Below are 43,036 nucleotides of genomic sequence, written 5' to 3' on the forward strand. Positions count from 1 at the left end.
GACCACGGTTTCGAGAGACTCATTCGAAACCGTGGTCCGACCCCGTTTGCCGTTGGCACCCCCCCCCGTTGGCGCCCCCCCGTTGGCGCCCCCCGCTGGCGGCCCCCGCTAGCGGCGCCGCAGCCTTCCCACCCCGCATACGGCGCCGACCGTCCTCACTGCGCGCGCGAAACCAGCGCCCGCATCCGTTTCAGTTTCGGCGTCACCACCGGCACCGTCAGCATGGTGCTGCCGACGGCCATCAGCAGCAGCGCGGTGAAGCTCGGGCTGGTGATGATGTGCTTGTCGAGCAGCACATTGGCGAAGATAATCATAATCAGCGCCTTGGTCTGCAACAGCCAGCCGATCAGCGACGCCTCGCCCTTTTCCCACTTCAAGATCCGTCCCGCCGCGTGCACGCCGGCCAGCTTGCCCGCCACCGACGCCACCAGCAGCACGGCGGCCGCGATGAACACGGCGCCGCCGCCGACCTGCCAGTTGGTGCGCAAGCCGGTGCTGAGGAAGAACACCGGCATAATCAGCAGCAGCACGAAGTGGCGCAGCTTGTCCATATCTTCGCGCTGGAACCAGTCGCCCTCCATCACCATGCCCGACAGGAAAGCGCCCACCATGTAGTGCAGCCCCGACCAGTCGGCGCCCCAGGCGCAGACGGCCAGCCAGATCAGCGCCACATGCCAGCGGTCCGCTTCCGGCAGGCGCGGCATCATGCGCCGGAACAGCCAGGCCAGCACCGCGAACACGGCCAGGAACAGGGCCTGTTTACCGACGCGCTGCCAGTCCAGCAGGATCAGCGCCAGCACGGCCCAGATGGCGACGTCGTCGACGCTGGCGTAGCGCAGGATGCGCTGGCCGATGGGCTGGCGCAGGATGTCGAGCTTTTCCATCAGCAAAATCAGGATGGGCAGCGCCGTCACCGCGCACGACATGCCGATGCCGAGCACGAACTGCCAGGTGTGCGCGGCCGTGCCGACCCAGCCGGCGCCGAAGTTCAGCAAGAAGATCGCGGCGCCGCAGCCGAACAGCAGCGGCACGCCCAGCGCCAGGCCGGCCGTGACGCCGCTCTCGCGCTTGTAGCGCCACAATTGCTTCAGGTCGAGCTCGACGCCGGCGATCATCACGAACACCATCACGGCCCACCACGCCACACCGTTCAGCGCCGCGATCACCGGCGCGCTGAAGACGTAGGCGTAGTAATCGGGGAAGGCGGCGCCCAGCACGCCGGGGCCGAGCAAGATGCCGGCGATGATTTGCACCACCACCAGCGGCGCGAAATAATCGGTGCGGCCCAGGCGCCAGATCAGGTAGGGCACGCTGAGGATGAGCGCCATCGCGATCAAAAATACTTCGGTCACATTCATCGAATTTTTATTCTCAAAAAAGAAACAAGCCGGATTATGCGCGATGGCGACGCGCCCGCGCAAATCAAAAAAAGACCCCGCTTCCGTTGGGAAGGGGGCCCGAAAACACCAGGTGATGCAAACAGCCGCTACAACTCTTTAAATCTACCGCGCTTTCAATCGACGCTTAATAGCGCACGCCGAAGTTGATGCCCGCGGTCACCGGCGGCAGGTACTGCGCCTGCCAGACCACCACGTTATTGGCCGATTGCTGCGCCAGCGCCGCCGTCTTGATGTTGCTGTTCTCGATGTTGCGCACGAAAGCGTCGAGGTACCAGGCCTTGCCCGAGTTGTAACGCAGGCCGAGGTCGGTGCGGGTATAGGACTTTTGCTTGTCGTTCGGATTGTTGGCGACGTTGTTCGGCGTGGCCACACCGCCGTCGAACACGCTCAACCAGCTCGATGCCTCATAGTGCAGGTTGATGCGCGGCACCAGCGTCGCTTCGCCGAAGTGGAACATGTGCTGATATTGCAGCGTGGTGCTGAAGCGCGGCGTGTGCGGCATGCGGTTGCCGGTGATGCTTTCCGAATTGACGCCCGTGGCGGGGTTGGCCGGCATGATCTGGCTGTAGTCGTTGCTGCCCGCCACCAGGGAACCGAGCTTGGCCGTCGGGATGTAGCTGGCGGTCAGCTGCACCTTGTCGTCCGGGCTCAGTTTCGCCGCCAGTTCCGATTCCAGGCCGATGATGCGCGTGATGCCGCCGACGTTGTACAGGTTCAGCGTATGTCCGCCGCCGGGCAGCGTCACCGAGCTGGCGAACTGGTAGCCCTTGAATTCCTCGTCGTAGACCGCGTTATTCCATTTCACCTTGCCGCCGAAGAAGGAGCTCTTGCTGCCGAGTTCATAGCTGGTGATGGTTTCCGGCGCGAAGGTGCCGGCCGCGCCGGCGGAAGCGCCGCCGTCCTGCAGGCCGCCCGACTTGAAGCCGGTCGACACGCTGAGGTAGACCAGGTTGTTGGCGTCGATTTCATACGCCGCCTTCACCAGCCAGGTGGTTTTTTTGTCGCTGTAGGTGCCGGTGTTCAGGTCGTAGGAACTGAGGCCCGAGCCGGGCTGGCCGATGGGCACGCCGTTGTTGTTGTTGACGTTGGGGTCGCTGCTCGGCTGCACCGGCAGGTTGGGCAGCGTCGCGTCGTAGGTCCACGAGAAATCGTTGCCGCCGTTATTGGCCTTTTCATCCTTGGTGTAGCGCACGCCGGCCGTCAAGTGCAGGCTGTCGGTCGGATTCCACGTTTCCTGGGTGAACACGGCCTTCGACTCGACGGTTTCATCGGGCTGGATGAACACGCCCATCCAGTTGATCGGACCCTGGGTGGTGCCGACCTGCTGCGGAATGTCGAAGCGGATGCTGTTGTTTTCATGGCCGTAATAGGCGCCGAGCAGCCAGTCGAGCTCGCGCTTGCCCACCGATTGCAATTGCACTTCGTGGCTGTAGTTCTTGTAGTGCGAATAGTCGGTGTTGTCGAACTGGGTGTTGCCACCGGTGGCGAAGCTGGTCGGCACATTGGCGCCGGCGTTCTGGTCGAAGGTCGAGTTGCCGTTGTAGAGGCCGTAACCGAAGGTGTAGTCCAGCGCCATCGTGTCGTTGATGGCCCAGTCCACGCGGCTGCGGGTGTTGCGCGAATCGCGTTGCTGCGACGGCGCCTGCATGATCAGGGCCGACCACAGGTCCTGGCCGGGACGCGGGTTTTGCATCAGGTTTTCGTTGGGCGTGCCGCGGTCGCGGAAATCTTCGAACGACACATTCCATTTCAGCGCGGGCGTCACTTGCCACAGATAGCTCAGGCGCACCGCCGACTGGTCTTGCGCATTGTATTTCTGGCCGCGCGTGACGTAGTCGTTGGAATTGATGGGCTGGAACGAGGCCAGCGCCGCCGTCGGATTGGCGGCGAAGTAGGCCGCCTGCTGGCTGGCGACCGAGATGTTCGGCGGCGTCTGGAATTTCACATAGCCGTCGTGCTGCTCATGGTCGAAGGCCACGCGCAGGGCCATGCTGTCGTTCAGCGGAATGTTGAAAGCGCCCTTGGCGCCGACCGCGTTGTAGCTGCCCACGCCGGTTTCCAGGTTGTAGGAACTGTCGCCGATGACGGGCTTGGCCGTTTGCATATTGACGGTGCCGACGGTGGAGTTGCGGCCCCACAGCGTGCCCTGCGGGCCGCGCAGCACTTCGATGCCGTCCAGGTCGAACAGCAAAGAGGTCGCGCCTTCCGCGCGCGGCGCGTAGATGCCGTCGACGAAGATGGCCACTTCCGGATCGGCCTGCTCGGTTTTCGCCTGGTCGTTGCCGATGCCGCGCAGCGTCATGGTGATGACGCCGTGGTCGCCCTGGGTGGTGGCCTGGAAGCCCGGCACCAGGGTGGCGATATCCTCGATGTTTTGCACGTGGTTGTCTTCCAGCGACGCGGCCGTCAGCGCCGTGATGGCCACCGGCGTTTTTTGCAGCGAGGTGGCGCGCTTGGTCGCGGTGACGACCACTTCGGGCACGATGGTCGAGGCATTGTCGGCCTTGATCTGGGCCTGGGACTGGGACTGGACCGGCGCGGCGGCGCTGGCCTGGACGTCGGCCTGCGCGTGGGCGACCTGGGTGCTGGCGAGCAGCGTCAAGATGGCCAATTGGATAGGGGTGCCCAGTTTCCGGGGCGTGGGTACGCGGATGTTCATAAGTCTCCTTTTTTCGTTAAGTCACCGCCGGAAGGCCCGCCGGTGCTAACATATTTGTGTGTGTTTCAGATTTCCCTGCTTTTGAAAACGTTTTCAAGTAAAGTGAAAACGTTTTCAATATTCTTGAAACCGTTTTCATAGTACATAATCATTTATCTCGATGTCAATTTAAAAATCATGGCGACGCGCGAAACGTGTGGCGTATAAACATCCCCAGCATGTCGGCAGCCACCGTCCGCGTCCAGAACCACGGAGACTAGTATGGAATCGCAACACCACAGCAGCGGCCGGACGGCGGATCAGGGTCGCGGCCCCGTCAAGAACATCCTCATCGTCGGCGGCGGCACGGCCGGCTGGCTGACGGCCGCCTTCCTGGCCAAGACCCTGGGCATCGACGCCAGCGGCAAGACCGGCGGCGGCGTCGGCATCACCCTGGTCGAGTCGCCCGAGATCGGCATCCTCGGCGTCGGCGAAGGCACCTTCCCCTCCCTGCGCGGCACGCTGGCGGCGATCGGCATCGACGAGGCCCGCTTCGTCAGCGAATGCAACGCCACCTTCAAGCAGGGCGTCAAATTCGTCGACTGGGTGCGCCCGCGCGGCGCGTCCAAGCCGGGCCGCGACCATTACTTCCACCCGTTCAGCATGCCCAGCCAGCGCGCCGGCGGCCCGGAACTGCTGCCCTACTGGCTGCAAGGCGCGGCCGGCGCCGACACCCCGTTCGCGGCCGCCGCCACCATGCAAAAGCGCGTCGCCGACGCGTCGCACGCGCCCAAGCGCAGCGCCGACGCCGACTTCATGGGGCCGTTCAACTACGCCTACCACTTCGACGCCGTGCGCTTCGCCGCGCTGCTGTGCACGCACGCCCAGTCGCTCGGCGTGCGCCGCGTGCAAGCGACCGTCGAGCGCGTGGAACTGGCCGCCGATGGCGCCATCGCCGCCGTCGTCACCGCCGACGGCGCCACGCTGACGGCCGACCTCTACATCGATTGCAGCGGCTTCCGCGCGCGCCTGATCGGCGAGGCGCTGGGCACGCCGTTCAAGGCCATCGACGACGTGCTCTTCGTCGACCGCGCGCTGGCGCTGCAAGTGCCCTACGAGCGGCCCGACGCGCCCATCCCCTCCTACACCATCTCGACCGCGCATGAAGCCGGCTGGACCTGGGACATCGGCCTGCACGAACGGCGCGGCACCGGCTATGTGTATTCCAGCCGCCACACCAGCGACGAGCGCGCCGAACAGGTGCTGCGCGACTACATCGGCCCGGCCAGCGCCGGCCTCACGCCGCGCCTGCTCAAGCTGCGGGTCGGCTACCGCGAACAGCACTGGGTGAAAAACTGCGTGGCCGTCGGCCTGTCCGGCGGCTTCCTGGAGCCGCTGGAATCGTCCGGCATCGGCCTGATCGAAACGGCCGCCTACCTGGTCAGCCATTTGTTCCCGCACGACGGCCAGTTCGAGCCGACCGCCAGACTGTTCAACGAGCTGATGACGGCGCGCTACGAGCGCATCGTCGACTTCGTCAAGCTGCACTATTGCCTGACGCAGCGCAGCGACCATCCGTTCTGGACCGACAACGCCGACCCGGCCAGCATCCCGTCCACGCTGCGCGACAAGCTGGCGATGTGGCGCAGCCGGCCGCCGCACCGGCTCGATTTCATCGTCGACCTGGAAATGTATCCGCCGTCGAGCTGGCAGTACGTGTTGTACGGCATGCAGTTCCAGACGAAGATGGATGCCCACGCCGCCGCGCTGCCGCGCACGGCCGACGCGCGCCGGGAATTCCAGACCATCGCCCAGCTGGCCCAGCGCGCCGTGGCCGACATGCCGACCCACCGCGCCCTCGTCGAGCACTACCGCGCGCGCCACGCCGCGCTGGGACGGCGAGCGGCCTGAGCCGTTGCGGGCGGGCGGGCCGCCGCCCGCCTTTATGCTAAGCTGCGCTGAAAACGGTGGCGCCGAACACGGTGGCGCCGCCGTCCGGCGCGCCGCCATCGGCCGCCGCCACCCGCCACAGGAAGCGATTTGAGCGACGTCCCCAGCCCCACCATTCCCGCCACCCTGACCGACGTCGCGCGCCTGGCCGGCGTGTCGCCCGCCACCGTCTCGCGCATCTTGAACGGCAGCGCCAAGGTGGCCGACGCCAAGCGCGCCGCCGTGCTCGCCGCCATCGCGCAGATGAATTTCGCGCCCAACCAGATGGCGCGCGGCCTCAAGCAGGGCCGCTCGATGACCATCGGCATCGTGGTGCAAGACATTTCCAGCCCCTTCTTCGACGAAACGCTGCGCGGCGTGGACGCCGGCCTCAAGGCCACCGGCTACACCAGCGTCATCGTCTCCGGCCACTGGGACGCGCAGGAAGAAGCCGAGCGCATCCGGCTGCTGCTGGCGCGCAAGGTCGATGGCATCATCTTGCTGGCCGGCCGCCTGTCCGACGAGGCCGTGCGCCAGTTCGCCGGCCACTGCCCCATCGTCTCGACCGGCCGCGACCTGCGCACCGGCAACGCCATCGGCTTCAAGATCGACAATGAATACGGCGCCTACATGGCGGCCCGCCACTTGATCGAACTGGGCCACGAGCGCATCGCCTTCGTCACCGGCCCGGCCAGCAGCAGCGACGCCAACGAGCGCCTGGCCGGCTACCGCCGCGCGCTGCACGAAGCCGGCCTCGACAGCGATCCCGCGCTGATCGTCGCCGGCGACTTCCACGAGGCCAGCGGCCTGCTGGCCGTGGCCCAGCTGCTCGAGCGCCGCACCGGCTACACGGCGGTGTTCGCCGCGAACGACTTGAGCGCCTACGGCGTGCGGCTGGGCCTGTACCGCCGCGGCATCCGCGTGCCGGAAGATATTTCGCTGATCGGTTTCGACGACTTGCCCGGCTCCTCGTACACGGCGCCGCCGCTGAGCACGGTGCGCCAGCCTTTGTACGAGCTCGGCCGCATCGCCACCGGCGCCCTGCTGAGCCTGCTCAAGGGCGAACCGGCCTACCGCGACGTGCCGCCGCTGGAGCTGGTGGTGCGCGAAACGACGCGCCAGCGCCGTTGACGGTCGGCCGCCTTGGCGCCCCGCCTTGGCGCGCCGCCTTGGCGCCCCGCCTTGGCGCTGCCTCCCGATTTAGCGACGTCCAGCACGGCCGGCGCGGCCGGCGCCGCCACACACGCGCCGCGCAAACGCAATCTTACCTATGATTGCACTTGAGCCGATGATAAGATCGTCACCGTCCGCCGCGCCGGTCGCGGCCAGGTCGGCACACAGATGAAAGCGACCCCATGCCGCAAACAAGCTTGGATACAGGCAGCACCCTGGGCCGCGGCAAAGGCATCATGGCCGCCGCCCTGCTGCTGCTGGTGATACAGGCCGCGGTCTTCATCGGGCAGGGCCAGCGCTTCTTGCGCAGCGAAGCGCGCCAGGAAGACGCCGGCGTCCAGCTGCTGCGCTGCCGCGAACTGCTGGCCGACCTGCAGGACGCCGAAACGGGCCAGCGCGGCTATCTGCTGACCGGCGCCGAAACCTATCTGCGGCCCTACCAGCGCGCCACCGGCCATTTCGACGACCGCCTGCTGCGCACCGGCCAGCTGCTGCTGCGCAGCCATCCCGACATGGACGGCCCGCTGCGCCAACTGCAAGCGCTGATCGAGCACAAGATGGTCGAAATGGCCGACACCATCCGCCTGCGTGCCAACGGCGACGGCGCGGCCGCGCTGCGGCGCATGCTCGACGGCGACGGCCGCAGCGACATGGAACAAATCCGCGCCGTGCTCGACACGCTGATGCTGCAAGTGCGCAGCGAGCGCACCGCGCTCAACCAGGAACTGTCGGACCACGTGCGCAAGGCCGGCTGGGTCTTGCTGTCGATCTTGCTGACGGTGGTGCTCATGGCCGGCCTCGGCATGCGCGAACTGGTGGCCGTGGCGCGCCGCAACGAGGAACTGTCGCGCCGCCTGCAATTCGAATCGACCCACGACGAGCTGACCGGCCTGCCCAACCGCCGCCTGCTGTACATGCGCCTGAGCCAGCTGACCGGCGCCGCGCCGCACGCCGCGTGCGCCGTGCTGTTCCTGGGCCTGGAAGGCCTCAAGCCCATCAACGACGAGCTCGGCCGCGAAGTGGGCGACGAGGTGCTGCGCCAGCTGGCGCCGCGCCTGGCCGCCGCCGCGCCCGGCGCGCTGCTGGTGCGGCTGGCCGGCGACGAGTTCGCCCTGCTGCTGACGCTGGACGTGTCGCGCGCCGCGCTCAAGTTGCAGACCGGCCGCCTGCTGGCCGTGCTGGCCACGCCGCTGCCGCAGCTGGCGCCCATGCCGCCCGGGGCGCTGGGCGCCAGCGTCGGCATCGCGCTCTACCCGCTGCACGGCAAGACGCCCGAACACTTGATCGCGGCGGCCGACATCGCGCTGCAACAGGCCAGGCGCAGCGGCAGCGGCCGCTACCGCTTCGCCGCCGATCTGAGCGACGCGCCGCTCGACGCCGGCCTGCCCGCATGAGCGCGCATAGTCCACATGAGCCCGGCAGCGGGGCGCGCGCCACGCGCCTTTTCACGTGTCCTGGCACGCGTCCGGCCACGCATCGCGCCCGCCCGCGCCGGCCCACCCTCCCCTGACCACGCCGCCATGACCACCAAGCGCCTGCTGCCCAAGACCCTCAAGTTCCGGCTCTCGACCATGGTCGTGCTGCTGGTGCTGGCGGCCACCGTGATCGTCACCTACCTGTCGCTGATGCTGGCGCAGCGCGACATGAAAGCCATCATCGGCCAGCAGCAGTACGCCGCGCTGGCCGGCGCCGCCGCCTATCTCGACGACCACCTCGACGCCAAGAAGACGCTGCTGACATCGCTGGCCGAGTCGGTGCCGCCCGAGGCGCTCGACCAGCCGGCCGCGCTGCACCGGTTCCTGCTGGCCCACCCCTCGGTGCGCAACGAATTCGCCAGCGTCATTGTGTTCGACCGGCATGGCGAGCTGGTCGACATGTTCACCAACGCGCCCACCATCACGCGCCTGCCCAACGCCACCGGCCGGCCGTATTTCGACCAGACCCTGCTCAAGCGCAAGCCCCTCATTTCCGCGCCCTTCCGCAGCAAGCTGTCGAACCGGCCCGTGGTCGCCATCACCGCGCCGGTGTTCGACCGCAAGGGCGAGCTGATGCTGGTCGTGGTCGGCAGCATCAACCTCCAGCAAACCCATTTGCTCGACGCCCTGGCCGGCCTGCGGCCGGGCCGCAGCGGCTATATCTACATCATGACCGGCGCCGGCGATCTGATCAGCCATCCCGACAAGACGCGCCTGCTGACCAACATCGGCGCCGGCCCGCACAGCCCGGCCGCCACCCGTTTGGCGCTGGCCGGCGACGACGGCTGGACCGAGGCCGCCGACAGCGACGGCGTCGACAGCCTGTACGCCTACAAGCACCTGAGCGCCACCGCCTGGATCGTCGCCAGCCGCTTCCCCACCGACGAGGCGCTGGCGCCGCTGATCCGCCAGCGCCTCGACGCCGCCGCCGCCGCCGCCCTGTTCGCGCTGGTGGCCGGCCTGCTGGCCTGGTACGGCGTGCGCCACCTGCTCACGCCGCTCGAACAACTGCGGCGCCACATCGCCGACATCCTGCTGCGGCGCGCCGGCATCGCCGTGCTGCAACTGGACCGCGACGATGAAATCGGCGAATTGAGCGGCGCCTTTTACCGCCTGATGAACGAGCGCGAAACGGCCCAGGCCCAGACCCGCGCCGGCGCCTCGCTGATCCGCAACATCCTGGAACGGGCGCCCGACGCCTTCGTCAGCTGCGACGACCAGGGCGTGATCCAGGAGTGGAACGCCCAGGCCGAAACCATGTTCGGCTGGAGCCGCGACGAGGCCGTCGGCGAAAACATCACCCTGGTGATCCCCGCGCGCCTACAGGGCGGCCACCGCGCCGGCATGCACGGCTTCGCGCAGAGCGGCGCCGGCGCCATCATCAACCAGCGCGTGCGGGTGCCGGCCATGCACCGCGACGGCCGCGAAATCCCGGTCGAGCTGTCGGTCGGCGCGCTGCACACCGGCGACGGCTATCTGGCCACCGCCTTCATCCACGACGTCTCGCAGCGCATCGCCTTCGAGGACCAGATCGCGGCGCGCGAAAAACACATCCGCACCATCGCCGACAACCTGCCGGCGCTGATCGCCTATCTCGACCGCGACGCCCGCTTCCAGTTCACCAACAGCCACTACCAGCAGCTGTGGGACATCGACCCGGCCGCCATGCTGGGCCGGACCGTGAACGAGGTGTTCGGCCAGGTCGCGCAGGGCTGGCAGGCCGACCTCGAACTCGCCTTGCGCGGCCAGCGCCTGCACTACGAGCGCGAAACGCAAAAAGACGGCGCCGTGGTGCACCTGATGATGGACCTGATCCCCGACGTCGGCGCCGACGGCGCCGTGCAGGGCATCTACCTGATGGGCATGAACATCACCGAGCGCAAGAACGCCGAGCTGCGCCAGGCCGCCAGCGAAAAGCAGGCCGACGCCGCCAGCCGCGCCAAGAGCGAATTCGTGGCCAATATGAGCCACGAAATCCGCACCCCGATGAACGCCGTGCTGGGCATCGCCTACCTGCTGGGGAACACCGAGCTCAGCTCCGTGCAGCGCAAATACCTGGACATGATACTGGCGTCCGGCAACGCGCTGCTGGGCATACTGAACGACGTGCTCGACTTTTCCAAGATCGAGGCCGGCCGCATGGAACTGGCGCCCGTGCCCTTCCTGCTGAACGACGTGCTCAACGCCATCGCCACCGTGATGACGCTGAACGCGGCCGACAAGGACATCGAGCTGGCCATCGGCGTCGAGGCCGACGTGCCGCAGTCGCTGCTGGGCGACGCCATGCGCCTGCAGCAGGTGCTGACCAATCTGGTGTCGAACGCCGTCAAGTTCACCGAGCGCGGCGAAGTGTCCATGCTGGTCGAACTGGTCGAGCGCGTGGGCGACGCCGCCACCCTGCGCTTCCGGGTGCGCGACAGCGGCATCGGAATCAGCGGCGAGCAGCGCGCGCGCCTGTTCACGGCCTTCACCCAGGCCGACGCCTCGACCACGCGCCGCTTCGGCGGCACCGGCCTCGGGCTGGCGATCTGCCGCCGCCTCATCACGCTGATGGGCGGCGACATCGACGTCGCCAGCACGGTCGGCGCCGGCAGCGAATTCAGCATCACGCTGCCGCTGATGGTGCTGGCGGCGGCCGACGGCGGCGCGGCCGGCATCGCGCGGCCGGCGCCCGAGCGCGCGCTGCACGGCCTGCTTCTGCTGGTGGTCGACGACAACGCCACCAGCCGCGACTACCTGTGCAAGACGATACGGTCGTGGCAGTGGCAGGTCGACAGCGCCGACTCCGGCGCGCACGCCTTGCAGCAATTGCAGCGGCATTACGCGGCCGGCCTGCGCTACGACGCCATCCTGACCGACTGGCAAATGCCGGGCATGGACGGCCTGGAGACGATGGCCTCGCTGCGCGCGACGCTGCCGACGGCCGAGCTGCCGGTGGTGGTCATGGTCAGCGCCTACGGCCGCGAAAAGCTGATGCGGGCCGCCGCCGCGCCGCAGGCCGATGCCATCCTCATCAAGCCGGTCACGGCGTCCAGCCTGTTCGACACGCTGCATGAAGCGCTGGCGCACCGGGCCAGCCTGGGCGGCGCCGCCGCGCCAGGCCTGCCCGCGCGCGCCGCGCCGGACGACGACGCCGAACGGGCGCGGCCGCTGGCCGGCGTGCGCCTGCTGCTGGTGGAAGACAATGCGCTCAACCAGGTGGTGGCGCGCGGCATCCTCGAACACGCCGGCGCCCGCATCGACGCCGTCGACAACGGCCAGCTGGCCGTCGACCTGCTGCGCCACGCCGCCGCCGCTTACGACGCCGTGCTGATGGACGTGCAGATGCCGGTCATGGACGGCATGGAAGCGACCCGCATCCTGCGCGGCGAACTGGGCTTGCGCCTGCCCATCCTGGCGATGACGGCCGGCGTGATGGAATCCGAGCGCGAGCACTGCCAGCGGGTGGGCATGAACGACTTCATCGCCAAGCCCATCGACATCGAGCAGATGCTGGCCGTCATCACGCGCAACGTCGCCGCGCGCCGCGCGGACGCCGAGCTGAACCTGGCCCCCGGCGCGCCGCCGCCCTAGCGCCGCCCGTGGCGCCCCCTTGGCGTAAGGCGCGTCCGCAGGCATACTATCGGCTCATCAATTCTGAAGGGCTGTGAACATGGCGGAAGAAACTCGCGCACCGTGGCTGAACCACATGGCGCTGACCACGGTCGTGCTGGCCGTCTGCGCCACGCTGTCGACGTTCAAGGGCGGTTCGTATTCGACGCTGAGCGTCATCAGCCAGGCGCAATCGTCGGACCAGTGGGCCTTCTACCAGGCCAAGAGCACCAAGCAACACCTGTACGAACTGCAGGTGGACCAGCTGCGCCTGCAAGCGCTGGCGCTGGCGCCGGCCAACCCCGCGCACGCCGCCTTCGACGCCAAAGTCGCCGACTACCAGCAGCAGATCGCGCGCTACAACGGCGAGAAAAAAGCCTTGCAGGACAAGGCCAAGGAGCTCGAACAGCAGCGCGACGACGCCAAGGCGCACGGCAAGCCCTTCGGCCTGGCCGTGATCTTCCTGCAAGTGGCGATTTTGCTCAATTCGATCTCCGGCCTGCTCAAGGCCAAACGCGTGTGGTGGACATCGATCCCGGTCGCGCTGGCCGGCGTGGCCCTGTTCGCCAACGGCTTCCTGTCGCTGTTTTAACGGCGTCCGATGCCGCCTGCGCCGTTATGTACCCTAGCGCACAGATGTCGAGTGACAAGACAGGCATAGTGCGACTGGGGATGCAAGCTATCCATCTACAACAATTATTCCATCTGGGAGAACGATATGAAATCACTCAAGAATCCGCTGAAAATCGCCGTCGCCCTCGGCGCGCTGGCGCTGACCTCGCAGGCCATGGCACAAATCACGTTCTACGAGCATGACGGCTGGCACGGCCGCACCTTCAGCGCCGACGCCCCGGTCGACAATTTCCAGAACGTCGGCTTCAACGACCGCGCCTCGTCCGTCGTGGTCGACGGCGGCCGCTGGGAAGTGTGCACCGACGCCTACTTCCGCGGCCGCTGCGTGGTGCTCAAGCCGGGCAGCTACCAGTCGCTGAGCGGCATGGGCCTGAACGACCAGATCTCGTCGGTGCGCCCGGTCGGCCACCGCGACCACTACGACAACGAAGCGCCGCCGCCGCTGCCGCAAGCGACCTATGAATACCGCCGCCGTCCGCAGGAAAACCTGTACGAAGCGCCGGTGACGTCGGTGCACGCGGTGGTCGGTCCGCCGGAGCAGCGCTGCTGGGTCGACCGCGAGCAGGTGCAGGAAGCGCCGCGTAGCAACGCGGCCGGCACCGTCGTCGGCGCCATCCTCGGCGGCGTGCTCGGTCACCAGATCGGCGGCGGCAGCGGACGCCAGGTCGCCACCGCCGGCGGCGCCATCGCCGGCGCCGTGGTCGGCTCGAATGTCAGCGGCAGCAGCGGCGGCACCTACGACCGCGACGTGCGCCGCTGCGAAAATGTCGCCAGCCACACCCCGGCCTACTGGGACGTGACCTACAACTACCGCGGCACCGAACACCACGTGCAACTGTCCTCCGCGCCGGGTAACACCATCCCGGTCAACCGCGACGGCGAACCGCGCATGTAAGCGAGCGCGGCCGGCGTCACAGCACGGTTGCGTGAATTCGGGGTCGGACCACGGTCTTGACCCCGATTGCCGTCGCGCTCCGCCCACCCGCCCACCGCTTCATTTACACAAAAGATGTTTTATTGACCAGCTTCCCGGCTTATACTCAGCGTGGCGGCGGCGGCGTCGCGCACCCACGGGGGACGGCATGATGGAAGCGATTTCACTCACCATAATTGTTCCGGCGTACAACGCGCAGCGCCACATCGGCGCCTGCCTGGCCGCGATTTGCGGCCAGATGCGCAGCCATCACGAATTAATCGTCGTCAACGTCGCGTCCAGCGACGGCACGCTGGACCTGGTCCGGCGCCAACAGCGGCAATTCCACAACATCAATTTCACCGTCTGCGGCCAGGACCGGCCGGACGTGGCCGGCGCGCGCCATCGCGGCGCCTGCCTCGCGCGCGGCGACTACCTGGCCTTTGTCGGCGGCGACGAGTTGTTGCCGCCCGGCGCGCTGGAGGCCATCGACCGGCTGATCGCCCGCCGCGCGCCGGAACTGGCGCACTGCGTGCGCCTCGGCCACGATGGCGGCCACCACCTGGCCGCGCCGCCCGTCCAGGCGCCCGCCCAGTTCCCCATGGCCCAACTATTCGCCCGCGAGCGCCGCGCCGATCCGCGACCGGTCCATCAGTCGGACTGATAAAGCCGGACTGATACCAAAGAGCTAAATCGTTTAAACGATTGATATCGTTCAGCGGCCAAGCCGCGCCCGCGCCCCGGCGTCACGGACACAGCGGCATGCCCGGCTGGTAGCCCAGCGAACCGGCCCGGACGATGGCGGTGGCCGGCGGCAGCGGAAAACTCAACTTCACCAGCGGCAGCATGGGCGCATAGGCGAGCGGCGGACAGGCGCCGGCGCCGGCGCCGCACAGCATCACCTGCACCAGTCCGATGCAGGCGGCGCCGTTCGGGTCGTGCACGCAGTTGACGACGTTGCGCGCCGGGCAGGCCGGCATGGCGCTGGCGCCGACCGGCGTCAGCGTCAGCACGGCGCCGCTGCGGGCCACCGACAGATACTGGATTTGGATGCTCTGGTCGGTGACCGGGTCGCCCAGCAGCAGCGCGCCGGCAGTCGAGCGGAACACGGCTTGCCGGCGCAGCGCGGCCATCGCGGCCGGCGAGCTGAAATCGGTCACGGCCGCCATCTGCGCGGCGCGGCGCGTCACTTCCTGCAAGGTGTTGAACAGGTAGAGCGCGCGCGCCACTTCGATCACGCCGAAGATGAAGGTGAAGAACACGATGGCCAGCAGCGCGAACTCGACCGTGATGATGCCGGCCTGGACGGCGCGGCCGCCCCGCCGGCGCGCTACGGCTGCCGGCCTATCAGCGGCGGGCGGCTTAGTTACCGACATAGGCCATCGTCACGTCCGCCTGCAACGTCAAGCCGAGAAAGCCGATGGTGTCGAAGGTGTATTCGCTGAACAAATTGTCCGGCAGCGCCAGCCTCACCTGCACGCGGATCACGGTCGGCGGGGCGACATTGCCGCAATCGCCGCCGTCGCACTGCAGGCTGGGCGTCGAATAAAACGGCATGCCCGGCGTATCGGCCGCGATTATGGCCTGGGCCACCAGCAATTGCTGGCCGGCGCGGGCCGGCGTGGCCATGTCGATCTGCGCCACGGTGGCCAGGTAGAGCGCGGCGTCGTGCGCGGCTTTTTGTGCCACCGCCTGGTAGTAAAACGCGCGCCCCAGCACGGCCGGACAGGCCAGCAGCGCGAAAACGAAGGGCAGCATGACGGCCAGCTCGACCGCCGCCACGCCCCCCTGCCCGCGCCCCGGCCGCTTCACTGGAACAGCTCCACCTGGCCGCCCAGCGCCGACTCCGGCGCGATGCCCGCGAATTCGGCGCTGAGGACGGTCGCGCTGGCCGGCACCGTCATGAAGAATTTGCCGACCGCCAGCACGGTCGCCAGCACGGTGACGCCGCCGGCGACCGGGCAGGACAGCAAGGGCACATTGAGCACGCGGCGCTGCTTCCACCCCGGCAGGTTGGGCGCCGACGGCGCCAGAAAATAATTCGCGGCCAGACCCAGATAAGGCGGCTTGGCCGGATAGCTGCCGGGGGCCGGCACCGGCGGATACAGGATGGGCCAGCTCGTCACCGCCAAGGTCGGGTAGCCGGCGGCCGGTTCGACGCCGCCGGCCGCCGTGTAGGCCGCGTACGGCACCGCCCTGGCGTAGGCCCACAGCGGCCCGTAGGCCGGCGCCGTGTTGCCGCTCAGCGGAGGCGGCGCATCGGCGATGGTCCAGCGCACCGTGGCGCCCGACGCGGTGGCGGCGCTCTGGGTGGCCGGCGCGGTGCCGGCCGGCAGCTTGTTCATCCAGCCCTATGCCGCCGGCGTAGGGGTAGGCCATGATGTTGCTGTCGGGCGGCGCGCCGTTCGGCGTGCACGGGCCGCCGGCAAACTGGTCGAAGCGCGAATTGAGCGCCAGCGCCAGGGCGCCGAGCGGAAAATAGCGCTGCACCGTGAGCTGGGCGCCCACCACGTGCGGCAAGGCCACGCTGCCGGCGCAGGCGAACGGCGCCACCGCCGCCGGCGTCAGATTGGCCGCCGAGCCGAGGGCGCCGGCCGGGTCGAGCGGGTCGACGACGAAATTTTCCGCCGTCGCCGCGCCGGGATTGAGCTGCATCAAATCGTAGGCCACGCCGCGGCGGAAGCCGTATTCGACCAGTTCGACGTAGGCGGCGCTGCCGTTGTTGTTGCGCGGCGCCGCCGCCAGCGGCGATATGGCGCAGATGGCCAGCGGTGTGATGTTGAGCGTGGCGCGTCCGGCCACGGCGCGGCCACGGGTGGCCACGCTGGCCAGCGCGTCCGACAGCACGCGCATGAAAACGGTTTCAATCACACCGGGCGCCGAGTCGAGCAAGCTGGTGTCGGCCTTGACGTAAAGCAGCGTGGCCGGCGCCGACTGGGCCGAGGAGGCCGTCAGCCAGCCGCTGCCGTCGACGGCGGTCGGCGAGGCGCCGAATTGCAGCGCCTGATCCTGCCAGCCCAGCGCCCGGCCGTTATAGGTCGACAGATAGGTGGCCGCCAGCGCGCTGGCGCTCTGCAAGGCGCGGCCGATGCCCTGCGCCGTGCCGTCGAGCTGGCGCGCGGCCGCCAGCGCGGTGGCGTCGGCCACCGTTTGCAGCGCGGCCTTGCGGTTGTACAGCTGCGCCAGGTCGAGCGCCATGCCGATGAAGCCCAGCAGGCCGACCACCATCAGCGCGAAGACGATGGCGAAGGCGCCGCCCTGCCGCGCCGTCGCCGGGGCCGCCATCGCCGGCAGGGGCGGTATCGCCGGCGCGGTCGGCCGGTTCGCTGCGACCGCCACCGTCGGCGCGCTCGCCGGACCGCCGGCGCCGGGCGCGCGGCGTCTCTGTCCATCCATGTCCATCTCCGGTTGCATATCGTCGGCTTTCGCCTCCCGACGGTCGGGAGCGCCAAGCCGGACTTGATTCTATCCAGTAGGAAATTATCGGAATTGATCGGGGACAAGGAGCGCTGGCGCGCGGCACACAACCGTGGCCGCCGCCACCCCCTGTTTCGCGGCCCGCACAGTTGCAGCGCGCTGGAAACTTTGTTTGAACGAGCGCATCATTTGTCGAGAATGATATAAGATATAAATAGCACTTCTCTGCACATTCCTTGATCGAGGTCAATATGGTACAGATGTCAAGACGCCAGTTCCTAAGGGTGACCGGCGCAACCATCGCGGGGTCCAGCATCGCGCTGCTGGGATTCGCGCCGAGCACGGCCCTGGCCGAAGTCCGGCAATATAAGCTGACCCGCACCACCGAGACCCGCAACACCTGCCCGTATTGCTCGGTCGGCTGCGGCATCTTGATGTACGGCCTGGGCGACGGCGCCAAGAACGCCACCGCCAGCATCATCCACATCGAGGGCGACGCCGACCACCCGGTCAACCGCGGCACGCTGTGCCCGAAAGGCGCCAGCCTGATCGACTTCATCCACAGCCCCACCCGCCTGCTCGCGCCACAATACCGCGCGCCGGGCGGCACCGAATGGCAGCCGATCTCGTGGGACGTGGCGCTGACCAAGATCGCGCGCCTGATGAAGGACGACCGCGACCAGAACTTCATCGAAAAGACGGCCGACGGCAAGACCGTCAACCGCTGGCTGAGCACCGGCATGCTGGCGGCGTCGGCGGCGACCAACGAGGTCGGCTACCTGACCCATAAAGCGATCCGCAGTATGGGCATGCTGTCCTTCGACAATCAGGCGCGTGTATGACACGGACCGACGGTGGCAGGTCTTGCCCCGACGTTTGGACGTGGCGCGATGACGAATCACTGGGTCGACATCAAGAACGCCGATGTCATCCTGGTCATGGGCGGCAACGCGGCCGAGGCCCATCCCTGCGGCTTTAAATGGGTGACGGAAGCGAAGGCCCACCGCAAGGCCAAGCTGATCGTGGTCGACCCGCGCTTCACCCGCACCGCCTCCGTGGCCGATTACTACTGTGCCACGCGGACCGGCACGGACATTGTTTTCCTCGGCGGCATCATCAACTACCTGCTGACGAACGACAAGATCCAGCACGACTACGTCAAGAATTACACCGACATGTCCTTCATCGTGCGCGAGGATTTCGGTTTCGAGGACGGCCTGTATTCGGGCTACGACCACCAGACCAATAAATACGCGGACAAGAGCAGCTGGGACTACGAGATGGGGGACGACGGCTACGCCAAGGTCGACACCAGCTTGCAGCATCCGCGCTGCGTCTACCAGCTGATGAAGCAGCATTACGCGCGCTACACGGCGGACATGATTACGCGCATCTGCGGCGTGCCGCACGATAAGTTCCTCAAGGTGGCCGAGGCTTTGGCGTCGACCGCCGTGCCGGGCCGCGCCGGCACCATCTTGTACGCGCTCGGCTGGACCCACCACTCGACCGGCTCGCAGACCCTGCGCACCGGCGCGCTGGTCCAGCTATTGCTGGGCAATATAGGCATCGCCGGCGGCGGCATGAACGCGCTGCGCGGCCACTCCAACATCCAGGGCTTGACCGACCTAGGCCTGCTGTCCAATTCCCTGCCCGGCTACATGACCCTGCCCAGCGATCCCGAGCAGGAGTTCGACCACTACATCGCGGCGCGGGCGCTGAAACCGCTGCGGCCCAACCAGCTCAGCTACTACAGCAACTACAAGAAATTCCACGTCAGCTTCATGAAGACGTGGTGGGGCGACGCCGCCACCGAGGACAACCACTGGGCCTACGACTACCTGCCCAAGCTCGACAAGCTGTACGACATGATGCAAGCCATCGAGATGATGCACAACGGCGAGATGAACGGCTACATCGCGCAGGGCTTCAACATCCTGGCGTCGGGACCGAACAAGAAGAAGGTCACCGAGGCCTTGTCCAGGCTGAAGTTCCTGGTCGTGATGGACCCGCTGCAAGTGGAGACCGGCGAGTTCTGGAAACCGCAGGGCGAGTTCCACGACGTCGATCCCACCAAGATCATGACGGAAGTGTTCCGCCTGCCGACCACCTGCTTCGCCGAGGAACGCGGTTCGCTGGTGAGCTCGTCGCGCGTGCTGCAGTGGCACTGGCAGGGCGCCGAAGGCCCGGGCCAGACGCGCAGCGACCTCGACATCATGTCCGGCCTGTTCCTGCGCATCCGCAAGCTGTACCTGGACGAGGGCGGCAAATTCCCCGACCCCATCGTCAAGCTGACGTGGAACTACGCCAAGCCGGACAGCCCGACGCCGGAAGAGCTGGCGATGGAATACAACGGCAAGGCGCTCAAGGATCTGTTCGATCCCAAGGACGCCACCAAGCTGCTGGTCAAGAAGGGCGAGCAACTGTCGTCCTTCGCCCAGCTGCGCGACGACGGCTCGACCACCAGCGGCTGCTGGATCTTCACCGGCTGCTGGACCCCGGCCGGCAACCAGATGGGACGGCGCGACAACAGCGACCCCACCGGCATCGGCAACACGCTGAACTGGGCCTGGGCCTGGCCGGCCAACCGCCGCGTGCTCTACAACCGCGCCTCCTGCGACCCGGCCGGCAAACCGTGGGACCCGACCCGCAAGCTGATCGCGTGGAACGGCGTCAGCTGGGGCGGCGCCGACGTGCCCGACTTCAAGCTCGACGAGCCGCCCGAAAACGGCATGGGGCCGTTCATCATGCTGGCCGAGGGCGTGGCGCGCTTCTTCTGCCGTTCGGCGATGGCCGAGGGGCCCTTCCCCGAGCATTACGAGCCGTTTGAAAATCCCATCGGGCGCAACCTGCTGCATCCGAACAATCCTCTGGCCACCAGCAACCCGGCCGCCCGCGTCTTCCCCGGCGACCGCGCCCTGTTCGGCACGCACGAGAACTTCCCGCACGTGGCCACCAGCTACCGGCTGACCGAGCACTTCCACTTCTGGACCAAGCACGCGCGCCTGAACGCCATCGTGCAGCCGGAACAGTTCGTCGAGATCGGCGAGGAGCTGGCCCATTCGATCGGCGTGGTGGCGGGCGAACGCGTGCGCGTCACCTCGGGGCGCGGCCACATCATCGCCAAGGCGGTGGTGACCAAGCGCATCAAGACGCTCGTCATCGACGGCAAGCCGGTCCACACCGTCGGCCTGCCGCTGCACTGGGGCTTCACCGGCCTGGCCAGGAAAGGCTATCTGATCAACACCCTCACGCCGGGCGTCGGGGACGGGAATTCGCAAACGCCGGAATTCAAGTCCTTCCTGGTCAAAGTGGAAAAAGCCGCACCATGACGGCGCGAGGAGAAATCTAATGGCATTGCAATCACTCGACATCAAACGCATGTCGGCCACCACGGTGCAGACGCCGGAGGCGCGCACGCCGGTCACCGGCACGGTCGCCAAGCTGATCGACGTCTCCAAGTGCATAGGCTGCAAGGCTTGCCAGACCGCCTGCATGGAATGGAACGACTTGCGCGACGAGGTCGGCGAAAACGATGGCGTCTACGATAATCCGCGCGACCTCACGCCGCAGTCCTGGACCGTGATGCGCTTCGCGGAGGTGGTCAACAACGACGACAACCTGGAGTGGCTGATCCGCAAGGACGGCTGCATGCACTGCGAAGATCCGGGCTGCCTGAAAGCCTGTCCGGCGCCGGGCGCCATCGTCCAGTACACCAACGGCATCGTCGACTTCCACCAGGAAAACTGCATCGGCTGCGGCTATTGCATCGCCGGCTGTCCCTTCGACGTGCCGCGCATTTCCAAGAAGGACAACCGGGCCTACAAGTGCACGCTGTGCTCGGACCGCGTGGCCGTCGGCCAGGAACCGGCCTGCGTCAAGACGTGCCCGACCGGCGCCATCACCTTCGGCACCAAGGAAGACATGAAGGAGCACGCGGCCGAACGGGTCGAGGACTTGAAGTCGCGCGGCTACGCGAACGCCGGCCTGTACGATCCGCCCGGCGTCGGCGGCACCCACGTGATGTATGTGCTGCACCATGCCGACCGTCCCGGCCTGTACAGCAACCTGGCCAAGAATCCGCGCATCAGCCCGCTGGTCGGACTGTGGAAGGGCGCGGCCAAGCCGCTGGCGCTGGCCGGCCTGGCGGTGACGGCGCTGGCCGGCCTGTTCCATTACACCCGGGTCGGGCCGAACGAGGTCAGCCGGGACGAGGAAGCCGCGGCGCTGGAGGCGGCCAAACGCATCCGGGAGAACGAAGATGAAACACGCTGACCGTCACTACAACAAGCAAGGCTTGCCGCTGATCCTGCGCTACACGGCGAACGAGCGCAGCAACCACTGGATCACGGCCATCTGCTTCGTGCTGCTGGCCGTGTCGGGGCTGGCGATGTTCCATCCGGCCACGGCGTGGCTGGCCGTGTTCCTCGGCGGCGGCCAGTGGACCCGCATCCTCCACCCCTTCATCGGCCTGCTGATGTTCGTCTCGTTCTTTATCCTGGTGCTGCGCTTCTGGCGCCACAACCTGCTCGAACAGGGCGACGTGCACTGGATGAAGCAGATCGGCGACGTGCTCAACAACCGCGAAGAAAGACTGCCCAAGGTCGGCCGCTACAACGCCGGCCAGAAGATGCTGTTCTGGGTGCTGATCGCCTGCATGCTGGGACTGCTGACCTCGGGCATCGTCATCTGGCGCGCCTATTTCGCCTTTTATTTTCCGATCGAGCTGGTGCGTTTGGCCGCGCTGCTGCACGCCTGTTGCGCCTTTGTGATCATCGCCTCCATCATCGTCCACGTCTACGCCGGCCTGTGGGTCAAGGGGTCGATAGGCGCCATGGTGCGCGGCACGGTCACTTACGGCTGGGCCAAAAAACATCACGAACGCTGGTTCGCCAAGGCCGTCCGCCACTTGGAGGACTGAGCCATTCGCGCGCATAGCTTACACTGGAGGCGGCCGCGCGACAGCACGCACGACAGCACATACTGGGGACTTACTTGGTACAACGAATTCTGGAAGCGGGCGACATCGAGTCGCTCGACCACAACGCCATTCCGCGCCTGCTGCTGCCGCAAGCGGCCAGCGCCTTCGCCGCGCGCGCGGCCCGTCTGCGCCAGCTGGCCGGCGGCGCCGTCGGCGGCACGCCGGTCGACGCCACGCTGGGCGGCTATCTGCTGCTGATGGCGGCGCTGGTCGACGCCCAGGCCGCCGTCAGCGTGGCCCTGCCCAGGGACGCCGTCACGCTGCCGCCGCTGGCCGACATGCAGCAGGCGCTGGCCCACCGCATGCCGTTGATCCCGGTGGGCGGCGAACGCGACCCGGTCTGGCGCCGCATATTTTCCAGCCTGCTCGACCGGCTCGACAGCCTCGCCGCCGCCCCGCCGCAACTGAGCGCGGTGCTGGGCGAATTGCGCGGCCTCGACGCCGCCGCCCTCGACGCCTGCGCCGACGCCGTGCTGGCCCAGGATGGCGCCGCCGTCAATGCGCTGCACGCGCCCTTCGTCGCCGCCGCGCTGCAAGTGCTGTGGACGGTGCAAGCGGGCATGTTGCACCAGCTGGACGTGCCGGTGCTGGAGACGGGCACGCTGTGTCCGGTCTGCGGCTCGCACCCGGTCGCCAGCGCGATCCGCATCGGCGGCCAGTCGCAAGGCTATCGCTATCTGCAATGCGGCATCTGCACCAGCGAATGGCATATGGTGCGCGTCAAATGCTCCACCTGCGAAAGCAATAGCCAGATCGCCTATCGCAGCCTGGACGCCATCGACGCGGCCGCGCTGGCGCAAACGGCCAAGCCGCGCAGCAAGGCCAACGATCCGAAAAAAGTGGCGCGCGCCGAAACCTGCGAGGATTGCCACAGCTATCGTAAAATCTTCAATCAGGAACATGATTATTACATCGAGCCGCTGGCCGACGACCTGGCCAGCCTGACGCTGGACTTGCTGGTCTCGGCAGCCGGCTACGACCGCGCCAGCGGCAATCCGCTGCTGTGGTTCAGCGCCCAGGCCTGATGTCCCACACCGAACTGCTCACCGGATATTCCCGCGTCCGGGATATGTAAAGCGACCATGAACCAGCCCACCGCCCTGCCCGTCCCGTCCCCGGCGCGTTCCATCCACCTGCCCTCGGTCGACCGCATGCTGGCCTGTTCCAGCTGCGCCGCGCTGATCGCCACCTACGGCCGGGCCCAGACCGTGGACGCGGCGCGCGCGCTGCTGGCGGACAAGCGCGCGTGCCTGCTGGCCGGCGCCGATGCCGCGGTCGATGCCGATGCCGATGCCGCGGTCGAAGATATCCCGGCGCTGAACGCGCAAGTCGGCGCGCGGCTGGCACTGGCCAACCGCGCACAGTTAAAGCCCGTCTACAACCTGACCGGCACCGTGCTGCACACCAACCTGGGCCGCGCGCTGCTGCCCGACGCGGCGGTGCAAGCCGTGGTCGAAGCGCTGCAATGGCCGATGAACCTGGAATTCGACCTCGACACCGGCAAGCGCGGCGACCGCGACGACCTGGTCGAAGACTTGCTGCGCGAACTGACGGGCGCCGAAGCGGCCACCGTCGTCAACAACAACGCCGCCGCCGTGCTGCTGATGCTCAACACGCTGGCCATGGGCCGCGAGGTCGTCATCTCGCGCGGCGAGCTGGTGGAAATCGGCGGCGCCTTCCGCATCCCCGACGTGATGCAGCGCGCCGGCGCCACGCTGCGCGAAATCGGCGCCACCAACCGCACCCACCGGGCCGACTACGCCAACGCGCTGGGCCCGCAGACGGCGCTGCTGATGAAGGTCCACGCCAGCAATTACAGCATCACCGGCTTCACCAAAAGCGTGGCCGTGGCGGAGCTGGCGCCGCTGGCGCGCGAGCATCACGTGCCGCTGGTCGTCGACCTCGGCAGCGGCACCCTGGTCGACCTGGAACGCTACGGCCTGCCGCACGAAACGACGGTGCGCGAAACCATCGCCGCCGGTGCCGACCTCGTCACCTTCAGCGGCGACAAGCTGCTCGGCGGGCCGCAGTGCGGCATCATCGCCGGGCGCGCCGACCTGATCGCGCAGATCAAAAAAAATCCTTTGAAGCGGGCGCTGCGCGTCGGCAAGCTGACCCTGGCCGCGCTGGCGCCGGTGCTGGCGCTGTACCGCGCGCCGGACCTGCTGGCCGAACGCCTGACCACGCTGCGCCTGCTGACCCGCCGCGCCGACGCCATGCAGCGGCAGGCGGTCGAACTCCAGCCGCTGTTGCAGCACGCGCTGGGCCCATCCTACGGCGTGACGGCGCAAGCGATGCTGAGCCAGATCGGCAGCGGCGCGTTGCCGGTGGACCAGCTGCCGAGCTACGGCCTGGCGGTGCGCGCGTCGCCGGGCTGCGCCGTCGGCAACGCGCTGGGCCGGCTGGAACAGCGGCTGCGCGGCCTGCCTGTGCCCGTCATCGGCCGCATCGGCCAGGACACGCTGTGGCTGGACCTGCGCTGTCTGGAGGAAAGTCAGCAGCCGGCCTTCGCGGCCCAGCTCGAACGCTTGCCGCCATGATCGTCGGCACGGCGGGCCACATCGACCACGGCAAGACCACGCTCACGCGCGCCCTCACCGGCGTCGACACCGACCGCCTGAAGGAAGAAAAGGCGCGCGGCATTTCCATCGAGCTCGGCTACGCCTACGCCGCGCTCGACAACGGCGCGGTGCTGGGCGTGATCGACGTGCCGGGCCACGAAAAATTCATCCGCACCATGGCCGCCGGCGTCACCGGCATCGACTTCGCGCTGCTGGTGGTCGCCGCCGACGACGGCATCATGCCGCAGACGCTGGAACACCTGGCCATTTTGCGCCTGCTCGGCATCGGCCGCGCGGCCGTCGCGCTGACCAAGGCCGACCGCGCCGACGCCGCCCGCCTGGCGCAGGTCGAGCACGACATCCACGCGCTGCTGGCGCACACCGAGCTGGCCGGCGCGCCCATCTTCCGCACCCGCGCCACCGAGCCCGGCGACGAAGGCGTGGCGGCGCTGCGGCGGCACCTGGCGCAGCAGGCGGCCGCGCTGCCGGCGCGCGACGAACGGCGTTTGTTCCGCCTCGGCATAGACCGCGTGTTCACGCTGGCCGGCCACGGCACCATCGTCGCCGGCACCGCGCTGGCCGGCCGCGTCCACGTCGGCGACACGCTGCAACTGGCGCCCGGCGGCGAGCTGCTGCGGGTGCGCAGCATCCACGCGCAAAACCGCCCGGCCGACAGCGGCGTCGCCGGCCAGCGCCTGGCGCTCAATCTCGGCAGCGCGCCGCGCCGCGCCATCGAACGCGGCAACTGGATGGTGGCGCCGGCGCTGGGCGAGTGCGGCACGCGCTTCGACGCCGAGCTGACGCTGATGGACGACGCCGGCCCCGCCCTGAAAGCGTGGGCGCCTTTGCACGTCCATCTGGGCGCCGCGCACGGCGTGGCCCACGTGGTGCCGCTCGAAGGCGAGCTGCTGCAAGCGGGCCGGCGCGCCCGCGTGCAACTGGTGTTCGAGACGGCGCTGCATGTGGTGCCGGGCGACCGCTTTGTGGTGCGCAACGCGCAGGCCACGGCGACCATAGGCGGCGGCGTCGTGCTCGATCCGTTCGCGCCGGCGCGCAAGCGGCGCAGCGCGGCCCGCATGGCGTGGCTGGACGCGCTGGCCGACTTCATCGGCGGCGGCGAATATGGGGCGCTGCTGGCGCAAAGCCCGCTCGGCATCCGGCTGACGGCGCTGGTGCGGCTGTCGCTGCTGCCGCCGGAGCAGATCGTGGCGCCCGAGGGCACGCTGCGCCTCGCCCTGCGCGGCGGCGACGCGCTGCTGATCGCGCCGGCCGCCGTGCGGGCGCTGGAGGCACGCATCCTGGCGGCGCTGGCGCAGTTCCACGAGCGCGCGCCGGACGAGGCCGGGCCGGAACTGTGGCGCTTGAAGCGCATCGTCGAACCGGAGATGGAAGATTTGCTGTGGTCGCATCTGATCGCGGCGCTGGCCGGCCGTGGCGCGCTGCTGCAACGCGGCCGCGCGCTGCACCTGCCCGGCCATACGGTGGAATTGACGCCCGGGGAGCAGGCGCTGGCGCAACGCCTGCTGGCCAGCGTGGCGCTGGGCGGCTTCGATCCGCCATGGGTGCGCGACCTCGGCCGCGAACACCAGGTGCCCGAGGCGCAAGTGCGCGCGCTGCTGCGCAAGCTGGGCAAGTCCGGCCAGCTGAGCCAGGTGGTGCCCGAACTGTTTTACCACCCCTCGCAGATGGCGGCGCTGGCCCGGCTGGTGGTCGCTCTCGGGACGGCGGACGCGGCGGAAAATCCAGCGGGCGCCGTCTGCACGGCCGCCTTCCGCGACGCCAGCGGCCTCGGGCGCAAGCGGGCGGTGCAGGTGTTAGAATTTTTCGATCGCGTCGGTTATACTCGGCGCGTCGGCAACGCCCACTTGCTGCGGCCCAACGCCGTCTGGCTCGATGGCGACAGCGGCGACAGCGGCGACAGCGGCGACAGCGGCGCCGCCTGCTAGCGCGACAGCAAGAACGGGACGCCGGTATCCCGAGGAAAGCACACTCATCCGGTGGTGTGGCCGGGCTTCAAACCCGGTGGAGGGCGTCAGCCGCTCTCCTGTAAGTTCGACTCTTACTGCTTTCCGCCCTCCCCTTGCGCAAACAATATTTCAGCGCCGGCGCAATGGTAGCGCCCAACATCGTGGCCCCGGCCAGTTGAGCCGCGCGTTCGCGATCGTCATGATCGGTTGACTATGGGCTATTTCCATAACGCAGTTTTCTTGTCTTGCAAGAAATTATCGCCATTACCGACCACTGTGCCGCTTCGCTGCGGATGCTCTACAACTACCTCGTCAAAGAACGCGATTAACAATCCCGCCCATCCCGTCCGTTAGCCACCTTTCGTGCGTAAGCGGCCTGTCATGCGGGCTAGCGCCATGATGCGGCCTCGCCGCGCCGACAATTTCTGAAGAGAACCGCAGCCACATTGCCCTGCCGCAGCTGATTTTTCGGCTAGGAAAAAAATGCAATCTCTCTTTACTGATATATACAACGGGCGGACATTGCAGTGCACAATAATTATCATATTTTTAATATAATTATTGCATCGCTTTATTGGTAGCGCTACATTGAAGCTTCAGGCCTGATCAACCCAACTTTCAATTAACCTTTGTGATGAGGAGTTTGTTCCTATGAAGTTTCTATCCACCAAGTCTGTTTTTGCTTCCGCCGTCATGTTGCTGGCCGCCACCGCGGCCCATGCGGAACTCACCGTTTATACGAGTCAGGCCTCCTACCAGTCGGCCGTGGGCAAAAGCGGAGTAGATACCTTCAACGATCTGGATATTGATGAGCGTTACGATTCGCCGATGGCGCGCACCGCGGGTGGTTACGACTATTCCGTCGGCGCCGGCCCCAAAAACCAGCATATGTACCCAGGTGGTGATGACGATGGCGATTGGTGGCTGACCACCAGCAATGACGGCGATGGCCTGACCTTCAGCAAATTCGGCCAGAAGATCGTGGGCACCGGCGGTTTCTTCTTTACCTCCGACATGGGCGGCTATTCGGAACCGGGCTTCTCGGTGCTGGTGACCGGCGTCGACAGCACGGGCGCCACGCTGAGCTACGAGGTCAAGAATTCCCAGGTGAACTCCTTCCTGGGCTTCGTCTCCACCGCCAGCATGGTGTCGCTGACGGTCAGCTCCATCCACTCGGACGCCGACTATGTCTGGCCGACGGTGGACAACTTCGAGCTGTCGGTCGCCGCCGTGCCGGAACCATCGACCTACGCCATGCTGCTCGGTGGCCTGGGCCTGCTCGGCGTCGCGGCACGGCGTCGTAAGCAACACGAGGCGTAATCGCGCCGGGTGACCAAGCGGCGCCGGCGCCGCCTGGTCATCTTGTGATCGGCATATGCCGAGCGGGCGTCACGCGCGCCGCGAGCAATTGTCCCCGCAGCCGCCGCGCCATTGGTGCGCGCGCCATGGCCGCGATCGGCTATAATTTTCAAGCCGTTATACTTATCAAGATATAACGACAGTCGACTGCCTTGCCCCGGCCGCAATGCGCAGTGCAATCCCCTTCCCCCTTTATAAACGGACCACCCACCATGACACTCGCGCGCGGATACGCGGCCTCGGCCGCCAAAGAAAGACTGGCTCCCTACTCCTTCGAACGTCGCGCGCCGAACGCCGACGACGTCGCCATCGACATCAAATTCTGTGGCGTCTGCCACTCGGACATCCACCAGGCCCGCGACGAATGGGGCGGCGCCATGTTCCCCATGGTGCCCGGCCATGAAATCGCCGGCATCGTCACCGCCGTCGGCGCAAACGTCAGCAAGTTCAAGGTCGGCGACCGCGTCGGCGTCGGCTGCTTCGTCGATTCCTGCACCACCTGCGCCAGCCGCGATGTCGACCTGGAACAGTACATGCCGGGCCTGGTGCAAACCTATAACAGCGTCGAGGCCGACGGCGTCACGCCGACCCACGGCGGCTATTCCGACCACATCGTCGTCAAGCAGGGTTATGTGCTGACCATCTCCGCCAACCTCCCGCTGGACCAGGCCGCGCCGCTGCTGTGCGCCGGCATCACGCTGTACTCGCCGCTCAAGCACTGGCGCGCCGGTCCCGGCAAGAAAGTCGCCATCATCGGACTGGGCGGCCTCGGCCACATGGGCGTGAAGATCGCCCACGCCATGGGCGCCGACGTGACGGTGCTGAGCCAGTCGCTGGCCAAGCAGGAAGACGGCCTGCGCTTCGGCGCCGCCCATTATTACGCCACCAGCGACGGCGCCACCTTCACCAAGCTGGCCGGCCAGTTCGACCTGATCATCAACACCGTCGGCGCCGCCGTCGACTGGAACGACTACCTCCAGCTGCTGAAGATAGACGGCACCATGACGCTGGTCGGCGTGCCCGACGCGGCCACGCCGCCGGTCAACGCCTTCAGGCTGATCGGCTCGCGCCGCTCGCTGGCCGGCTCGATGATAGGCTCGGTCAAGGAAACCCAGGAAATGCTCGACTTCTGCGGCGAGCACGGCATCACCGCCGATATCGAACTGATCGACATCCAGGCCATCAACGAAGCCTTCGAGCGCGTCGTCAAGAGCGATGTGCGCTACCGCTTCGTGATCGACATGAAGTCGCTGGCGGCCTGATCCGAATGGCGGGATGACGCGCCGGCCCGCCATCGCAAGCCGTTTAGGCCGACATGCCGCCATCGACGTTCAGCGCCACGCCGGTGATATAGCTGGCGTCCGGGCTGGCCAAGAAGGCGACGGCGGCGGCCAGTTCATCGGTGGTGCCGAAGCGGCCCAGCGGCACCAGCTTGCGTTCCATGTCGGCGAAATCGCCGCTGTCGGGATTCATGTCGGTGGCCACCGGACCGGGCTGGACGACGTTGACGGTGATGCCGCGCGGCGCCAGTTCGCGCGCCCACGAACGGCTGTACAGGTTGACGGCCGCCTTGGTGGCCGAATAGTCGCCGGTGCCGGCCCAGGCGGCGCGCTCGCCCAGGCCGGAGCCCATGTTGATGATGCGGCCGTGGTCCGGCATCAGCGCGATGGCGGCGCGCACGGCGGTGGCCACGCCCAGCACGTTGATGGCGAACAGGCGCTCGATGGCGGCCGGGTCGACCGGGTCCGACACCAGGCCGGCCATCAGGATGCCGGCGTTGTTGACCAGGATGTCGATGCGGCCGAACTGCTCGCCCACCTGCTGGACCAGCGCCGCCACCTGCGCCGGGTCGCCCTGGTCGGCCTGAATGGCGACGCCGCGCACGCCGAGCGCCGTGATTTGCCGCGCCACCGCGTCGGCCTTGTCGCCGGAAGCGGAATAGCTGATGACGACATCGGCGCCGTCGCGTGCCAGCCGCAGGGCGATCGCCGCGCCCATGCCGCGCGAACCGCCGGTGACCAGTGCCACTTTATTTGCCAAAGGTTTGCTCATGATGTGCTCCCAGTAGGTGGATGAATGTCGGTTCGGTGTCGAACTGATGTGTCCATTCTAGGAGCGATCGCGGGGCGGATAAATCGGGCGGCGGCGCTTTCTGTATCCACAAAACTGGATAATCGCGGCCGCTACGTCACCTACGTCACGTCGGCGAACACGCCGACCAGCCAGTCGATGAAGACCCGCAGCCGGCTGCTCAGTTTGCGGTTCGGCTGATACACGACATGAAACGGATAAGGCGCCGGCACCCAGTCGGCCAGCACCGGCAGCAAACGCCCGGCGGCCAGATCGGCGCGCACGGTGAAGGTGTGGATCTGCAAGATCCCCATGCCGCCCAGGCCGGCGGCCGCGCGCGCCGCGCCATCGTTGACGCTGATGGCATACGGGCCGTCGATCTCGATGAATTCACCGCCCTTGGCGAAGCGCGACGGGATCGCCCTGTCGGTGCGGGCCGAGTGGTAGCCGATGATGCGGTAGCCGCTGTGCAAATCGTTCGGATGCTGCGGCACGCCATGCGTGTCCAGATATTGCGGCGTCGCGCAGGTGACCCAGGACGCGCTGCCGATCCGGCGCGCCACCACCGACGGCTGCGTCATGTCGCCGCCGCGGATCACGCAGTCGATGTTTTCGTCGACCAGGTCGACGGCGCGGTCGCTCACGCCCAGCTCGATCTGGATGTCCGGATACAGCGCGAAGAAGGCCGGCAAGGCCGGCACCAGGATCAAGCGCCCCGTGGTGCCGCCGACGCTGACGCGGATTTTGCCGGAGGGCTTGACGTGCGCGCCCGTGAATTCGGAATCGAAATCCTCGAGCTCGCGCACCAGGCTGGCCGTGCCGTTGTAATAGGCCACGCCGTCGGCGGTCGGCGCCACCTTGCGTGTGCTGCGCTGCAAGAGCATCACCTTCAGGTGCGTCTCCAGGTCGATCACCAGCTTGCTGACGGTGGCTTTCGGTATGCCCAGCGAGTCGGCGGCGCGCGTGAACGAGCCGGTCTCGACGACGCGCGCATAGCAGCGGATGGCTAACAGTTGATTCAAGGCGGCTCCCGGTTGGCTGGTCGGACAATGTCCATGCGGCTATCTTAAACGCATGGACAGCACTTCCAACAGAATTCCCGGTGGCCAAGTCAGTGGCGGTGCGCCAGCTCAGGCCGGACGATGCGAGCTGCCACCGTCCGGCCCGCACCGGGCCTACTTACAGCGAGTTGAGGAAGGCCAGCAGATTGGCCCGGTCCGACGCGGACAGCGCGGCGAAGCGGGCGCTGGCGGCGGCGCCCTCGCCGGCGTGCCACAGGATCGCTTCGCTCAGGCTGCGGGCGCGGCCGTCGTGCAGATAGCCGACCTTGGCGCTGTTGCCCATCACCTTGGCGGTGTAGCCTATGCCCCACAGCGGCGCCGTGCGCCACATGCCGCCGCCGGCCTGGCCTTCGGTGAAATTGTCCGCCAGGTCGCCGCCCATGTCATGCAGCAGCAAGTCGGTGTAGGGATGGATGGTCTGGTTGCGCAACTCGGCAAACAGATGGCCCGGCCCCGTCTTCATTTCCGCCGTGTGGCAGGCGGCGCAGCGCATGCCCTGGAACACCTTGGCGCCGGCCGCCACCTTGAGCGGGTCGACGTTCATTTCATCGATGGGCGCCACGCCTTTCGGGAAACCGCTCGACAGGCTGCGCTGGGCCGGCACGCCGACCAGCGCCAGATAGTGCGAGATGGCCTGCAAGTCCGCCTCCGTCACGCCGGGCTGGACCACGGCGCGCGCGCAGCCGGCCGGGTCGATGCTGCATGAACGGTTGGGATAGACCGGCGTCGTCACCGCCATGTCCTGCAACAGCGCGGCGGCGGCCTGGTGGCGCAGCGTCGCTTTCGACGCCTTCCAGCCGAAGCGGCCCAGGCGCACCGCGCCCGTCTCGGGATCGAACACATAGTTGGGCACGCCCTTGACGCCGTCGGCGTCGGCCGTGGTGCGGGCGCGCGCGATGATGTCGGCCTCCGGCACCGCTTCGAGCAGGCCGCTGCCTATCATGGGCTGGGCCGCGCGCAGCGAGTAGGCGTCCGGCACCGGACCGTCGAAGCCCAGCGTCGGCTTGCTCAGCTGCACCACGGTGCCGTCGGACAGCGTCACCTTGCGGGTCTGGAAACCGGCCACCTGCACGCCCGTGCCCCAGTTCTGCGCCGCGCCGGTGGCCGATTTCACGTTCATCTGTATCGTCGTGCCGTACTGGGGATGGGGCGACTGCTGGCCGTTGGCGTCGATGCTGGCGACGCGCACGGACATGCTGTCGAGCCGCTGGTTGAGCGCCGTCGGCGCGATGCTGCGGCCGTTGTTGACGTGGCAGGCGATGCAGGCGGACTGGCTGAAGCGCGGCCCCTGCAAGCCCACGGCCGGCTGGTAGCGGTCGTTGCCCGGCTCGTTATGGTCGCCGGTGGTGAAATTGGTGTGCACCAGGCGGCGGCCTTCGACGAAGCGCTGCATGTCCTGCATGCCGATATTGTTGTGCGGCTGCTGGAACATGAACAGGGCGTTGTCCGAATAGTTGTACGAGATCGAGCCGGTGCCGCCGGACAGGGTGCTGTCGGGCAGCGGCACCGAATTGAGGCGCGGCTGCACGCCGTACCACGGCCGCAGGCCCTGGCCGACCACATAGCTCCACTCGTAGGAATAATAGCGGATGCCACCGCCGTCGCCCTTGGACGCCATCGACGCCACCGTCGAAAACATCGACGGCGACACTTCGACGACGTCGCCGGCCACCAGCGCGCGGGCGGCGACGCTGCCGCCGTCGGGGAAGCCGGCCGCGTCGAGGGCGGCGTGGCCCGGATACTCCTTGACCACCAGCGTGCAAGCGCCGTTGATGCCGTTCGGCGTGGTCAGCTTGCCGTTCGCCGGATAGGCCGTCGGCTTGCAGACGGCGACGCTGCGGTCGACCAGCTCACCGGGGCTCATCCAGCCGTAGCCGGTCACGCCGGGGCGGTCGTAGGCGCGGAAGAAGGCGATGCCGCCATTGAGGAAGTCGACTGTGGTGTACTGGTTGACGGTCAGCGTCGGCGCGGTCACGCCGGCCACTTTGCTGTTGTCGATGATTTCGACGCCCCAGGTGCGGTTCTGGAAGTAATTCGACACGAAGGTCAGGTAATTGCCCGGGCCCTGGTCGAGCGCCAGGCCGGTGACGGGGTCGACCGTGTCGTTGGGGCCGTAGCCGATCTCGTTCCAGTCCTCGCCCCGTTCGCGGCCGTGGCGGGCCAGGCCGCGCGCGCCGAAGCGCGTCACCAGCGTGCCGTCGGGCAGCGTGAACTGCAAGGTTTCCAGCGGATCGGCCTGGGTCGGCAAGGGCGCCAGGCCGCTGCCGTTGGCCGGGAACTTCAGCGCCGAGGTGGTGGCGCTGCCTAGCGTGTTGTCGCTGCCGGGCGATTTGAATTGCACCTCGTACAGCGAATAACCGTACTGGGTGGCGCGCGCCACGCCCTGCAAGCGGATGTAGCGGGCGTTGGCGCCCAGGTTGAAGAATTCCTCGGTGCCGCCGGTGCCGGCGCCCACGTAGCGCAGTTGCGACCACTGCACGCCGTCGTCGGAGACGCGCAGCGCATATTGCTTGCCGTAGGAATTTTCCCAGTTCAGCTTCATGTAACCGATCTGGGTCTTGACGCCGAAGTCGAACTGGATCCACGCGCCGTCCTCGAAGGCGCTGGCCCAGCGCGTGCCCATATTGCCGTCGATGGCCATGGCCGACGACAGGCCGGGATTTTCCAGCGCCGACGAACTGCTCGCCACTGGCTGGATCAGCACGCCAGGCTTGCTCAAGTCGACGGGCGGCGGCGGCGTGGGACCGGTCGGCGGCGCCACCACCACCGGCGTGCCCGAGAAGGCCTGGATTTCAAAGATGGAATAACCGTATTGGGTCGAGCGCGCCACGCCCTGCAAGCGCAGGTAGCGGCCTTGACCGTCCAGGCCGGTGATGTCTTCCGAGCCGCCCAGGCTGTTGTCCACGGTCTTGATCGTGGTCCATTGATTGTTGTCGTCGGACACCTGCAACAGATAGCGGGTCGCGTGCGCGTTTTCCCAGTCGATGTGGACGCGGGTGATGAGCACCGACTGGCCGAAGTCCAGCGTCAGCCACTGATCGTCGGAGAAACCGCTGCTCCAGCGCGTGCCTTCATTGTGGTCGATGGCGGCGGCGGCGGACAGATCGCCCCGCTCGCTGGCGCTGGCACTGGCGCCGACCGGCGTCAGCGCCGTTTCGGCCGCCGCCCGCGCCACCGCCATGACCTTGGCGGTGGCGGTGCTGGCCGTGCCGCCGTCGGACTGGCCGCCACCGCAGGCGGCCAGCGCCAAGACCAGAGGCAGACCCAGGGCCGAAACACGGCGCAGCCGCGCCATGCGCGCCCTGTGCCGATCAATGATATTTTCCATACTACCCCTTCTTATTTTTTATATCGATCAAGACCGTTGGCGTCCCGGCAAGCAAGTCGCCTGAGCGCACCATCATTCCCGCAGGCGTTTATGGAATCGAATTGGAGCCGCCGACGATTATCATTTAAATTTCCACATGGAAACTTTTCATTAAAATATCTTATCCATGTAAGCGTGTCAAATATTATGGATAATTAATTTCAAAATACGCCATGGCGTGGACGGCAGGAAAAATGCGGGGTACGACGCTAAAGTGAATGCTTTGCAATATTATTGCGATTATTTTATTATTGATTAGTAAAAACAGCTTATTATTAATTTAATAGTCATTGCAAATATATTAAATATACCGCCCTGAATAAAGACTCAGGATTAAAAGAAGTTAATCCTGCTTAAATCAATCTAAATATTACCCATAAAAAATCGCTATGCCCCGCCGCGATTTTGACGCCCACGCAACAGCAAGTCAGCTCACGCCGACCTCCGGAATGGGACAATAGGGAAGAACGCGGCACGCCTGTGTCACGCAGCAACGCTCACGTTAAAGCCGGCTTGCAGCGTCCAGGTGTGCGGTGGGGCCGACGACATGCCGTCGTCGGTTCATGGGCAAATCATCGATTTAGTGATCGGAAGAGTTTCAGATCGACACAGCTAAGCCGGCCGCACAGGCCTGACACGCTTGTGCTTCCAGCCGCAGGCAAAGTTTTCGCTTAGCGGATGGCAACGATTAGCAAGCGCAAGATCAAGCTATCGTATCAACCACGCCACCGTCCACCCGCAGCGCCGCGCCGGTGGTGGCCGAGGCCTGCGTCGAACACACGTACACCACCATATTTGCGACTTCTTCCGGCGTCGCCACGCGCTGAATGATGGACGTGCTGCGGTGGGTGCGCACAAAGGCATTGGCTTCCCGCTCGGCCGCCGCATAGTCGCCGCCCGGCGCCACCAGGTGCTGCACGCCTTCCGACAGGGTCGGGCCCGGCAACACGGCATTGACGGTGATGCCGCTGCCGGCCACGCTCTTGGCCAGGCCGCGCGATATCGCCAGGTTGCCGGTCTTGGTGAAGCCGTAGTGGATCATGTCGGCCGGAATGTTCAGACCCGATTCGGACGAGATGAAAACAATCCGGCCCCAGTTCTTTTTCTGCATGCCGGGCAGGTAGGCGCGGCTGGCGCGCACGCCGGACATGATGTTGATCTCGAAGAAGCGCGTCCATTCCTCGTCGGGGATTTCGGCGAATGGCTGCAGGTTGAAGACGCCGACGTTGTTGACCAGGATGTCGGCCACGGGCTCGGCCGCTTGCAGGGTAGCAAAACCTTCCGCATTGGACAGGTCGGCCGCAACACCGCGCACCTGCGCTCCCGCTACGCTGGCGCGCAGGCTGCTCAAGGCTTGGTCTACATCGACTTGCTTGCGGCCGGTGACGACGACGGTGGCACCCGTGCCGGCCAGGCCGGCAGCGATGGCATAACCGATGCCGCGAGTGGAACCGGTGACGATGGCTGTTTTGCCGCTCAGGTCTATATGCATGGCAAGTCCTTTTAATGAGAGTGGGGGGATGCAACCATACGATGTCGTCACCAGTCCGCCCCATCGTCGGCGGCGGTGCTTCGATCAAGCTTTAGCATATTATTTAAAAAGCCACGGCGCAAGCCCATGCTGGTCCTCGCACTCAAAGATATCCTGTACCCGAAAGAGTGGTGGTGGATGTGGGAATTGCGCCGAAGAAAGACGTATGGATGGCTGTCCATCATTGCGCGCCTGACGCAAGACGCTGCTTCGATAGCCTGGACGGCCGGGCGGCGCAACGATCCGCTTGCTTGCCCGGGGATCGGAGTGACAGGAATGACATTACGGGAAATAAACATGGCGGCCGGCGCAATCGAGCCGCGCACCGCCCCAATCTCGGGACGGCTCCGTATGTTGAACTTAGGGCTTTTGCGAGCGGACGCGAACTCGGTTCAAAGTAGCGATAACTCCTAAACCGAAAATGAACATCTCCCCCTGCGGCGACTCTGGAACAGGTGAAACGTCAACATAAGTCTGGAAGCCACGGACTACAGCAAAATTGAGACTCAAGTCCCAACCCGGCGTAGTTCCGTCGGTCCAGGTCCGGCGATAGTCTCGTCCTCCCGCATAATTATTTATTATAAATGTCCCATCTGAAAGATTGATACCGATTGGTAAAACCAGCCCGCCATCGCAACACGATGCATCGGCACCGTGTTGGGCAGTTATTGAATAGCTATAAAGCGAGCCGGCCGCAACCTTGAACGCCAAGCTCGACACATCAATATTGACCATTCCACCAGCATTGTATGAGCTTTCCGATTGAATATTTGCGAAAGCAACGGTTCCCGCCGCGTTGCTTCCCAATTCAGCGCCATTGCCCTGATATACAGACAAATAAAATGTAGCCGGCCCTGATTCTTCGAGGGCTTGGAGTGCGATAGTTGTGAGTGTACCTGTTTTTCCTGCAGTAAATGTCTCCAGACTATCCCTGCCATCCCCGCCAGTCCAAACTGAATTACTGCTTTGAAAAGTCGAACCATCGATCAGGTTCACCTTTGCGTCCTGATCCAACATAACGGTCGCGCAAGCGGCAGGAGTTAAGAAAGCGAGTGCAGATGCGATCATGAATACTTTGGCGGTCATTTTATTTTCCTTGAGTTATTTTAAAACAAGAATTTTTTCTAGCCGTTCAGTCCAAACAAATTCATCAACGTCCTAAGTCCTCTTGCCAAAATGGTGAATTTTTATTGCATTAAATTTAATAAGTAAATTTTCCTCCGAAGTGGCTTTAATGTCAAATTAATATTTTTATCAGATTTTATGAATTGATAGCGGATATTTTCCGCCTCGAATTTTTAACTTGAACAAACATAAAATATGTTTCGCAAATCCACCGTCTATTGTCGCGTACCAATTTCCTATTTGCGTGGATGATTGGACGCCGCGAGCACGATTACAAGCCAAAAAAATATTGTTCCCCGAAATATTAAGTTGTGGATATGGGATCAGGTGTTGCAGAGGAGTCAAGGCAACAATTTCCTAAACGATACGGGAAAAGGCGCGATTATTTTCACCATAAATTTTTTTCCGATTTTTTGGAGGGCAGCCACGTGCAGCAGACGTGCATTGAAGGCCATTTTACAAATGGTCATGTTTTTCCGCTATACTTGGCACCATAAACCACGCCGTATTCATTCCACTCGATATTAAGGTACCACCCCATGCACTTAGTGACTGAACGGGACATCGTGCGTTTGGCAATTGGAGGTCCGGACATGTCAGTAGTCTCCGTCGTTGATGACTATCCATTTCCGGAGCACGTAGGAACTGGCGTGCTTTGCTTTTCTGAAGTGGAAAATTTCCTATACGAACAAGTCTATCCTGCGGGGGTGCTAGAAATGGTGGCCCGAGGCGCAGGCTTGAGGTTCGCCGATTATTTCGGGCCGGACTCGCGCATGCGAAATGGAGAGCGCAGACGGTCCGACCCCGACTTAAAATAAGCCGACAGCTTCGCTGGCTTTGTCCCGGAGCAACCACCATGAGCGCATCGCCCGGCCGCCCTCAGTGCGCCAGTACGCATCGCGGGAATTTCGCGGGCATCGCGTTCAGCCCGCTGATCAAGCGCTCCGTGCGGCTAATTGCGCCATTCCCACTTTCGGACTTCCGGCAGGTCCTGGCCGTGCAAATTGATATAGCGCCGGTGGTCCAGCAGCTTGTCCTTCAGCCGACGCTTGAGCGCCTGGCCCGGTTCGCCGGTCGCGGTCACGCGGTCGACGACGTCCATCACGAGGTGGAAGCGGTCCAGCTCGTTGAGCACCGTCATGTCGAAAGGGGTCGTGATCGTGCCCTCCTCCTTGTAGCCGCGCACGTGGATGTGGTGGTGGTTGCTGCGCCGGTAGGTCAGCCGGTGCACCAGCCACGGGTAGGCGTGAAAGGCGAAGATCACCGGCGTGCCGGTGGTGAACAGGGCGTCGAAATCGCGGTCGCTCAGTCCGTGCGGATGTTCGCTCTGCGGCTGCAAGCGCATCAAGTCGACCACGTTGACGACGCGGACTTTCAACGATGGCAGCTCGGCGCGTAGAATCGACACCGCCGCCAGCGTCTCCAGCGTCGGCACGTCGCCGCAGCAGGCCATGACGACGTCGGGCGCGCCATGGTCGTTGCCGGCCCAATCCCAGATGCCTATCCCCGCCGCGCAGTGCTTGGCGGCCGCGTCCATGTCCAGCCATTGCGGCGCCGGATGCTTGCCGGCGACGACCACGTTGACGTAGTGCCGGCTACGCAGGCAGTGGTCCATCACCGACAGCAGGCAGTTCGCGTCCGGCGGTAAATACACCCGGACGACTTCGGCTTTCTTGTTGACGACCACGTCGAGGAAGCCTGGATCCTGATGCGTGAAACCATTGTGGTCCTGGCGCCAGACGTGCGAGGCCAGCAGGTAGTTGAGCGAGGCGATCGGCCGCCGCCAGGGCAGCTTCGACGAGACTTTGAGCCATTTGGCGTGCTGGTTGAACATCGAGTCGACGATGTGGATGAACGCTTCGTAACAGTTGAACAGGCCGTGGCGGCCGGTCAGCAAGTAGCCCTCAAGCCAGCCTTCGCACTGGTGTTCGCTGAGCATCTCCATCACCCGCCCGCTGCGCGCCAGCCATTCGTCGTCGTCGCGCGTGGCGGCGTTCCACTGGCGGTCGGTGGTCTGGAACACGGCCTCCAGGCCGTTCGACAGCGTCTCGTCGGGGCCGAAGACGCGGAAGTTGCGCTGCGGCTCGTTGAGCATCGTGATATCGCGCAGGAAGGGGCCCAGCACGCGGGTGTCGCCGATGCCGGGACTGCCGGGTTGCGGCACCGCGCAAGCGTAGTCGCGGAAGTCGGGCATGCGCAAGTCCCGCAACAGCCTGCCGCCGTTGGCGTGCGGATTCGATCCCATACGCCGCTCGCCGGCCGGCGCCAGCGCGGCCAGCTCCGGCACGAGCCGGCCGGCCTCGTCGAACAGCTCGTCGGGCCGGTAGCTGCGCAGCCAGTCCTCCAGCATCTGCAGATGCTCCGGCCGCGCCCCCTCGGTGACCGCGATCGGCACTTGATGCGCGCGGAAACTGCCTTCTATCTTCAGGCCGTCGACCACCTTCGGGCCGGTCCAGCCTTTCGGCGAGCGCAGCACGATCATCGGCCAGCGCGGCCGCTCGGTGGCGCCGCCGTGGCGGGCCGCGTGCTGGAAGCGACGGATCTGCGCCACCGCCGTCTCCAGCGCGGCGGCCATGGCTTGGTGCATCAGGGCCGGGTCGTCGCCTTCGACCAACAGCGGCGTCCAGCCGTAGCCGCGCATCAACTGCTCCAGCTCTTCGTGGCTGATGCGCGCCAGCACGGTGGGATTCGATATCTTGTAGCCGTTCAGATGCAGGATGGGCAACACGGCGCCATCGCCGACCGCGTCGAGGAATTTATTCGAATGCCAGGCCGTCGCCAGCGGTCCGGTCTCGGCCTCGCCGTCGCCGACCACACAGGCGACGATCAAGTCGGGATTGTCGAACACGGCGCCGAAGGCGTGGCTCAGCGAGTAGCCCAGTTCGCCGCCCTCGTGTATCGAACCGGGCGTCTCCGGCGACGCATGGCTGGGAATGCCGCCGGGGAAGGAGAACTGACGGAACAGGCGCGCCATGCCATGTTCGTCCTGGCTGACGTCGGGATAGATCTCGCTGTAGCTGCCTTCAAGATAAGTATTGCCGACGACCGCCGGGCCGCCGTGACCCGGGCCCGACACGTACAGCATGTTCAAATCGTATTGCTTGATCATGCGGTTCAGGTGGACGTAGATGAAATTCTGGCCCGGCGTCGTGCCCCAGTGGCCCAGCACCATGCGCTTGATGTCGGACTGCAGCAGCGGCCGGCGCAGCAAGGGGTTGTCGTACAAATAGATCTGGCCGACCGACAGGTAGTTGGCGGCGCGCCAGTAAGCATCGATTTTGTGCAGCAAATCGGGGGACAGCGTGGCAGTGCTCATGGCGATATCCTTGAAGTGAGACAACAGACAATTCAGCTGGCGGACGACGGCGCGCAGCGCGGCAGATCGATCGTGAATACACAACCGCGCCCTTTAACGCTGACGACCGACAGCCGGCCATCGTTCGCCTCGACGCTGCGCTGCGCGATCGACAGGCCCAGTCCCAGGCCATGCCGGTTCGTCGCGGCCTGGGTGAACGGCTCGAAAGCGGCGACGGAGAAACCCTCGGGCAATCCGCCGCCGTTGTCCTCCACGTCGATGCGGATGCGCTCGCCAACCAGATAGCCTCGCAGCGTGACTTGCGCCCCGTTGTCGGAAAATTTGAAGGCGTTTTGCAGTAAATTGCCGAGCGCCGAAAACAGCAGGTCGCGGTCGGCGTTGATGAAGAGCTGCGGATCGACCGGCTCGACCATGAGCGCGCAGCCATTGATCTGCGCTTCGAGCTGTGCCGAATACTTGACCTCGCCGATAAAATTATTCAGGGCAAACACCCGACGCTGCATGGTCATGCCCGCGCCTATCCTGACCTCCGTCAGCGAGCGGTCGATCAAGTTACGCAGGGCAACCAGGCTGCGGTCGAGCACCGCGCCGGTGGCGCCGGACAAGCCGACGTTGCCCGCCTTGATCGCCGTGACGGCCAGCGTGGCCGTGCCCAAATGATTGCGCAGCTCGTGGGCGAAGCAGCCCAGCCGCTCATTGGTGGCCGACAATTGCTGGTCGCCGAGCATCAGGTCGCGCTCACGGTTGTAGGCCAGCACAGCCGAGGCGACGGCGTTGTCGAGACACAGGTTCAAGGTCTTGAACTCGGCCACGGCGAAAGTGACATCGCAATCGATCGCCAGTTCGCTGGCGGCCTGGCATAGGTCGCCGTAGTCGTGGACCACCTGGTCGACCGTGTAACCGAGGTCCAGCAGATCCAGGCCGTGCTGGGTCGAGCTGAAATCAAATTCGGCGCTGGCATCGGCGCCTGGATGGGCGATACGCGGCGCGGCCCCATCCGGCACGGGACGGTTGCGTTTTTCCTGCTCCAGCGTGCGGATCAACTGATCAAGGAACATCGGTATGCCGTTGTCGAGTTGACGCGGCGTCGCCGCCCGGTTCGGCCTGAGCGTGACCTTGGCCCGGCACCGCCGCTCCAACTCGGCCCGGTGCTCCGATAAGAATTCATACATCATGATGGCATGGCCTCCAAGACAGCGCGCGGGCGGATGCCTGCGCGGGTGATCCGATGGTTTGACGCCGGCCGGGCCGGCGCCTTCGCCCACGGAGGCTGCGCCTTTCAATCCCGCCCATCTGTGCGCTGGCACGCTTAGGAGCGAACCGCTTCAGCACAACGCCGCATTGCGCGCCGTGCGCCAGCGCACAGACCAGGCGCGCCGCGAGGGCCAGGCTGAGGAACGAGCAAGGCCGTTCAGTGTATCGCAGAGCTGCGCCTGGCCCTGCAAGGAGCATCAAACATGAATTCAGTCCACCACCCGAGCCAGAACCATTTGCTCGCCGAGCCGCAAGAGGCCGGGTTCGGCCGCCTCGCGCCTTTCCCGGAGCTGGTCAGGATGGCGCGCGGCGATGTGCTCCATCAAACGGGCATGAAAACGCAGGCGATACCCAGACCGCCTTCCAGTTTGCCTGATCTTCTCGCATGTCATCCGCTGTCCCAAGGAGCCCTCACATGAACCGCCCTGTCCGCCCGGTCCCCGACCAACCCGTCCCGGCGCCCGCCGCCACGCCCGAACAACATGAGGAAAGCGCCTTGGATGAAGCCCTCAAAGAGAGCTTCCCCGCCAGCGACCCGGTGGCGGTCGATGTCCGTCCCTCGCCGCGCCCGGGCGCCGCCGATCGGCGCACGTGAGCGCCCTGGCGCCGCCGAACAACGCCGGCGTGGTACTGGCGGTGCGCGGCAGCGTCGTCGATGTCCGCTTCGCGCATCATGCGCCGCCGGTCCACAACCTGCTGCGCGCCGGCGAGGCCATCGCCATTGAAGTGCGGTCTCAAACCGATCCGTGTTGCGTGCGCGGCATCGCCCTGACGGCGACCCAGTCGCTGGCGCGCGGCATGGCCGTGCGCGACACCGGCGGCCCGCTGATGGCGCCGGTCGGCAAGGCCATCCTGTCGCGCATGTTCGACGTGTTCGGCAACGCCATCGACGGCCTGCCGCCACCGCTGGCCGACCGTTCGACCACGTCCGAGGTGTTCGCCACCGGCATCAAGGCGATCGACGTCCTGGTGCCGCTGGAACGCGGCGGCAAGGCCGGTCTGTTCGGCGGCGCCGGCGTCGGCAAGACCGTGCTGCTGACCGAGATGATCCACAACATGCTGGGCCACCACGACGGCGTCAGCATTTTCTGCGGCATCGGCGAGCGCTGCCGCGAGGGCGAGGAGCTGTACCGCGGGATGCAGCAGGCAGGCGTGCTCGACCGCATGGTCATGCTGCTGGCCATCACGCCGTTCGTGTTCCCGGTCGTGATGACGGTGCTGGGCCTGCTCACCGGCCTGGTCCAGGCCTATATCTTCAGCATCCTGGCGGCGGTCTAC

Annotated in this window: 28 protein-coding genes, 1 tRNA gene and 1 pseudogene; 19 read left to right on the forward strand and 11 right to left on the reverse strand. The window is 66.0% G+C overall.

Features of this window, described 5'->3' with window-relative positions; translation table 11 throughout:
* Window positions 1-155 precede the first annotated feature (155 nt).
* Window positions 156-1,358 carry a cation:proton antiporter gene (locus tag Q0S71_RS16730; protein WP_295998112.1) on the reverse strand — a complete coding sequence of 401 codons (1,203 nt, stop codon included), beginning with the start codon at window positions 1,356-1,358 and terminating at the stop codon, window positions 156-158.
* Window positions 1,359-1,524: 166 nt separating this feature from the next.
* Window positions 1,525-4,059, reverse strand: coding sequence for a TonB-dependent receptor (locus Q0S71_RS16735; protein ID WP_295998115.1), 2,535 nt, complete (start codon window positions 4,057-4,059; stop codon window positions 1,525-1,527).
* Window positions 4,060-4,320: 261 nt separating this feature from the next.
* On the opposite strand from Q0S71_RS16735, the gene Q0S71_RS16740 reads away from it, so the two are divergent.
* From Q0S71_RS16740 to Q0S71_RS16770, 7 genes are all read left to right on the forward strand, one after another.
* Window positions 4,321-5,949, forward strand: coding sequence for a tryptophan halogenase family protein (locus Q0S71_RS16740; protein ID WP_295998118.1), 1,629 nt, complete (start codon window positions 4,321-4,323; stop codon window positions 5,947-5,949).
* 129 nt (window positions 5,950-6,078) lie between these two features.
* Window positions 6,079-7,098 (forward strand): LacI family DNA-binding transcriptional regulator, encoded by a 1,020-nt coding sequence (locus tag Q0S71_RS16745; RefSeq protein WP_295998120.1) that lies wholly within the window; start codon window positions 6,079-6,081, stop codon window positions 7,096-7,098.
* Window positions 7,099-7,337: 239 nt separating this feature from the next.
* Window positions 7,338-8,534, forward strand: a complete 1,197-nt coding sequence (locus tag Q0S71_RS16750) for a diguanylate cyclase (protein ID WP_295998122.1) — start codon at window positions 7,338-7,340, stop codon at window positions 8,532-8,534.
* A 126-nt stretch (window positions 8,535-8,660) separates the two neighbouring features.
* Entirely contained in the window at window positions 8,661-12,188 is a 3,528-nt protein-coding gene (locus Q0S71_RS16755) for a response regulator (RefSeq protein ID WP_295998126.1), read from the forward strand.
* 79 nt (window positions 12,189-12,267) lie between these two features.
* Window positions 12,268-12,798: a DUF4337 domain-containing protein gene (locus Q0S71_RS16760; protein ID WP_295998129.1), complete on the forward strand. Its 531-nt coding sequence runs from the start codon at window positions 12,268-12,270 to the stop codon at window positions 12,796-12,798.
* Window positions 12,799-12,924: 126 nt separating this feature from the next.
* Window positions 12,925-13,734, forward strand: coding sequence for a beta/gamma crystallin-related protein (locus Q0S71_RS16765; RefSeq protein WP_295998131.1), 810 nt, complete (start codon window positions 12,925-12,927; stop codon window positions 13,732-13,734).
* 190 nt (window positions 13,735-13,924) lie between these two features.
* Complete coding sequence (locus tag Q0S71_RS16770; RefSeq protein WP_295998135.1) at window positions 13,925-14,416, forward strand: glycosyltransferase family A protein; 492 nt, start codon at window positions 13,925-13,927, stop codon at window positions 14,414-14,416.
* An 82-nt stretch (window positions 14,417-14,498) separates the two neighbouring features.
* On the opposite strand, the gene Q0S71_RS16775 is transcribed toward Q0S71_RS16770, so the two are convergent.
* Both Q0S71_RS16775 and Q0S71_RS16780 read right to left on the reverse strand, forming a co-directional pair.
* On the reverse strand, window positions 14,499-15,128 hold the full coding sequence (locus tag Q0S71_RS16775; RefSeq protein ID WP_295998138.1) for a TadE/TadG family type IV pilus assembly protein: 630 nt from the start codon (window positions 15,126-15,128) through the stop codon (window positions 14,499-14,501).
* Window positions 15,115-17,148 (reverse strand): TadE/TadG family type IV pilus assembly protein, encoded by a 2,034-nt coding sequence (locus tag Q0S71_RS16780; protein WP_295998142.1) that lies wholly within the window; start codon window positions 17,146-17,148, stop codon window positions 15,115-15,117. Before Q0S71_RS16780 ends, Q0S71_RS16775 begins: the two co-directional genes overlap by 14 nt.
* Window positions 17,149-17,420: 272 nt before the next feature.
* Here Q0S71_RS16780 and fdnG point away from each other — a divergent pair, with 272 nt between their 5' ends.
* The 9 genes from fdnG (at window position 17,421) to Q0S71_RS16825 (ending at window position 29,296) form a co-directional block, all read left to right on the forward strand.
* Window positions 17,421-20,498 (forward strand): formate dehydrogenase-N subunit alpha, encoded by a 3,078-nt coding sequence (fdnG, locus tag Q0S71_RS16785; RefSeq protein WP_295998145.1) that lies wholly within the window; start codon window positions 17,421-17,423, stop codon window positions 20,496-20,498.
* A gap of 19 nt (window positions 20,499-20,517) precedes the next feature.
* The gene (gene fdxH / locus Q0S71_RS16790) at window positions 20,518-21,441 is read left to right on the forward strand and encodes a formate dehydrogenase subunit beta (RefSeq protein ID WP_295998147.1); all 924 of its coding nucleotides are present in this window, start codon (window positions 20,518-20,520) and stop codon (window positions 21,439-21,441) included.
* Window positions 21,428-22,087 carry a formate dehydrogenase subunit gamma gene (locus Q0S71_RS16795; protein ID WP_295998148.1) on the forward strand — a complete coding sequence of 220 codons (660 nt, stop codon included), beginning with the start codon at window positions 21,428-21,430 and terminating at the stop codon, window positions 22,085-22,087. The genes fdxH and Q0S71_RS16795 overlap by 14 nt, the downstream gene beginning before the upstream one ends.
* A gap of 74 nt (window positions 22,088-22,161) precedes the next feature.
* Window positions 22,162-23,172 carry a formate dehydrogenase accessory protein FdhE gene (fdhE, locus tag Q0S71_RS16800; RefSeq protein ID WP_295998152.1) on the forward strand — a complete coding sequence of 337 codons (1,011 nt, stop codon included), beginning with the start codon at window positions 22,162-22,164 and terminating at the stop codon, window positions 23,170-23,172.
* Between the two features lie 57 nt (window positions 23,173-23,229).
* The gene (gene selA / locus Q0S71_RS16805; RefSeq protein WP_295998155.1) at window positions 23,230-24,687 is read left to right on the forward strand and encodes an L-seryl-tRNA(Sec) selenium transferase; all 1,458 of its coding nucleotides are present in this window, start codon (window positions 23,230-23,232) and stop codon (window positions 24,685-24,687) included.
* Window positions 24,684-26,654 carry a selenocysteine-specific translation elongation factor gene (gene selB, locus Q0S71_RS16810; protein ID WP_295998158.1) on the forward strand — a complete coding sequence of 657 codons (1,971 nt, stop codon included), beginning with the start codon at window positions 24,684-24,686 and terminating at the stop codon, window positions 26,652-26,654. The genes selA and selB overlap by 4 nt, the downstream gene beginning before the upstream one ends.
* A 33-nt stretch (window positions 26,655-26,687) precedes the next feature.
* Window positions 26,688-26,780 (forward strand) — tRNA-Sec (locus tag Q0S71_RS16815).
* A 546-nt stretch (window positions 26,781-27,326) separates the two neighbouring features.
* A complete protein-coding gene (locus tag Q0S71_RS16820) occupies window positions 27,327-27,995 on the forward strand; it encodes a PEP-CTERM sorting domain-containing protein (RefSeq protein WP_295998162.1) in 669 nt (222 codons plus the stop codon).
* A gap of 251 nt (window positions 27,996-28,246) precedes the next feature.
* Window positions 28,247-29,296 carry an NAD(P)-dependent alcohol dehydrogenase gene (locus tag Q0S71_RS16825; protein WP_295998165.1) on the forward strand — a complete coding sequence of 350 codons (1,050 nt, stop codon included), beginning with the start codon at window positions 28,247-28,249 and terminating at the stop codon, window positions 29,294-29,296.
* A 43-nt stretch (window positions 29,297-29,339) separates the two neighbouring features.
* Here the strand turns inward: Q0S71_RS16825 and Q0S71_RS16830 are convergent, their stop codons facing one another.
* From Q0S71_RS16830 to Q0S71_RS16860, 7 genes are all read right to left on the reverse strand, one after another.
* Window positions 29,340-30,086, reverse strand: a complete 747-nt coding sequence (locus tag Q0S71_RS16830; protein ID WP_295998169.1) for an SDR family oxidoreductase — start codon at window positions 30,084-30,086, stop codon at window positions 29,340-29,342.
* A gap of 140 nt (window positions 30,087-30,226) precedes the next feature.
* Entirely contained in the window at window positions 30,227-31,126 is a 900-nt protein-coding gene (locus Q0S71_RS16835) for a LysR family transcriptional regulator (RefSeq protein WP_295998171.1), read from the reverse strand.
* 157 nt (window positions 31,127-31,283) lie between these two features.
* Window positions 31,284-34,493, reverse strand: a complete 3,210-nt coding sequence (locus Q0S71_RS16840) for a di-heme oxidoredictase family protein (protein ID WP_295998174.1) — start codon at window positions 34,491-34,493, stop codon at window positions 31,284-31,286.
* A 742-nt stretch (window positions 34,494-35,235) separates the two neighbouring features.
* The gene (locus Q0S71_RS16845; RefSeq protein ID WP_295998177.1) at window positions 35,236-36,024 is read right to left on the reverse strand and encodes an SDR family NAD(P)-dependent oxidoreductase; all 789 of its coding nucleotides are present in this window, start codon (window positions 36,022-36,024) and stop codon (window positions 35,236-35,238) included.
* A 399-nt stretch (window positions 36,025-36,423) separates the two neighbouring features.
* Window positions 36,424-37,149 (reverse strand): hypothetical protein, encoded by a 726-nt coding sequence (locus Q0S71_RS16850; protein WP_295998181.1) that lies wholly within the window; start codon window positions 37,147-37,149, stop codon window positions 36,424-36,426.
* 991 nt (window positions 37,150-38,140) lie between these two features.
* The gene (locus Q0S71_RS16855) at window positions 38,141-40,504 is read right to left on the reverse strand and encodes a phosphoketolase (protein WP_295998184.1); all 2,364 of its coding nucleotides are present in this window, start codon (window positions 40,502-40,504) and stop codon (window positions 38,141-38,143) included.
* A gap of 32 nt (window positions 40,505-40,536) precedes the next feature.
* Window positions 40,537-41,769 (reverse strand): sensor histidine kinase, encoded by a 1,233-nt coding sequence (locus tag Q0S71_RS16860; protein ID WP_367185314.1) that lies wholly within the window; start codon window positions 41,767-41,769, stop codon window positions 40,537-40,539.
* A 192-nt stretch (window positions 41,770-41,961) separates the two neighbouring features.
* Here Q0S71_RS16860 and Q0S71_RS16865 point away from each other — a divergent pair, with 192 nt between their 5' ends.
* From Q0S71_RS16865 to Q0S71_RS16875, 3 genes and pseudogenes are all read left to right on the forward strand, one after another.
* The gene (locus tag Q0S71_RS16865) at window positions 41,962-42,177 is read left to right on the forward strand and encodes a hypothetical protein (protein WP_295998187.1); all 216 of its coding nucleotides are present in this window, start codon (window positions 41,962-41,964) and stop codon (window positions 42,175-42,177) included.
* Window positions 42,174-42,353 (forward strand): hypothetical protein, encoded by a 180-nt coding sequence (locus Q0S71_RS16870; protein ID WP_295998189.1) that lies wholly within the window; start codon window positions 42,174-42,176, stop codon window positions 42,351-42,353. The genes Q0S71_RS16865 and Q0S71_RS16870 overlap by 4 nt, the downstream gene beginning before the upstream one ends.
* Window positions 42,350-43,036 (forward strand): annotated as a pseudogene (locus tag Q0S71_RS16875) (hypothetical protein); the annotation flags it as partial. The gene Q0S71_RS16870 and the pseudogene Q0S71_RS16875, both read left to right, overlap by 4 nt.

It is taken from the genome of Rugamonas sp., from assembly GCF_025354735.1.
Taxonomy (GTDB): domain Bacteria; phylum Pseudomonadota; class Gammaproteobacteria; order Burkholderiales; family Burkholderiaceae_D; genus Rugamonas.

Coding starts and splice junctions, on each gene's coding strand:
- Q0S71_RS16730 (WP_295998112.1), bottom strand. CDS start 1,358: ATGAATGTGACCGAAGTATTTTTGATCGCGATGGCGCTCATCCTCAGC.
- Q0S71_RS16735 (WP_295998115.1), bottom strand. CDS start 4,059: ATGAACATCCGCGTACCCACGCCCCGGAAACTGGGCACCCCTATCCAA.
- Q0S71_RS16740 (WP_295998118.1), top strand. CDS start 4,321: ATGGAATCGCAACACCACAGCAGCGGCCGGACGGCGGATCAGGGTCGC.
- Q0S71_RS16755 (WP_295998126.1), top strand. CDS start 8,661: ATGACCACCAAGCGCCTGCTGCCCAAGACCCTCAAGTTCCGGCTCTCG.
- Q0S71_RS16760 (WP_295998129.1), top strand. CDS start 12,268: ATGGCGGAAGAAACTCGCGCACCGTGGCTGAACCACATGGCGCTGACC.
- Q0S71_RS16765 (WP_295998131.1), top strand. CDS start 12,925: ATGAAATCACTCAAGAATCCGCTGAAAATCGCCGTCGCCCTCGGCGCG.
- Q0S71_RS16770 (WP_295998135.1), top strand. CDS start 13,925: ATGGAAGCGATTTCACTCACCATAATTGTTCCGGCGTACAACGCGCAG.
- Q0S71_RS16775 (WP_295998138.1), bottom strand. CDS start 15,128: ATGTCGGTAACTAAGCCGCCCGCCGCTGATAGGCCGGCAGCCGTAGCG.
- Q0S71_RS16780 (WP_295998142.1), bottom strand. CDS start 17,148: ATGGATGGACAGAGACGCCGCGCGCCCGGCGCCGGCGGTCCGGCGAGC.
- fdxH (WP_295998147.1), top strand. CDS start 20,518: ATGGCATTGCAATCACTCGACATCAAACGCATGTCGGCCACCACGGTG.
- Q0S71_RS16795 (WP_295998148.1), top strand. CDS start 21,428: ATGAAACACGCTGACCGTCACTACAACAAGCAAGGCTTGCCGCTGATC.
- selA (WP_295998155.1), top strand. CDS start 23,230: ATGAACCAGCCCACCGCCCTGCCCGTCCCGTCCCCGGCGCGTTCCATC.
- selB (WP_295998158.1), top strand. CDS start 24,684: ATGATCGTCGGCACGGCGGGCCACATCGACCACGGCAAGACCACGCTC.
- Q0S71_RS16820 (WP_295998162.1), top strand. CDS start 27,327: ATGAAGTTTCTATCCACCAAGTCTGTTTTTGCTTCCGCCGTCATGTTG.
- Q0S71_RS16825 (WP_295998165.1), top strand. CDS start 28,247: ATGACACTCGCGCGCGGATACGCGGCCTCGGCCGCCAAAGAAAGACTG.
- Q0S71_RS16830 (WP_295998169.1), bottom strand. CDS start 30,086: ATGAGCAAACCTTTGGCAAATAAAGTGGCACTGGTCACCGGCGGTTCG.
- Q0S71_RS16840 (WP_295998174.1), bottom strand. CDS start 34,493: ATGGAAAATATCATTGATCGGCACAGGGCGCGCATGGCGCGGCTGCGC.
- Q0S71_RS16845 (WP_295998177.1), bottom strand. CDS start 36,024: ATGCATATAGACCTGAGCGGCAAAACAGCCATCGTCACCGGTTCCACT.
- Q0S71_RS16850 (WP_295998181.1), bottom strand. CDS start 37,149: ATGACCGCCAAAGTATTCATGATCGCATCTGCACTCGCTTTCTTAACT.
- Q0S71_RS16855 (WP_295998184.1), bottom strand. CDS start 40,504: ATGAGCACTGCCACGCTGTCCCCCGATTTGCTGCACAAAATCGATGCT.
- Q0S71_RS16865 (WP_295998187.1), top strand. CDS start 41,962: ATGAATTCAGTCCACCACCCGAGCCAGAACCATTTGCTCGCCGAGCCG.
- Q0S71_RS16870 (WP_295998189.1), top strand. CDS start 42,174: ATGAACCGCCCTGTCCGCCCGGTCCCCGACCAACCCGTCCCGGCGCCC.